Origin of the sequence: Azohydromonas sp. (assembly GCF_035325925.1) — a bacterium.
Lineage (GTDB): Bacteria > Pseudomonadota > Gammaproteobacteria > Burkholderiales > Burkholderiaceae_C > Calidifontimicrobium.
Genome location: NZ_DAOKZA010000022.1, coordinates 1 through 56,403, shown reverse-complemented (window position 1 = coordinate 56,403; position 56,403 = coordinate 1). Strand labels below are relative to the sequence as shown.

Sequence of the window (56,403 nt, the reverse complement as noted above, 5' to 3'; positions counted from 1 at the left end):
CGATCAAGGTCCCGAAGGAGCCTGACGTGCAGCAGGCCGCTGCGGTGACGAACGGCGTGTTCCAGCCGGCGATCACGGAATGAAGACCGGGAAGGCACGGCGCGGTGACGGCGCTGTTGGGGCGTCCGAGCTGGCGAAGATGGGACGGTGTGAACGCCTGGTGGTTCTCGAATCCGTCCACGGGCCGCGTCGAAGCCCATCGCAGGAAGAGGCCCGCCGCAGGGGTATCGCTGCCCATGCGCGTTTCGAACTGCAGGGGCGGCGCGCCTCAGCGCCAGGTGGCGGTTCGGCTCGACGATCAGGGGAGAGGTGCTTCATCGCGACGATGGTCTTCGGAGACGCCTGGCAGACCGATTCGCTGCGCGACTTCAGGGACACGGTCCTGAGGCCGCGGCCTTGGGGGCGACGCCTGGTGGCGGCCTACTATGCGGCCGGGCCCCGCCTTTGCACAGTTCTGCAGCACTGCCCGCCACTGCTAGGGTTGACTAGGTGGATCCTGGGTTTCGTGGCGCATGGCTGGCGGCGATGGTCGGCAAGGCGTCGACCATGAGGTTCGAGCCGATGTGGCCGTGGGTGCTGCTCCTGGCTGTCGCCTTGGCAGTCGCGTGGCACCTGTTCCGGCGTCACCGCGCACGCGTTGCAGAGTGGAGGGACCGACCGGCCGCTCTGCGGGACGCCGAATTGATCTGCGTGGAGGCGCAGTTCAGGTCGAAGAGCCGCTGGCCCATCGTGGCGAGGGTGGACAGGGCCTATCGGCTGCCGACCGGTGTGGTCGTGCTGGTCGAACTGAAGACGCGGTCGGCCCCAGCGGTGAGAACGCCGGATGTCATCCAGCTCTCGGCGCAGCGGGTGGCCGTTGAGGACGAACTCCGTGTTCGAGTGTCTGACGAGGCGTTCGTCCTCTTCCCTGGCCGGCACTCAGCGCCGCCGGCCGCACGAGTGGTCCGCTTGATGTCGCGGGAGCAAATCGAAGCCGTTGCAGCGAGGCGCCGTCGACTGATCGATGGAATCGAGCTCCCGCAGTGGCCCGACAGCGAGCACGTTTGTCACGGCTGTGGGCAGCGAGCGGCCTGCGGCGCCGCTGGCGAGCGCCTGGCGGGTGCGGTCCGGAGGCGCTAGAATGTCCAAAATATTTGACAAGGCTTCAGGCCAAGCTGTGGACCTCTCCAACCTGGGCACCATCATCCGCGAGCGGCGCGAGGCGCTGGGACTGACGCAGTCCCGGCTCGCGCAGCTGAGCGGGCTTTCGCGGCAGACGCTGGTCGGCCTGGAAGCGGGCGCGCTGAGCGATCTGGGATTCAACCGGGTCGCCCAGGTGCTGGCCGTGCTGGGGCTGGACCTCGATCCGCCCAGCCAGGCAGCGCGCGCCCGGAAGCGGGGACTGTGGATGGCGGCGAAGAACGCCAGCGTGAGCTACGTCCAGGAGGTGCCGCCCGACACGCTCGGTCACGCGCTGGTCAGCGGCAGCGTACCGAAGGGCTACGCGGCCCACCTGACGCACCTGCTGGACGAGGCGCCGGTGCCCTTGGTGGTGATGGCCGTGGAGGAAGCCGCCGCGAACGAGGGCGTGGCCCCCAAGGCTGTGTGGCGCAACGTCGCGAAGCTCGCCAGGTCACTGGCCGTGCACCGGCAGGGCCTCTGGGCGTGATGAGCGTGCAATGAGGTCGCTGCCGTCTGGCCCCTGGGAAGTGCTGTTCCCGCGAGCGCTGCAGCTGGTCGACGACATCCAGCGCCATGGGGGGCTTGCGGACCCGTTCTGGACCTTCGGAGGCGGGACCGTCCTGATGTTCAGGTACGGACACCGCCTCAGCAAGGACATCGACATCTTCGTGCCGGATCCGCAGTACCTCGGCTACGTGACGCCCCGACTCAGCGACACGGCGGCATCGCTGACCGAGGAGTACACGGAGATGCCGGGCTCGTTCGTCAAGCTGCAGTTCGAGGAAGGCGAGATCGACTTCGTGGCCGCACCGAACCTCACCGACGCGGCCTGGGAGCGGTGGGAGATCCAGGGGCGGCCGGTGCGCGTCGAGACGGCTGCGGAGGTGATCGCCAAGAAGATGTACCACCGCGGGGACCGTGCGACGGCGCGCGATCTGTTCGACCTCGCCATGGTGGTCGAGCGGGAGCCGGATGCGCTGGCGGCAGCCGCGCCTTTCCTTGTGCGGCACCGGGACAGGTTCCTGGAGCAGATCTGGCAACCCGGGGCCGGGTTTGTGGCGACCTTCGAGGCGATCGCTGCGACCGGGTATCAGCCGAGCATGGAGCACTGCGCAGAGGTTGCCACCGCCTACCTTTCCGCGTTGAAGGACGGATAAGCATCGCGACGTTGCGGGCGACGGGCAGGACCGCCAGAATGTCGTTGCTGATGGTCTCAAGACGTCCCATGCGGACAAGGGGAACAGACGGGGGAACAAGTCAGTTTTCCTCGGCGCTTTTCCCAATGAGATCAACAGCTTAGGTCGCCGTTTTGTATCCCATCAGCCACCCCAAGTGAAGGATCGAAATCAGGGCCCCGCGGGGCCCTGATTTAGTTGGCTCGTTGGCTCGTTGGCGCCGCGCCGCGATGGGCGCACCGGCGCGACCTTCATCCCACCAGCAACGCCGGCTGCGGCAAGGTGGCCAGCATCGCTGGGGTGGCCAGCGCCCGCGGCAGCACGAGCAAGTCGCAGCGCGCTGCCGTGACGGTGTCGCTCGTGCGGCCGGATGCGGCGTGGCGCACGACCAGCGTGCCGCCCAGCGCCTGCGCGGCCTCGCGACCGACCTGCTTGCTGCGCCGGCCGGCTTCGCTGTCGTCCGTGACCGCGACGATCACCGGTCGCGCGGTGGCACGGCGCGGTGGCGCCAGCGCCGGCGACGCCGTGCCGACGAGCACCAGGTCGGACTGCGCATGCAGTTCGAATGCGGCGCGCGGCAGCGCGCCGCGAACCACGCGCATCGACCAGTGCACGGCGTGGCGCAGCGTGATGCGCTCGGTCAGCGCGCGCAGCCGCTCGGCCTGCGCGCGGTAGCCGAGCTCGACGTCGACCGGCTCGAGCCGGTGCCACTGTGCGCCGCCTTCGGCGAGCACCTGCGTGAACGGCAGCGAAGCGGCGATCAGCGCCGGCACGCTCTCGACGTAGACCACCTCCAGCGGGCGCCGCAGCACCTGCGCGAGCGCCGTCGACACCTCGATCACGTGCCTTGCGAGCGCGGCGTCGTCGAGCAGCGTGAGCAACTGCGGGCGGGCCTCGGCGCTCACGTGCGGCCTCCGTCGTCGACGACGCGACGCAGCATCCCCGGCGCGCGGCGGCGCGTCACGCGGGGCTCGCCGCGGCGCAGCCGCGCGTACTCGCGCAGCCGCAGCGCGATGCGCCCGTTGACCGTGTCGGCCTGCGCCAGGCCGGGGTCGCCGGCTGGCAGCCCGGTCATGCGTTCGAGCGCGTCGTCGACGCTGCGCACCGCGTGCACCGCGAAGCGCCCGGCGGCCACCGCGTCGACGACGTCGTCGCGCAGCATCAGGTGCGACACGTTGGCCTCGGGGATCAGCACGCCTTGCGTGCCGTCGAGCCCGCGCGCGGCGCACACGTCGAAGAAGCCCTCGACCTTCTCGTTGACGCCGCCGATCGCCTGCACGTCGCCAAACTGGTTGACCGATCCGGTGACCGCCCAGCACTGGCGCACCGGCACGTCGGCGATCGACGACAGCAGGGCGACGAGTTCGCCGAGCGACGCGCTGTCGCCCTCGACCAGGCCGTAGGTCTGCTCGAACACCAGGCTGGCGGCGATCGCGTACGGCTGCAACCGCGAGTAGCGCGCCGCGAGGAACGACGACAGGATCATCACCCCCTTGGCGTGCAGCGGGCCGCCGAGCTGGGTCTCGCGCTGCACGTCGATCACCTGCCCGTCGCCGAGCCTCGAGGTGGCGCTGATGCGCGTGACGCGGCCGAAGCTCTCGTTGCCGATCTCGTACACCGACAGGCCGTTGACCTGGCCGACACGCTCGCCGGTGGTGGCGATCATCAGGATGTCGCGCTGCACCGCGTCGTGCACGCGCTCGTGCACGCGCGCCACCCGCTCGCGCCGCGCGGCGATCGCCGCGGCGACGTCCTGCGCCTCGATGCGCGCCTCGCCGCGTGCGCGCGCGCCGTGCTCGGCCTCGAGCAGCACGTCGAGCAGCCGGCGCACCTGCGCCGTGATGCGCGTCGCGTCACCGGCCAGCCGCACGCCGTGGTCGATCAGCCGCGCCAGAGCGGCGCCGCTGGGCTCGAGCAGCTGCCGCGACTGCAGGTGCACCGCGAGCATGCGCGCCAGCGCGCGCTCGGTGTCGGCGCCGCGCGGCATGTCGTCGCCGAGGTCGGCGAGCACGCGGAACAGCTCGTCGAACTCGGGGTCGACGGCCTGCAGCAGCTGGCACACCCAGCGCTCGCCGACCAGCACCACCTTCACCTGCAGCGGGATCGGCTCGGGCTCGAGCTGAACCGTCGAGACCACGCTGAACATCTCGGCCAGCGACTCGAGCCGGATCTCGCGGCGCAGCAAAGCGCGCTTGAGCGCGGCCCAGGCGAACGGCTGCTGCAGCAGCTTCACCGCGTCGATCAGCAGGTAGCCGCCGTTGGCACGGTGCAGCAGCCCGCCCTTGATCATGCGGAAGTCGGTGAGCAGTGCGCCGAAGCGCGCGATGTGGTCGACCCGGCCGACCAGGTGCTGGTACGACGGCAGGTCGGCCTCGACGATCGGGGCCCCGTCGCTGGCGCCGGCGTCGAGCACCAGGTTCACCTCGTAGCGCGCGAGTTCGGCCTGGCGCTCGGGGCGTGTGCCGCTGCCTTCGTCGTCGTCGCGGGTGCGGAAGTCGTTCGCGTTGTCGATCACGTCGGCGCGCACCGCGTCGAGGTAGGCGCATACGCGCGGCAGGGCGGCGTAGCGGGCCTTGATGTCGTCGACGGCGTGCTCGACGGCCAGCAAGGTCATCGAGCGGTCGAGCGCGCGCACGCGGTCGGCGTGTTCCTTGCGCATGCGCATGTGCGCGCGCAGCATGCGCAGCAGCTGGTCCTGCAGCTCGCTGACCGCCTTCTGCAGCTCGGCGCGGCGGTCCTCGGGCAGCGCCTCGAAGACCTCGGGCGACATCACCTCGCCGTCCTTCTGCGGTGCGAACGTGAACCCGACCGGCGTGCGGATCATCGCCAGGTCGCGCCGCTGCGCCTCCTGCGCGACCTCGCGCAGCGCCTGCTCGGCACGGTCCTTGAACTCGTGGTTGATGCGCTCGACCTGCGTCGCGTACTCCTCGGACTCGAACACCGCGGCGATCAGCGTGCGCAGGTCGGCCACCAGCGCCTTCATGTCGGCGCACAGTTGTGTGCCCTGGGCCGCGGGAAGTTCGAGCGCGATCGGCTGGTGCGCGCGCTCGAAGTTGTTGACGTAAACCCAGTCGCTGCGCCGGCGCGCGTCGTTCGCCGCGACGCCGGCGATCACGCGCCGCGCCAGGCTGCGCCGCCCCGATCCGGGCGGGCCCATCACGAACAGGTGGAAGCCGTCGTGCCGCGTCGCGATGCCGAACTCGACCGCGGCGCGCGCGCGTTCCTGGCCGACGATGCGCTGCGCGTCATCGGGCGCGGCCGGCTCGGCGGCGTCGAGGAACGCCGGGTCGCAGCGGCGGACGAGTTCCTGGGCGGGCAGCGCGCGGGTGGGCATGGGCGGGTCGATGCGTCGGACGGGTCGGAACCCCGAGTGTGCGTCAGGCGCGTCGGGGCGACGTCGCGGCCAGGCGTCTTGCAGGAAGCCGCCTCGCTCGAACGGCCAACGCCGCCCGATCCTCATCGCCAAGCTCGGCGTGCGGTGGCCGCCGAGTGCGTCGGGGTCGCCCGACGCGCGCTTCAGCAGTTCAGTAGTTCAGCCCCATTGCCTCGCGCACGTCCTTCATCGTGCGTCTGGCGACGGTGCGCGCCCGCTCGGTGCCGACTTCGACGACCCAGTGCACCTGCTTCGGGTTGGCGAGGTAGGGCGCGGCGCGTTCGCGCCATGGCTGCTGCTCCCTGACGATCGCGTCGATCACCGGCTGCTTGCACTCGAGGCAGCCGATGCCGGCGCTGGTGCAGCCCTCGACGACCCAGTTGCGCGTCGCCTCGTCGCTGTAGAGCTTGTGGAACTGCCACACCGGGCAGCGCTCGGGGTTGCCCGGGTCGGTGCGGCGCACGCGCGCCGGGTCGGTGGTCATGCCGCGGATCTTCTTCTCGACCACCGCCGGCTCGTCGCGCATCAGCACCGCGTTGCCGTAGCTCTTGCTCATCTTCGTGCCGTCGAGGCCGGGCAGGCGCAGCACCTCGGTGTGCAGCGCGTGCGGCTCGGGCAGGATGGTCCTGCCGCTGCCGCGCAGGTGACCGAGCAGCAACTCAGTGTCGTCGTCGCTCCAGCCGGCGACGGCGCCGACGGCCCTGCGCACCACGGCCTCGCCCTTGGCCAGCGCGTCTGCGCTGCCGGTCTCGCCGTAGGCCTTGCGCTGCTTGTCGAAGTAGCGCGCGTCGTCCTTGCCCAGCCGCGCGAGCGCGGCGGCGACCTTGTCGTCGAAGCCGGGCACGCGGCCGTACAGGTGGTTGAAGCGGCGCGCCACCTCGCGCGTGAGTTCGACGTGCGACGCCTGGTCCTCGCCGACCGGCACGTAGGCGGCCTTGTAGATCAGGATGTCGGCGGCCTGCAGCAGCGGGTAGCCGAGGAAGCCGTAGGTGGCGAGGTCGCGGTCCTTGAGCTTGTCGATCTGGTCCTTGTAGGTCGGCACGCGCTCGAGCCAGCCCAGCGGCGTGCCCATCGCGAGCAGGGTGAACAGCTCGGCGTGCTCGGGCAGGCGGCTCTGGATGAAGATCGTGCAGCGCTCGGGGTCGAGCCCGGCCGCGATCCAGTCGATCACCATCTCGTAGACGTGCTTCTCCAGCACGTCGCGCTCCTCGTAGTGCGTGGTCAGCGCGTGCCAGTCCGCGACGAAGTAGTAGCAGTCGTACTCGTCCTGCAGGCGCACCCAGTTCTTCAGGGCGCCATGGTAGTGGCCGAGGTGCAGCGCGCCGGTGGGGCGCATGCCGGAGAGGACGCGGGCTTTCATGCGCGCGATTCTAGGCGGCGGCCATCGCGCGGGCGCCGGCGCTCGGCTGGCTACACTGCCGCGGTGACGCGCATCGTGGTCCTGATCTCCGGCCGGGGTTCGAACCTGCGGGCCATCGTCGACGCGGGCCGCGTGCAGCGCTGGCCGGCGCAGGTCGTGGCGGTGATCAGCGACCGCGACGACGCGGCCGGGCTTCGTTTCGCGCGCGAGCACGGCATCGCCACCGAGGTGGTCGACCGCGCCCGCTTCGCCTCGCGCGCCGAGTTCGACGCCGCACTCGCGGCCACCGTCGACGCGCGTGCGCCCGATCTGTTGCTGCTCGCCGGCTTCATGCGCATCCTCGACGCCGCGTTCGTGCAACGCCACGCCGGGCGCATGCTCAACGTGCACCCGTCGCTGTTGCCGGCGTTCACCGGGCTGCACACGCACCGCCGCGCTCTCGATGCCGGCTGCAAGCTCGCCGGTGCGACGGTGCACTTCGTCACCGCCGAGCTCGACCACGGCCCGATCGTGATCCAGGCCGCGGTGCCGGTGCTCGCCGACGACACCGAGGCGACGCTGGCGGCACGCGTGCTCGCGCAGGAGCACGTGATCTACCCGCTGGCGGTGCGCTGGTTCGTCGAGGGTGCGCTGCGCATCGACGGCGGCATCGTGCGCCACGCCGACGGGGCGCCGCAGTGGCGCTTCGCCGGCGTGCCCGGCTGATCGGACCGCGCCGGCCCGGTCGCGGTCGACGATGCCTGCCGCGCGCGCCCGTTCGCTGCTCGACCACGCGCAGGCGCTGCTGCGCGAGGTGCTGCGCTTCGACGCCGCCGCCGACGCCGTCGTCGCCGCCTACGTGCGGCGCCAACCGGGGCTCGGTCCACGCGAGCGCCAACTGCTCGCCGACACCGTGTTCGCCGCGCTGCGCCGCCTGCCGCTTTGGCGCCACCTCGCGCGCGACGCGCCTGGCGCCGTCGAGCGCCGCATCGCCGCGCTGGCCTGGGCGGGCGACACCGACGCGCTCGCGCGCAGCCTGGACGCCGGCGAGCGCGCGTGGCTCGATGCCGCGCGCGCCTGCGACGTCGAGACGCTGCCCGACACGCTGCGCCACCACCTGCCCGACTGGCTCGCCGCGGCGCTGCGCGCGCAACTCGCCGACGACGAGTTTTGGGCGCTGGCGCGTGCGCTGCTGGCGCCGGCGCCGCTGGACCTGCGCGTCAACGTGCTGAAGGCGCGCCGCGAAGCCGCGCGCGCCGCGCTGGCCGACGCCGGCATCACGACCGAGCCGACGCCGTACTCGCCGTGGGGACTGCGCGTGCAGGGCAAGCCGTCGTTGCGCGGTGTCGCGGCGCTGCAGCGCGGCGAAGTCGAGGTGCAGGACGAGGGCAGCCAGTTGCTGGCGCTGCTCAGCGGGGCACGGCGCGGCGAGACGGTGGTCGACTTCTGCGCCGGCGCCGGTGGCAAGACGCTGGCGCTCGGCGCGATGATGCGCGGCAACGGCCGGCTGTACGCGTTCGACGTTTCGGCTTCGCGCCTGGCGGCGCTGCAGCCGCGGCTGCAGCGCGCCGGCATCGACCACGTCTACCCGATGACCATCGCGCACGAGCGCGACGAGCGCGTGCAACGGCTGGAGGGCAAGGTCGGCCGCGTGCTTGTCGACGCCCCCTGCTCGGGGCTGGGCACGCTGCGCCGCAACCCCGACCTGAAGTGGCGCCACACGCCGCACACCGTCGAGGCGCTGGTCGCGACGCAGCGCGCGGTGCTCGACGCGGCGGCGCGGCTGCTGGCGCCGGGCGGACGCCTCGTGTACGCCACCTGCAGCCTGCTTGAGGCCGAGAACGAAGCGGTGGCCGACGCGTTCGGCGCCGACCACCCGCGCTGGCGTCCGCTCGACGCGGCGGCAGTGCTCCAGCATGCCGGGGTGGCCGACGCCGCGTCGCTGGCACCCGCCGGGCGGCTTCGGCTGTGGCCGCACCGGCACGGCACCGACGGCTTCTTCGCGGCGGTCTGGCAGCGGCCCTGAACCGGCGCGCACCGTGCTGGTGCGCCATACGGGGTTTCCACCGGCGCCGGCGGGGGTGGTCGACTAAAATCGCGCGATCCCGGCGGTTTGCAGCCGGGGAGGCTGAATCCCGAGATGAATGAACTTTCCGTGCTGTGGAGCTCGCTGGTGGACTGGCTCGCCCGCGGCCTGCTCGACGCGTCGTGGTGGCAGATCGTCGTCTTCACGCTGGCGGTGACGCACGTCACGATCGCGTCGGTGACGATCTTCCTGCACCGCGCGCAGGCGCACCGTGCGCTCGAGCTGGGGCCGGTTCCGTCGCACTTCTTCCGCTTCTGGCTGTGGCTGACCACCGGCATGGTGACCCGGGAGTGGGTCGCGATCCACCGCAAGCACCACGCGAAGTGCGAGACCGACGAAGACCCGCACAGCCCGCAGACGCGCGGCCTGGGCACCGTGATGCGCGAGGGCGCCGAGCTGTACCGCGCCGAGGCGAAGAACGCCGAGACGCTGGCCAAGTACAGCCACGGCGTGCCCGACGACTGGCTCGAGCGCAACCTGTACTCGCGCTACAGCTGGCAGGGCGTGGGCCTGATGCTGATCATCGACCTGCTGTTGTTCGGCGCCGCCGGCGCCACGGTGTGGGCGGTGCAGATGGTGTGGATCCCGTTCTGGGCCGCAGGCGTGGTCAACGGCATCGGCCACTACTGGGGCTACCGCAACTTCGAGGCGCCCGACGCGTCGACCAACGTCTCGCCGTGGGGCCTGATCATCGGCGGCGAGGAGTTGCACAACAACCACCACACCTACCCGACGTCGGCCAAGTTCTCGGTCAAGCCGTTCGAGTTCGACATCGGCTGGGGCTACATCCGCGTGCTCGAGATGCTCGGCTGGGCCAGGGTGCGCAAGACGGCGCCGAAGCTCGCGCTGGGCGAGGTCAAACCGGTGGCCGACAGCCGCACGCTGGAGGCGATCATCGCCAACCGCTACGAGGTGATGGCGACCTACGCGGCCGAGATGCGGCGCGCCGTGCATGCCGAGATCGCGCACCTGCAGGCGCAGGGCGCGCACAACAGCTCGCGCCTGGCCCAGCTCGTGCTGGCCAAGCGCTGGCTGCACCGCGACGCCGACAAGATCCCCAGCCCGGTGAAGCCGCAGCTGGCGCAGGCCGTCAGCGGCAGCCCGCAGCTGGCCAAGCTGGTGGCGATGCGCGAGGAGCTGCGCCAGCTGTGGACGCGCACCAACGTCTCGGCCGAGCAGCTCGTCGCCGATCTGCAGGCCTGGTGCCGCAAGGCCGAGGACAGCGGCATCGCCGCGCTGCAGGAATTCTCGCTGAGGCTGCGCGCCGCGGCGCACGCCTGATCGCGTGGGCGGGCGACGCATGCCGCCTCCGCCCGGCGCCGTGAGAAGAAAAAGGGCCCGCGATACGGGCCCTTCTCGTGGTGTGATCCGGCCAGCGCGGCCGGGTCACTTCAGCTTGGTTTCCTTGTACAGCACGTGCTTGCGCGCCTTCGGGTCGAACTTCATGAACTCGAGCTTCTCCGGCGTGGTCTTCTTGTTTTTGCTCGTCGTGTAGAAGTGCCCGGTGCCGGCCGTCGATTCCAGCTTGATCTTGTCGCGTCCGCCTTTGGTCGCCATCTCGGTCTCCTAGTTCAGAGTTCGCCCTTGGCCCGCAGGTCGGCGACGACCTGGTCGATGCCGACCTTGTCGATCAGCCGCAGCGCCGCGTTGCTCACGCGCAGGCGCACCCAGCGGTTCTCGGTTTCGAGCCAGAACCGGCGGTACTGCAGGTTGGGCAGGAACCGGCGCTTGGTCTTGTTGTTGGCGTGGGACACGTGGTTCCCGACCATCGGGCGCTTGCCCGTGACTTGACAGACGCGTGCCATGACGCTTCTCCGTGGGATTCAGCAAAGCCGCAAATTATAGCCAGGTTCGACGCGCGCTGGCACCGTCGGCGCCCGGGGGCGACTGCTGCGGTCAGCCCTGCTGCTGCTCGAGGAAACGCTGCGCGTCGAGCGCCGCCATGCAGCCGGTGCCGGCGCTGGTGATCGCCTGCCGGTAGACGTGGTCCTGCACGTCGCCGGCGGCGAACACGCCGGGCACGCTGGTCATCGTCGCCATCCCGGCGAGGCCGGACCGGGTGACGATGTAGCCGTCCTTCATCTCGAGCTGGCCCTTGAAGATGTCGGTGTTCGGGCTGTGGCCGATGGCGATGAAGCACCCCTTGAGCGCGAGCTGGCGCGTGCTGCCGTCCTGCGCGGACTTCAGCCGCACGCCGGTCACGCCACTGGCGTCGCCGAGCACCTCGTCGAGCGTGTGGAACAGGTGCAGCTCGATCTTGCCCGCGGTCACCTTGTCCATCAGCTTGTCGACCATGATCGGCTCGGCGCGGAACTTGTCGCGGCGGTGGATCAGGTGCACCTTGGTCGCGATGTTCGACAGGTACAGCGCCTCCTCGACCGCGGTGTTGCCGCCGCCGACGACGCACACCTCCTCGCCGCGATAGAAGAAGCCGTCGCAGGTGGCACAGCCGCTGACCCCGCGGCCCATGAACGCCTGCTCGCTGGGCAGGCCCAGGTACTTCGCACTGGCGCCGGTGGCCACGATCAGCGCGTCGCAGGAGTAGCTGCCCGAGTCGCCCTTCAGGCGGAACGGCCGCTGCGACAGGTCGACCTCGTTGACGTGGTCGAACACGATCTTCGTGTCGAAGCGCTCGGCGTGCTGCTGGAAGCGCTGCATCAGGTCCGGCCCCTGCACGCCGGCCACGTCGGCGGGCCAGTTGTCGACGTCGGTGGTCGTCATCAACTGGCCGCCCTGGGCCATGCCGGTGACCAGCAGCGGTTGCAGGTTCGCGCGGGCAGCATAGATCGCCGCGGTGTAGCCGGCAGGGCCGGAGCCGAGGATCAGGACCTGGGCGTGGGTGGGGGCAGTGGTCATCGCGAAGAGGGGGACAGGAGTCTCGGGAAGGAGCGCGCGGGCCGCGCGACGGCGTGGTGCAGGCCCCACGCCGATGATGACATGGGGTTGCCACAGGGTGCCGCCCGGCGCTGCAATCGGCACAATAGTGAAATTCTAGGCACTTGGCGCGCGTCGATAGCGCGGGTGCCCGTCGACCGGCACCGGCCGACGCACAACCAGGAGGAACCGCTGATGTCGATGCTGTCGAATCTCGACCTGATCCGCCGCGTGCCGTTGTTTTCGATGCTGACCAACGACCAGGCGCAGACGATCGCCGACAGCGTGGTCAAGCGGCGCTTCCGCCGCGGCGAGATCGTCGTCGAGCAGGGGCGCAAGAGCAATGCGTTGTTCATCCTGCTCAACGGCCGCGCACGCGTGCTGACCTCGGACTCGCGCGGCCGCGAGGTGATCCTCGCGGTGCTGCAGGCCGGCGACTACGTCGGCGAGATGAGCCTGATCGACAACGAGCCGCACTCGGCCACGGTGCGCGCCGAAGTGCAGACCGACATGCTGGTGCTCGGGCGCAACGAGTTCGCCCGCTGCCTGCCCGAGACCGCGAGTCTGGCGTACGCGATCCTGCGCGGGTTGGTCGCGCGGCTGCGCGCCGCCGATCGGCAGATCGAATCGCTGGCGCTGCTCGACGTGTACGGGCGCGTCGCGCGCGCGCTGCTCGACATGGCCGAGGACGACAAGGGCGTGCTGATCATCCGCAGCAAGGTCTCGCGCCAGGACCTGGCCAAGGTCGTCGGCGCGTCGCGCGAGATGGTCAGCCGCGTGATGAAGGACCTCGAGGAACGCGGCCACATCGAGACCCAGGACAACGGCTGGGTCGTCGTCAAGGACCGGCTGCAACGGGACTGACCGCGCCGCAGGCGCCGCGACATCAGGGCGCGGCGCGCCGCGGTGCCCAGTCGGCGAGCCACTGGTCGGCGGCGGTGCGCGGGTGGCGGCGCACCTCGCTGGCGGTGCCCAGCGACACGAAGCACACCGGGCGCTCGTCGTCGGCCAGGCCGAGCCCGCGGGCGAACGCGCCGCTGCGCAGCGCGCGGCCGCTGGTGAGCATGCCGGCGAAGCCCATCGCGTGCGCGGTCAGCAGCAGCGCCATCAGCGCCGCACCGAGGGTGACGTAGCGTTCGTGCTCGACGACGTCGTCGTGCGGCGGCTGCAGTTTCGCCACGGCGAGCAGCAGCTCGGGCGCGCGGTGCGCCTTGACGCGCGCCTCGGCGCGTTCGGCTTCGCCGGCGGCCGGGTCGCGTTCGAGCAGCGCGGCCTCGAACAGGTCGGCCAGCGCATCGCGCTGCGCCGCGGCGATGCGCAGCAGCCGCCACGGGCGCAGTTCGCGGTGGTCGGGCGCGGTGCCTGCCGCCTCGACGATGCGGCGCAGCTGTTCGGCGCTGGGTCCGGGCGCGTGCAGCCGCTTCGGCGAGACCGAGAAGCGGCTGCCGATCAGCGCCAGCGCGAAGTCGGCCAGCTCGTCGGTGCCTGGGGCCGGGTTCATCGCGGGGCCTGCTTGCGTCGCGTCGAGACCACGATGCCGGCGATGATCAGGCCGAACGCCAGCGCGTGGTACGGGCGTGGCGACTCGTGCAGCAGCGCGCCTTGCATCAGCGCGGCGAACAGCGGCGCGAGGTTGGCGAAGAACGCCGCCACCGCGGGCCCGACCGCGCCGACGCCGCGGCCCCAGCAGTAGTACGCGACGATCGACGGCCCCAGCGCGACGTACAGCACCGCCATCACCACCGGCAGCGACCACTGCACCGACGCCTGCGGCACCGCCAGCGCTTCGCCCACGCCGAAGGCGCCGGCCCACAGCACGCCGAACACCGCCTGCACCAGCAGGAACTCGGCCCAGTTCCATGCCGGCCGCGTGTCGGCGCGCATCAGCGGGCCGGGGCGGGCGAGCCGCCAGGAGTAGAAGGCCCAGGCGACGACGGCCAGCAGCATCCACAGGTCGCCGGCGACGAAGCGCACCTGCACCAGCCGCGCCGGCTCGCCGCGCGCGAGCACCACCGCGACGCCGAGCAGCGACAGTGCCGCACCGAACAGCGCGCGCCGAGAGGCGCGCTCGCCGTAGCACAGCGCGCCGACGGCGAGCATCCACACCGGCGTGCTGGCGGCGATCAGCGTGACGTTCAGCGGCGTCGACGTCACCAGCGCCGCGTACTGCAGCGCGTTGTAGCTGCCCATGCCGAGCAGCCCGAGCAGCGCCAGCTCGCGCCAGCGTTGCGCCACGGCGCGCCGCGCCGCCGCGCCGGCGATCGCACGCCAGCCCAGCGGAAGCAGCAGCACGAACACGACGATCCAGCGCAGCGCGTTGAGCGTCAGCGGCGGCACGTGGCCGACCATCAGCCGGCCGACGACCGCGTTGCTGGCCCACAGCAGCGGCGGCAGCGTGAGCAGGGCGGCGAGCCGGGGCGTCAGGCGCATGGCAACGGTGCGATGCGCCGGCTCAGCACGGCATCATCGCGCCGCAGTTCCAGCACTGCTCGAACGCACCCTGGACACGCTCGCCGCAGGCGCGGCACAGCCAGTCGCGCTGCGGGGCGTGGCGCAGGCCGTCGAGCAGTGCACGCGCCGCCGCGAGCTGGTCGTCGCGATCGACCCAGACCTCGGGCAGCGCCTGATCGGGCGGGATCTCGCCGGCGATGCTGCCGGCCCAGGCGCGCTGCACGCTGGCGTCGATGCCGGCGTGGCGCAGCAGATCGGCCCACAGCGTGGCCACCGCCAGGTTCGGCGCGCGCGTCACCCGCTGCATCGCGCGTGGGAACATCGCTTGGTCATGATCGAAGGCATTCTCGCCGACGTGGTGCTCGCGCTGCACGCGCTGTTCGTCGTCTGGGTCGCCGCCGGGGCGCTCGCCGTGTGGCGCTGGCCACGCCTCGCGTGGCTGCACCTGCCGGCGCTGGCCTGGGGCCTGTGGGTCGAGGCCAGCGGCGGGTTGTGTCCGCTGACGCCGCTCGAGGTCGCGTTGCGCCGCGCGGCCGGCGAGCAGGGCTACGTCGGCGGCTTCGTCGAGCACTACCTGGCAGCGCTGGTCTACCCGGCCGGGCTCACGCGCGAGGCGCAGTGGGTGCTGGCCGCGTTGCTGGCGCTCGTCAATGCCGGCCTGTACGGGGCGATGGTGCGCCGCCGGCGGCGTCGCACGGGGATGCGCTAACCTGCGCCGCTTCGACCGAGACCCACCCTGACACCCACCCGGAGCAAGCGATGGCCGAGACCCTGAGCAAGTGCGTGATGATCGACAAGTACGGCGGCCCCGACGAGATGCGCCTCGTCGAGCGGCCGGTGGGCGAACCCGGCCCGGGGCAGATCCGCATCCGCCACCATGCCTGCGGGCTGAACTTCATCGACGTCTACCAGCGCATCGGCCTGTATGCCAACGCGCTGCCGCTGACGCTGGGCATGGAGGCCGCCGGCGTCGTCGAGGCGGTCGGCGACGGCGTGACGCACCTGGCGCCCGGCGACCGCGCCGCGTACGCCGGCATGCCCCCGGGCGCGTACAGCGAGTGCCGCGTGATGCCGGCGATGAACGTCGTCAGGCTTCCCGAAGGCATCGACTTCGAGACCGCCGCGGCGATGATGCTCAAGGGCCTGACCGTGCAGTACCTGCTCAAGCGCACGCTGCCGCAGGGCGGATTGCAGCCGGGCGATGCGATCGTTTTCCACGCCGCCGCCGGCGGGGTCGGGCTGATCGCGTGTCAGTGGGCCAGGGCGCTGGGGCTGGATCTGATCGCCACCGCCGGCAGCGACGCCAAGTGCGCGCTGGCGCGCGAGCACGGCGCGGCGCACGCGATCAACTACAACACCGAGGACTTCGTCGCGCGGGTGCGCGAGATCACCGGCGGGCGCGGCGTGAAGGTGGTCTACGACTCGGTGGGCAAGGACACCTTCGAGCGCTCGCTCGAGTGCCTCGCGCCGTTCGGCCTGCTCGCCGCGTTCGGCAACGCGTCGGGGCCGGTGCCGCCGCTGCAGGTCGGCACGCTGGCCGCCAAGGGCTCGCTGTACGTGACGCGGCAGACGCTGTTCACGCACATCGCGACGCGCGAGCGCACGCAGGCGATGGCCGACGACCTGTTCTCGATGGTGCTGTCGGGGCAGGTGAAGATCCGCATCGACCAGCGCTACCCGCTGGCCGACGTCGCGCTCGCGCACCGCGACCTCGAGGCGCGCCGCACCACCGGCTCGAGCGTGCTGCTGCCGTGAGCGTGTCGCGAGCCGGCGCGGGACAACCCTGGGGAACCCGCCCGGCGCCGCAGCGTCGCACCCGATGACGACGTAGCGCGCGGGGGCCGTCGACTTCGGCGGCCGCGGCGTGCAGGAGGGGCCGACGATGAACACACGCAGCACCTGGGCGGCACTGGCGATCGGCGCGGCGGCGCTGGCGGTCGGCGCGTGGTGGTGGCTGCGGCCGACCGCTGCACCGGCGCCGGCCGAGCCGGCACCGGTGGCCGAGGTCGCGCCGGCGGCGGCACCGACGGCGTCGGCGGTTCGCTACCCGATCGATGCGGTCGCGGTGGCGGGCGACGAACCCGTCGAGGCGGCGCAGCCACCGACGCTCGAGTCGCTGCTGGCGGCGCTGGTCGGCCGCGAGGCGGTGCTGCGCTTCGTGCACACCGACGACTTCGCCCGCCGCGTCGCCGCCACCGTCGACAACCTCGGCCGCGCGCACGCGCCTGCCGAGCGTTGGCCGGTGGTGCCCACGCCGGGGCGCTTCGACACCGTCGTGGTCGACGGTCGCAACATCGTCGGTGCCGCCAACGCGGCGCGCTACGACGCCTTCGTGCGGCTGGTCGCCAGTGTCGATCCGGTGCGCGCGGTGGCGCTGTACCTGCGCCTGTACCCGCAGCTGCAGGCTGCCTACGAGTATCTCGGCTACCCCGGGCGTGCCTTCAACGACCGCGTCGTCGACGTGATCGACCTGCTGCTGGCGACGCCAGAGGCGCCGGTGCCGCTGCCGGTGCACCTGACCGAGGTCCGGGGCCCGATCGCGTCGACGCGCCCCTGGGTGCGCTACGAGTTCGCCGACCCGGCGCTCGAGGACCTGGCCGCGGGTCAGAAGGTGCTGTTGCGCGTCGGCCCGGCGCACGCCGCGACGCTGAAGGCCTGGCTCGCGCAGGCCCGGGCGCTGCTCGCCGGCGGCGCCGTGCCGCGCTGAACGAATCGAGGCTTCTCAGTCGATGACGGCGGCGCGGTACGCGTGCCAGCTGGCGTGGCCGAGCACCGGCCCGACGACCAGCAGCCCGGCAAACCAGGGCAGCAGCGCGAGCACGACCAGCAGCGTGATCAGCGCGCCCCAGAACAGCATCACCAGCGGCTGCGTCAGCACCAGCCGCAGGCTGGTCAGGCCGGCGGTGATCGCGTCGGTCTGGCGGTGCAGGATCATCGGCATCGCGACGACGCTGACCGCGAAGATCAGCCCGGCGAACACGCCCCCGACGCCGACGTAGGCGACGATGAACTGCAGGTTGCCGGGATCGAGCAGCGCCTGCACCGACCCCTTGAAGTCGGGCATGCCGTCGAAGCTGACGGCGAACACCACGAGCGCCGCGCGCCCCCACAGCATCTCGAGCACGAGCAGCACGAAGCCGAAGATCGCCAGCGTGCCGGTGCGCGTCTGCCACGCGAGCAGCGAGTCTCCGAAGTCGGGGCGCTCGCCGCGCTCGAGCCGCAGGCTGGTCTGGTACAGGCCCAGGCACAGGAACGGGCCCATCAGCAGGAAGCCGGCCGACAGCGCCAGCGTGTACGCCGGCGCCTGCTCGAAGACCTTCATCAGCGCCCAGCCCATCACCATGAAGCAGCCGCCGTAGAACAGCCCGATGAACGGCGCGCGCGCGAAGTCGCGCGCGCCGCGCGCGACCCAGCGCAGCGGGTCGGCGAAGCCGAGCGGCCGCAGCGCGATCGAGAACGGGGAGGCGGGGACGGTGTCGGCGCCCGCGGCTGCGCCGGAATCCGGGGCGGGCGCCGCGGGGGGGGGAGGGTCGGACGTCTGCATCCCCGCCAGCGTAGCGGGCCGCGGCCGCAGCGACCAGACGGATTGTCCCGGGGCGACGGCGCTCACGGCGCCACGGCAGGGGCGATGCGCTCGGCCAGCCAGTCGTCGAGCAGGCGTCGCTCGTGCGCCAGCGGCTGCGCCGCGCGCCGCGGCGGCAGGTGGTCGAGGTAGGCGAGGTCGGTCAGGCGATCCTCGCCGCTGGCGAGCACGCGCTCGCCGGTGCGCAGCGTGTAGCGCAGGTGCAGGCGCGGCACGTCGACGCGGCCGTCGAGCACACGCAGGTCGCGCCGCGCGCCGGGGTGCTCGCGGCCGGCGAGGTCGACGTCGAGCAGGTCGACCTGCAGCGACTGCCCGTCGGCGAGCAGCTCGCGCCCGCGTCGCTCGAGGTGCGCGCGCAGCGTCGCCATCGCGCGGTCGCGGTCTGCGGCGGCAAAGCCGATGTCGGTGAAGCGCTGCGGCTGCACGAAGTCCACGCCGACCGTGCCCGCGGCGGCGGCCGGCGCGGCGGCGAGCACGCTGACGAGCGCGGCGGCGAGGCGGGCCTGGGCAGTACGCGCGACGGGACGAGGGAAGGCGGTTCGTTGCTGGGTCATCGGTGTCCTCCTGGGCGGCGAAGCGACGGCGCCGTCGCCGACGCCGGCCTGCCGTCGAACACAACGCGTGGCGCCGGTGGCGCGATGACGTGCCCGCTGCGCATGCCGTGCGCCGAGCTCGCGGCCTTCGCCCTGCCCGAGCCTGCGCAGGCCGGCCCGGCGCCGCGGCGGCTCAGCGTTTCGGGTGGCCGACGGTCTGCGACAGCAGCACCTGCCGGTCGGGGTCGAGGCCGAGCGCGTCGGCGATCGCCTGACGGTCGATCCACGCGCGGATCACGGTCGCCAGCCCGGCGCTGGCGGCGTACAGGTATACGTTCTGTGCGATCGCGCCGGCCGACGCGGCGGCGTACAGCGTGCGCTGTTCGGCGGGCACCAGCTTCTGCCGCGCGTGATCGGCGACGTAGACCAGGTCCAGCGGTGCGTCGTCGACGAAGTCCTGGTAGCCGGTGACGCGCCGCAGGTCGGCCGCGGCCACCAGCTCGAGCCGATGGCCGGCCGCGTCGTAGCGGTACGCGCCCTGCGGCAGCGCCACGTAAACCTCGACCTCCTGCGCATCCAGCGCCGACGGCGCAGTGCGGCCACCGTCGGCGCGACGGTTGACGCCGAACGCCGCCCACAGCAGGTCACCGAGCAGTTGCGGCTCGAGCGGAAGCTGCGCGAATTCGCGCGACGACCGGCGCCGGGCCAGTGCGTCCATCAGCGGCAGTCCGCCGTGGTGCGTCGCGCGCGGCAGCGCGATCGCGCGCTCGGCGTCGCCGAGCGCCGCAGCGGGGCGCAATCGACCCATCAGCCCGAGCGCCAGTTTGGCCAGCGTGGTCATCGTCGTTCTCCTGGGCTGCGGCCCCAGGCCAGCAGCAGGTTGTTGGACGGCATCGCGACACGTTCGCGCCGCACGAGCCCCGCCGACCGCGCCTGCGCGTCGACCGCGGCGAGGTCGCGCAGGCCCCAGCGAGGGTCGCGGCGGCGCAGGTCGGCGTCGAAGTCCAGGTTGCTCGCGGCGGTGGGTACATCGGCCTCGAAGAACGGGCCGTAGACGACGAGCACCCCGGCCGGCGAGAGGTGGCGTGCGGCGCCGGCCATCAGCGCTCCGCACACCGCCCACGGCGCAATGTGCAACAGGTTGACGGCCAGCACCAGGTCGACGCGGTCCGGCACGCCGGCCCACGTTGCATCGCTGGCGTCCAGCGCCAGCGGCGCGTGCACGTTGGGCAGGCCGGCGCACCAGGCGGCGATCGACGCGAGCGCGGCCGGGTCGGGGTCGCTGGGTTGCCAGGTCCAGCCGGGCATCGCGGCGGCGAAGTGCGCCACGTGCTGGCCGCTGCCGCTGGCCAGCTCGAGCGCATCGCCGCGCGGGGGCAGCAGGCGCTGCAGCCGCTCGAGGATCGGCTGGCGGTTGCGCTCGGCCGCCGGGCTGTGCAGTTGCATGGCTGGCATGGCGTCAGCGCGACGCGCAGGTGCCGGCGGCCGCGCGCACGAAACGCGCGCCGCGCAGCGACGTCGGGGCGTCGACGCGCAGCGTGCCGTCGGCGAGCCACCGCAGCACCCACTCGGTGCCGTCGCCGTCGGGGCGCAGCCGCAGCCGCGCGCCGTCGGCGCGGCCGGTCAGCGGCGTCGCGTCGAGCGTGGCGTCGATGTCCTGGTGGTGCTGGTCGATGCGCAGCCGGTGCGCGGCGGCTCCGCCGCCGCACCAGCTGCCGGCGACGCGCGCGGGCACGGTCCACAGGTGCAGCGTGCTGCGCGGGTCGCGTCCGACCGGCTTGTCGGGCGCGTCGACAACGACGCTGCGGTCTGGGCGCCAGTCGCCGAGATCGTAGTCGTGCGAGACGACGCGCGTGCCCGGCGCGAGCGCGAGCAGTCGCGGGCGCAACTTCAGGTTGACTGCGGGCAGCAGGTACATTGTGACCACGGTGGCGCGCGACAGGTCGGTGTCGAACAGGTCCTCGGTGCGGAACTCGACGCGATCGGCAACGCCGGCCCGCATCGCGTGTTCGCGGCTGCGCCGCACCAGGTCGTCGACGATCTCGACGCCGAGTCCGGTGGCGCCGAAGCGCTGCGCCGCGAGGATCACGATGCGCCCGTCGCCCGAGCCGAGGTCGATCACGTGGTCGTCGGGCCCGACGCCGGCGAGTTCGAGCATCGCCAGCGTGACGCGGTCGGGCGTGACGACGAACGGCACGTCGGTGTCGGCGGCGGTCGCCCACGGCGCCAGCAGCGCCACCAGCGCCAGCGCAGCCGCGACGACGGCGTGGCACCGCCCGCGGCCGTGCCACCGGTCGAGCCCCGCGCCGCACGGGCGCGGTGCCGGCCGGTCGTCGCGAGGCACGCACGGCGGTCGGGTCGAGCGGCGCAGGCCGACGGCGGTCATCGTCGCGTCCCGGGTCAGCGGCCGCCGCGCAGGCGGCGGTAGACGGTGTTGCGGCTGATGCCCAGGCGCCGCGCCGCGGCCGTGACGTTGCCGCCGAACGCGTCGAGCGTCGTGCGGATGGTCTCGATCTCGATCTGCTCGAGCGTGCCGGCGGGGCGTGTGTCGCGCGGGTCGGTGGCCGGCGGTGCTGCGCCTGCGGCCGGCCCGTGCATCGGGTCGCCGAGCGCGGCCGCGACCTGCGCCGCGCCGATGCGTTCGCCGGGGCCGGCCAGCAGGGCCGCCGCGCGCAGCACGTTGGCGAGCTCGCGCACGTTGCCGGGCCAGTCGTGAGCGCGCAGCCGCTGCAGGGCATCGGGGTCGAGCGGCAGCGCCTGGGCGCCGTCGCGGCGCAGCAGGCGCGCCGCGAGCACCGGCAGGTCGCAGCGCTCGCGCAGCGGCGGCAGCCGCACCGTCAGGCCGTCGAGGCGGTAGTACAGGTCCTCGCGCAGGGCGCCGGTGCGCACGCGATCGCGCAGGTCGTGGCGCGTCGCGACGACGACCTGCGCCGGACCCGGGTCGCCGTCGGGCGCGCCATCGGCGCCGTCGTCGCGCAGGTGGTGCAGCAGGCGCGCCTGCAGCGCGGCCGGCAGCGCGTCGATCTCGTCGAGCAGCAGCGTGCCGCCGGCGGCACGCCGCACCGCCCCGGCGTCGCCGTCGCCACCGAACAGCGCGGCCTCGAGACGCGCCGCCGGCACCGCCGCGCAGTGCAACTCGACGCACGGGCCCGACGCGCGCGCCGACGCGCGGTGCATGGTGTGCGCCAGCAGCCCCTTGCCGGTGCCCGTCTCGCCGACGAGCACGATCGCCACGCCGCGGTCGAGCACGCGGCGCAGCCGCTGCACCGCCTGGTCCCAGGCCGGGTCGCCGGTGCACAGCGCCTCGAGCGAAGCCGGCGCCGCGTCGCCGGCGGACGCGGGCGTGGCGGCCGCCGGCGGCAGCATCGGCACCGCGGGCGGTTGGGGCGAGCGCGCGGCGCGCGCTCGAGCCGTGGCGCGCCACACGGGCCCCTGCAGCCGGGCGTACACGTGCACGACGCGGCCGTCGTGCAGCGCCAGCGCCATCGGCGTCGCGGCGGCCTGGCGCGAGCGGTCGAACAGCGGGCCGAGCGCGGTGCCGATCAGCGAGTCCAGCGTGTGCAGCCGCATCGCCGCACCGCTGAGCCCGAGCTGGTCGAGCGCGCTGCGGTTGGCGCCGACGACACGCCCGTCGGGGGCGATCGCGACGATGCCCTCCATCAGCGTGCCGACGAAGCCGGCGCGGCGGTGGAAGTGCAGCCGCAGCGCGTGGCGGAAGTCGTCGTCGAGCCAATGGTTCTCGATCATGCGCGCCGACATCGTGACCAGCGCCATCGTGTGCCGGTGGTAGCTGCGGTGGTCGCCGGTGACGTCGAGCACGCCGAGCACGTTGCCGCGCGGGTCGACGATCGGCGACGCCGAGCAGGTCAGGAAGTGGTTGGCGTGCAGGAAGTGCTCGTCGGCGTGCACCAGCGTCGGCGCCTCGTCGACCAGCGCGGTGCCGATCGCGTTGGTGCCCTTGGCCGGCTCGGACCAGTTGACCCCGGGCTGCAGCGCCACCTTCTGCGCGCGCTCGAGGAAGTCGTCGTCACCGATCGAGTGGATGATCGTGCCGGTGGCGTCGCACAGCACGACCATGCTCTCGGTGCCGGCGATCTGCTCGTACAGCATCTCCATCACCGGCGCGGCGTGGGCGTACAGGCGCAGGTTGCGCTCGCGCACCAGGGCCAGGTCGGGGCGGCCGAGCGGGGCGTGGTCGGGGCGTTCGATGCGCGTCAGTCCCAGCGCGGCGCAGCGCGCGTGCGACTGCGCGATCGTCTCGGCATGGCGCGGCACCGTCGCGGCCGGCGTCGGGCGCAGGCCGCGGCGCCAGGCAGCGGGCGGGGACATCGGCATCGGGCGGTCTCCGAGGGGTGCGGCCACGGGGTGCGGCCGCGCGGCGCTCGTCGCGCCGATGGTAGGGGATCGACGCCACCGCCCGGCGTTGCGGCCGCCTTGGGCGAGCGCGGCGCCGGGTTGTCACGCGATGGGACAGTCCTAGGGTTTGCCCCAGGTATCGGCGGTGTCGACGGGTTCGGAAGATATGCAGCAGCCGACATCAGTGGTGCGGCGCGTCGCGCGCGAGGCACCACCGGCCCCACCTCACCGAGGACACCATGCAGAAGACCTTGCACATCAACGCCGACAAGTGCACCGGCTGTCTCCAGTGCGAGATGGCGTGCTCGTTCGAAAACTACGCCACCTACGCGCCGGCGAAGTCGCGCATCAAGGTGTTCGACTTCCACCACACCGGGCGCAAGGTGCCGTACACCTGCACGCAGTGCGACGAGGCCTGGTGCCTGCACGCGTGCCCGGTCGAGGCGATCACGATCGACAAGCTCACCGGCGCCAAGGTCGTCAGCGAGACGACCTGCGTCGGCTGCAAGGTGTGCACGATCGCCTGCCCGTTCGGCACCATCAACTACGTGCAGGAGACCGGCAAGGTGCAGAAGTGCGACCTGTGCGGCGGCGAGCCGGCGTGTGCCGAGGCCTGCCCGACCGGCGCCATCACCTACATCGACGCCAACTGGACCGGCCTGAACAGGATGCAGGCCTGGGCCGACAAGCTCGGCAACCAACCCGCCGCGGCGTAAGGAGCACGCACATGTCCTGGGCAGGAAAGATCCTCCGCGTCAACCTCGGTGCAGGCACCGTCAAGGCCGAGCCGCTGAACATGGACTGGGCGCGCGCCTACATCGGCTCGCGCGGCCTGGCCACCAAGTACATCGTCGAGGAGGTCGACCCGAAGGTCGACCCGCTGAGTCCCGACAACAAGGTGATCTGGGCCACCGGCCCGCTGACCGGCACGATGGCCTCGACCGGCGGGCGCTACACGGTGGTCACCAAGGGCCCGCTGACCGGCGCGATCGCGTGCAGCAACTCGGGCGGCTACTGGGGCGCCGAGCTGAAGATGGCCGGCTGGGACATGATCGTCTTCGAGGGCAAGTCGGCCAAGCCGGTGTACCTGTACATCGAAGACGACCTGGCCGAGCTGCGCGACGCCGGTCACCTGTGGGGCAAGTCCGTCTGGGAAACCGAGGAGACGCTGAAGAAGCAGCACCAGGACCCGCTGCTGCGCATCTCCAGCATCGGCGCCGCCGGCGAGAACCAGGTGCTGTTCGCCGCCGTCGTCAACGACCTGCACCGCGCCGCAGGGCGCTCGGGCGTCGGCGCGGTGATGGGCAGCAAGCACCTGAAGGCGATCGCGGTGCGCGGCACCAAGGGCGTGGGCAACATCGCCAACCCGAAGGAGTTCATGAGGGTCACCTTCGAGAAGAAGAAGATCCTCGCCGAGAACGCCGTCACCGGGCAGGGCCTGCCGACCTACGGCACGCAGGTGCTGATGAACGTCATCAACGAGATCGGCGCGCTGCCCACCCGCAACCACCGCGACGTGCAGTTCGAGGGCGCGAAGGACATCTCGGCCGAGGCGATGGCCACGCCGCGCAAGAGCGACGGCAAGCCGCAACTGGTGACCAACCAGGCCTGCTTCGGCTGCACCATCGCCTGCGGGCGCATCAGCAAGATCGACCCGACTCACTTCAGCGTGCAGAACAAGCCGCAGTACTGGGGCGCCTCGGGCGGCCTCGAGTACGAGGCGGCGTGGGCGCTGGGTGCGGCCAACGGCGTCAACGACCTCGAGGCGCTGCAGTACGCCAACCTGATCTGCAACGAGCACGGCATGGACCCGATCAGCTTCGGCGCCACCGTCGGCGCGGTGATGGAGCTCTACGAGATGGGCGTGCTGACCAAGGAGCAGATCGGCGTCGCCGCGCCGTTCGGCTCGGCGCAGGCGCTGTGCGAGTTCGCCGACATGACCGCCAAGGGCATCGGCTTCGGCAAGGACATCGGCCTGGGCAGCAAGCGGCTGACCGCCAAGTACGGCCACCCGGAGCTGACGATGAGCGTCAAGGGCCAGGAGTTCCCGGCCTACGACAGCCGCGGCATCCAGGGCATGGGCCTGGCGTACGCCACCAGCAACCGCGGCGCCTGCCACCTGCGCGGCTACACGGTGGCCTCGGAGGTGCTCGGCATCCCGGTGAAGACCGACCCGCTGAGCGCCGACGGCAAGCCCGAGCTGGTCAAGGCCTTCCAGGACGCGACCGCGGTGTTCGACTCGTCGGGCACCTGCGTGTTCACCACCTTCGCGTGGGGCCTGGCCGATCTGCAGCCGCAATTGGCCGCCGCGTGCGGCGACGACTTCACGCTCGACAACCTGAACGTCATCGGCGAGCGCATCTGGAACATGGAGCGCGACTTCAACAACCGCGCCGGCTTCACCGCCAAGGACGACACGCTGCCGCCGCGGCTGCTCAACGAGCCGGCGAAGACCGGCCCGGCCAAGGGCCTGGTCAACAAGCTGCCCGAGATGCTGCCGAAGTACTACGAGGTACGCGGCTGGAACCCCGACGGCACGCTGCGGCCCGAGACGCGCGCGCGCCTGGGGCTGTGACCGGCCCGGCACGCTGAACCCGAAGGCGGTCGCGAGACCGCCTTCTTACTTCGAGACCGCACGATGAAGCACGTCATCCTCGGCGCCGGCCCGGCCGGCGTCATCGCCGCCGAGACGATCCGCAAGCACGCGCCGGCCGACGAGATCCTGGTCGTCGGCGACGAACCCGAGGCGCCGTACTCGCGCATGGCGATCCCGTACCTGCTGATCGGCCAAATCGACGAAGCCGGCACGCACCTGCGCCACGGGCCGGACCACTACGCGAAGCTGCGCATCGACGTGAAGCGCGGCGTGCGCGCGAAGGCCGTCGACACGACGGCGCGCACCATCGCGCTCGACGACGGCAGCAGCGTGCCGTTCGACCGCCTGCTGATCGCCACCGGCTCGCGCCCGGCGAGCCCGCCGATCCCCGGCATCCACACCGACGGCGTGCTCACCTGCTGGACGCTGAAGGACGCGCGCGCGATCGCGCAGCGGGCCCAGAAGGGCGCGCGCGTGCTGCAGATGGGCGCCGGCTTCATCGGCTGCATCATCATGGAGGCGCTGGCCGCGCGCGGCGTGCAGCTGACGGTGGTCGAGATGGGCGACCGCATGGTGCCGCGCATGATGGGCCCGACCGCGGGCGGGATGATCAAGGACTGGTGCGAGGCCAAGGGCGTGCGCGTGTTCACCGGCACGCGCGTCGAGGCGATCGAGGCGCACGCACCGCTGCGCGCGCGCCTGTCCGACGGCCAGTGGCTCGAGTGCGACCTGGTGATCAGCGCCACCGGGGTCAAGCCGGCGATCGGCTTCCTCGAGCACTCGGAAGTCAAGTGCCTGCAGGGCGTGCTGACCGACGAGCACATGCAGACGACGGTGCCGGGCATCTACGCCGCCGGCGACTGCGCAGAGGCGTTCGACAAGATCAGCGGCAAGACCATCGTCAGCGCGATCCAGCCCAACGCCGCCGACCAGGCGCGCGTCGCGGCGCTGAACATGGTCGGCCGGCGCGCCGAGCTCATGGGCGTCACGCAGATCAACGTGCTCGACACGCTGGGCCTGATCTCCGCCAGCTTCGGCCACTGGGAGGGCGTGCCCGGCGGCGAGCAGGTCGAACTGACCGACCGCGCCGCCTGGCGCCACCTGAGCCTGCAGTTTGCCGGTGACCGGCTGGTCGGCTGCAACAGCATCGGCTGGACCGAGCACGTCGGCGTGATGCGCGGCCTCGTCGAGGGGCAGGTGAGCCTGGGCGAGTGGAAGGACCGGCTGCTCGCCGACCCGACGCTGCTGATGGAGGCCTACCTGGCGCGCGCGCAAGCCCAGCACGCGCGGGGTCTCGTCAAGGCCTGAGCACGCCGCGGCGGCCCGTGCGGCAACATCGCGCGATGCGCATCACGTTCAAGCTCTACGCCAGCCTCACGTCCTACCTGCCGCACGAGGCGCGGGCCGGCAATCAGGTGACGATCGACGTGGCGCCCGACGCGACGATCGCCGACGTCGTCGAGCCGTTCAACCTGCCGATGAAGCTGGTGCACCTGGTGCTGGTCAACGGCGTGTTCGTGCCGCCGCACGAGCGTGCGGCGCGCCGGCTGGCCGAAGGCGACGTGCTCGCGATCTGGCCGCCGATCGCCGGCGGCTGAGCCGACGCGCAGCGGGCTTCGCCGGTGCGGTGCGAAGACGGTGCGCGTTTCGAGCGCGAGATGGGCTGCACACCCGACGAGCTGCGCCGCTGGCTTCCCGGCGCCAGCGGTGGCCGTGCGGTGGCCTGGCGCGCCGACGGCGCCGACGTGCGCATCGGCGGTGGCCGGCTGCACCTGGACTGGCAGGTGCTGCCGCCGCGGCGCATCGCGTCGATCGTGCTGCCGCGGCTGCAGGTGCGCTTCGACTTCGACGACGTCGGCGCCGACGAGCGCCGCGGTTTCATGCGCTTCTTCGACCTCTACACCCATCGCGGCGGCGGGTGAGCCCGCCCGCCCCCGAAGGGGCACTTCAGGAGGGAGCCGGCTCGGCGGCTCGACCGCGCCACACGCCACGGACGCCCCGCATGTCATCAAGCATCCGCCGCGGATCCGGCTTCGCCGGTCCACGGGTGGTGCCCCCTGGGCGGAGGCGCCGAAGGCGCTTCGGGGGGATCTCGGTCGTAGTTCCCTCCCAACCTCCATCGCGCTGCGCAACACGGGCGACCGACGAATCGCTCGCCTACAAGCAACCGCCGCGGATCCGGCTTCGCCAGTCCGCCGGCGGTGCCCCCTAGGGGGAGGCGCCGAAGGCGCTTCGGGGGGGTCTCAACTCACACGTTGCTCGTCGCGCGCACCTCGCCGATCGTCGTCAGGCCCGCGAGCACCTTCTCGATGCCGTCCTGGCGCAGCGTGCGCGTGCCGTCGTCGAGCGCCTGGCGCTGCAGCTGCTCGACGCTGCCGCGCGTGACGACGAGGCGGCGCAGCGCACGCGTGACCGTCATCAGCTCGTGCAGGCCGACGCGCCCCTCGAAGCCGCTGCCGTCGCAGTGCGTGCAGCCCGGCGCCTCGTGCCACGGCAGCCGGCCGTCGCGGCCGAAGCGTGCGTTCCAGTCGGCGAGCACCTTGTCGGGGTCGGGGCGCGCGTCGTCGAAGAACACGTGCAGATGGTCCTGCAGCAGGTCCTGCACCTCGGCGTCGGTCGCGTCGCGCGTCGTGCGGCAGTGCGGGCACAGCCGGCGCACCAGGCGCTGCGCGAGCACGGCGAGCAGCGAGTCGCCGAAGTTGAACGGGTCCATGCCCATGTCGAGCAGCCGCGTGACGGTCTCGGCGGCGCTGTTGGTGTGCAGCGTGCTCAACACCAGGTGGCCGGTCAGCGACGCCTCGATCGCCACCTGCGCGGTCTCCTGGTCGCGGATCTCGCCGACCATGATCACGTCGGGGTCGGCGCGCAGCAGCGCGCGCAGCGCCTTCGCGAAGGTCCAGTCGATCTTCGGGTTGACCTGCACCTGGCGCAGTCCGGCCTGCGTGATCTCGATCGGGTCCTCGGCGGTCCAGATCTTGCGATCGGGCTGGTTGATGTCGCCCAGCAGCGAGTGCAGCGTGGTCGTCTTGCCGCTGCCGGTGGGGCCGACGCACAGCACCAGGCCGTAGGGACGGTGGATCGCGCGGCGCAGCCGCTCGAGGTTCGGCGCCGACAGACCCAGCTCGCCGATCGGCAGCGGCCGGGTCGACGCGAGGATGCGCATCACGACGTCCTCGAGCCCGTTGGCGGTCGGGATGGTCGCCACGCGCAGCTCCAGGCGGTGCTGCGGGCTGAAGCGAGCGAAATTGATCTTGCCGTCCTGCGGCCGGCGACGTTCACTGATGTCGAGGTCGCACATGATCTTGATGCGCGCCACCAGCGCCGCCCGGTAGGTGTGCGGCAGCTCCAGGTACGGGCGCAGCACGCCGTCGCGGCGGAAGCGGATGCGCAGCTTCTCGCGCCCGGGATGCGTCTCGACGTGGATGTCGGACACGCGCTGCATCCACGCGTCGACGATCATCGTGTTGACCAGCCGCACCAGCGAGTTGTCGGACTGCTCGATCGCCGGTTCGTCGTCGCGGTCGATCGCGGTTTGCTGCTCGAGCGACGCGACGAGCTGGCTGGCATCGAGCGCATCGCCGTCGCCGTCGTCGCCCGCGGCCGGGCCGTGGCGGGTGTCGGCACCGAAACGTTCGTAGGTGGCGAGCAGCGCGCGCGCGATGTCGGCGGCCGGCGCGATCACCGGCACCGCCTTCGCCTGCGCGACGAACTCGAGCTCCTCGATCGCCGCGCGCGCGGTCGGGTCGTCCATCGCCACCACCAGCCGGCCGGTGCGGCGCAGCAGCGGCAGCGCGTTGAGCCGGTGCGCGACGACGAAGGGCACGCTGCGCACCGCTTCGGCCTCGGCGGCGAAGCCGGCGACGTCGACCACCGGGTAGCCCATCTTGCGCGCCAGCGCGGTCTGCAGGTCCTGCCGCGAGACCAGGCCCTGGCGCACCAGCAGCTCGCCCAGCGGCAGCGAGCGGTCGAGCTTCTGCTGTTCGAGCGCCTCGTCGAGCTGGTGCGGGGTGATCATGCCCAGGCCGATCAGCGCCTCGCCGATGCGCATCATCGGCATGCGGTTCTGGTGTTCGAGCGCCGCGAGCAGCTGCTCGGCGGTGACCACGCGCTCGGACACCAGGGCCTCGCCGAGGCGGCGCGTGCGCAGGCGCTGCTGCTCGGCCAGCGCCTGTTCGAGCTGCTGCGCGCTGATCCTGTGCTGGGCCACCAGCTCCTCGCCGAGGGGGCGGCCGAAGCTCACCGACCGGTAGCGCGCGCGTGGCACGAATACGCGCTGCACCGCACCGGGGCGCTCGAGCGGCGGAAACAGGAACAGGCCGTCGTCGGTCTCGACGTGGCCCAGCGTGCATCCGTCGCGCCGGCGTCCGTCGGCCAGCGTCAGCCGGTACTCGACGTCGCCGGCGGCGTCGACCCGCGCCAGCGCGGCGTCGCCGGCGACGTCGTGCGCGCGCACCGGGGTCGTCAGCGTCAGCTGCAGGAACTGGTCGAAGCCGAATGCGAGCGGCGTGCGGCTCGCGCCGACGCGCACGCGCGCGTTGCGCTGCGGCGCGTCGAACTCGACCAGCACGCCGTGCACCGTCTTGCCGTTCAGGCCCTCGATCGTGCAGTCCTCGGGCAGCGACAGCCGGGTCAGCGCGTAGGCGGGGTAGGGCGGCGCCGGCCAGCACCCGCCCGCGCGCGCGCCGTCCGGCGGTGCCGGATCGCGCAGGCCAGGGGGTGGGACCGACATGTCCGTCATCGAAGCTCCTCGCGCGGTGGACGCCGGTCCAGCCGCAGCGCGATGCTAGACAGCGCCGACCGCCGGGATGCGGCAAGAAGGCCGGGGAATGACGCGCAGATCCGCGCGGCGCGCCGCGACGAAGCTCAGTCGGTCGCCTTGCTGTCGTCGAGGGGCAGCTCGGCCGGCACCACCGGTGCCCACACATCCTGCTGCACCAGCGACGCGAGCTTCAGCCCGAGTTGCTGACGCCGCGCCAGCACGGCCACCGGCGCCACGTTGGCCATCGCGCGCAGCATGTTCAGCGACGGCACCTTCGACGGGCTGGCCACCGCGAACACCAGCCGCCCCTGGTCGATCATCAGCGGCAGCGCCTGCATCGAGAGCACCGTGCGCACCGGCAGGCAGCGCATCGCCACCGGGTCGAGCGGGAAGCGGTCGACGTCGACCAGCGGGTAGCCCATCTTGTGCGCCAGCGCCGCCTCGAGGTCGGACGACGTGATCACGCCGGCGTCGACCAGCACCTGCCCCAGCGGCTTGTCGCGTTCGGGGGTCTGCTGCGCCAGCGCGCGCTCGACCTGGCGCACCGTCACCATGCCCAGGTTCAGCAGCGCCTGGCCCATCGGCAGCACCGGCGCATGCTCCTGCATCGCGATCGCCTCGGCGAGCGCCTCGCGCGTGTGCAGCCAGGCGCCGGTGGCGGACTCGACCGCGGTGGGCCCGAACTGCACCTCGCGGTACGCGGCGCGCGGCACGAACAGCCGCGTGACGGTGCGGTCGACGTCGACCGGCGGGAACAGGTACAGCCCGAACTGGTTCTCGACGCGCCCGACCGTCAGCCCGGCGAGCGTCGAACCGTCGCTGCGCACGAGCCGGAACTCGCACTCGTGCTCGGCCACCGGCATGCCGCGCGAGTGCGACTGCGGCACCAGCGGCTCGGTCAGCGCGATCGACCGCAGCTTGTCGAACGGCACCGCGACGGCGCCCGACGACGCGTCGCGCCGGAACTCGATGCGCCCGGCCATCGGCTCGAAGCGCATCATCTCGCCGTCGACGCTCTGGCCGTTGACCAGCTCGAGCCGGCAGGGCTGGAACGCGTGCTCGTCGACCGGCTCGTGGCCCCAGGCGAACGGCGGCTGCGGCCAGCGCTCCTCCTCGGGCAGGATGTCGAACAGCGGCGGGAACTCGAGGCCGGGCTTGCGCGGGGTGAAGACCATGCGGTCGCTGCGAGGGCTACGGTGGCGGATGCGCCCGATGGTAAATCAGCCACGCATCTGCCGGGGCAGGAATGTCACGAGGTCGGGCAGCAGGTACACCAGCGCCAGCGCGAGCACCATGAGGCCGAAAAAGGGCAGCGTGACGCGCGCGATCCAGCCGATCTCGCGCCCGGTCATGCCCTGCAGCACGAACAGGTTGAAGCCCACCGGGGGCGTGATCTGCGCCATCTCGACGACGAGCACGACGAAGACGCCGAACCACAGCAGGTCGATGCCGGCGGCCTGCACGGTCGGCAGGATCACGCCCATCGTCAGCACGACGATCGAGATGCCGTCGAGGAAGCAGCCGAGCAGGATGTAGAACAGCGCCAGGGCCACCAGCAGCTGCAGCGGCGTCAGGCCGAGCGAGCCGATCCACTCGGCGAGCTGGCGCGGCAGCCCGATGTAGCCCATCGCCAGCGTCAGGAATGCCGCGCCGGCGAGGATCAGCGCGATCATGCAGTACATGCGCGTGCCGCCGAGCAGCGAGTCCTTGAAGGTGCGCCAGCTCAGCGAGCCCTGCGCCGCCGAGACGATCAGCGCGCCGACCACGCCGACCGCCGCGGCTTCGGTGGCGGTGGCGATGCCGGCGTAGATCGAGCCGAGCACGGCCAGGATCAGCGCGACCACCGGCAGCAGGTGGCGCGACTCGCGCAGCTTGTGGCGCAGCGTCACGCCCGGCTCGGCGGGTGGCACCTGCTGCGGGTGGCGCCAGGACCACAGCACCAGGTAGCCGGAGAACAGCGCCGCCAGCAGCAGCCCGGGGACCACGCCGGCGATGAACAGCTGCGCGATCGACACGTCGGCGCTGACGCCGTAGACGATCATGATGATCGACGGCGGGATCAGCAGCCCCAGCGTGCCCGCGCCGGCGAGCGAGCCCACCGCGATGCCGTCGGGGTAGCCGCGGCGCCGCAGCTCGGGCAGGCTCATCTTGCCGATCGTCGCGCAGGTCGCCGCGCTCGACCCCGACACCGCCGCGAAGATCGCGCAGCCGATCACGTTGGTGTGCAGCAGCCGCCCGGGCAGCGGCTGCATCCACGGCGCCAGGCCGCGGAACATGTCCTGGCTCAGCCGGGTGCGGAACAGGATCTCGCCCATCCACACGAACAGCGGCAGCGCGGTCAGCGTCCAGCTCGACGCGCTGCCCCAGATCGTCACCGCCATCGCGTCGCCGGCCGGGCGCGCGCTGAACAGCTGCATCGCGACCCACGCCACGCCCGACAGCGTCAGCCCGATCCACACCCCGCTGCCGAGGATCGCGAACAGCGTGGCCACCAGCAGCAGCGAGATCGCGACGTCGTTCACCGGCGCCTCACTCGTGCCGCGTGGACGTTGCCGCGATGCCGCTGCGCCCGCGCAGCGCGAGCACCCACTCGTCGACCAGCGCCAGCGCGAACACCACGCAGCCCAGCGCCATGCCGATCTGCGGCAGCCACAGCGGCGTCGCGTCGCTGGCGGTCGAGACGTCGTGGAACCGGTGCGACAGCCACACCAGCCGCACGCTGTAGAACGCCAGCAGCAGCGCCAGCAGCGCCGACGCGCCGATCGACCACAGCTCGAGCGCGCGGCGCGCCCGCCCGCGCAGCCGGGCGAGCAGCAGCGTCACACGGATGTGCTCGCCACGCTTGAGCGTGTGCGCGAGCGCGAGGAACCCGGCCGCGGCCATCAGATAGCCGGCGTAGGCGTCGGTCCCCGGCACGTGGAAGTGCAGCTGCCGCCCGAGGATCGACAGCCACACCATCGCCAGCAGCCCGACCATGAACAGCGCCGCGAGCCACGCGGCGCCGTCGTACAGCGCGTCGAGCACGCGGCGCAGCGCACCGCGGGGCGCCTCGGGCAGGCTCACCGCGGCGTCACTTGCGGAACGCGTCGACCAGCTGCTGGCCCTCGGCGCCGGCCTTCTCGAGCCACTCCTTGAGCATCGTCTCGCCGACCTTCTGCAGGTCGGCCTTGAGCTGCGGCGACGGCGGCACGATGTTCATGCCGTTGGCCCGCAGCTTGTCGAGCGACTCGGTGTTGACGCGCTGGCTCGCCGCCCAGCCGCGCTGCTCGGCGGCGGCACCGGCCTTCAGCAGCGCGTCCTGCGTGGCCTTGTCGAGCGCGTCGAAGGCACGCTTGTTGACGATCACCGCGTTCTTCGGCAGCCAGGCCTGGGTGTCGTACCAGTACTTGATGTGCTCGTAGGTCTTGGTGTCGTAGCCGGTCGAGCCCGACGACATGTAGCTCTCGACGACGCCGGTGGCCATCGCCTGGCTCAGCTCGGCGGCCTGCACCGTCACCGGCTGCGCGCCGACGAGCTCGGCGATGCGCGCGGTGGCCGGGCTGTAGGCGCGCCACTTGACGCCCTTGAGGTCGGCGGCCGAGGCGATCGGCTTCTTCACGTAGATGCCCTGCGGCGGCCACGCGACCGCGTACAGCAGCAGCATGCCCTGCTCGCCGAGCTTCTTCTGCAGCAGCGGCTTCTGCGCCTGGTACAGCTTCATCGCGCTGTCGTAGCTGTCGGCGAGGAACGGCAGCCCGTCGGCGCCGAAGATCTGCCACTCGTTCTGGAAGTTCACGAGCAGGATCTCGCCGATCTGCGCCTGGCCGCCCTGCACGGCGCGCTTGATCTCGGGCGCCTTGAACAGCGACGCGTTGGCGTGCACGGTGATCTTCAGCTTGCCGCCCGTGGCCTGGTCGACGTCGTTGGCGAAGGCCACCAGGTTCTCGGTGTGGAAGTTCGACGCCGGGTAGGCGGCCGGCAGGTCCCACTTGGTCTGGGCCTGGGCGGCGCCGGCAGCGAGCGCGACGGCGGCGAGCGTGGCGTGAAGAAGGGCTTTCATCCGGGCTCCTGCGAACGGGACGGTGGAAGTCGTGCGGGCACGCAGCGCGCCCGCGGCCGGGGTCGGGCGGCCTCGACGGGCGCATCCGAGCGGCTTGAAGTCTAGGAAGCGATCCGATAAATTGTCAACAAAACGTCAACGTTCTGGTACAAACCCCGATGCCCCGACGCAAGCCGATCGCCGCAACCCGCGCCGCCCCCGCGGCACCGCGAGTGCCGCTGCACCCGGTGGAGCCGGCGCACGGCAACGCCATCGTCTCGTCGTCGCACCTGGTGTCGGCGCGCAGCGGCGAGCTGTCGGAGTTCGAGTTCGGGCTGATCGTCGCGTGGAACGCGTTCTCGCGCTGGGCGGTGCGCTGCATGGCCGCGGCCGGCTGCCCCGACCTGACGATCACCGACGTGCTGCTGCTGCACCACCTGTGCCACCGTGCGCGCAACAAGAAGCTGGCCGACATCGGCTTCGTGCTGAACTACGAGGACACGCACGTCGTCGCGTACTCGCTGAAGAAGCTGGTGGCCGCCGGGCTGGCGCGCACCGACAAGGTCGGCAAGGAGGTGTTCTACAGCCCCACCCCGGCCGGAGAGCGCCACGTGCAGCGCTACCGCGAGGTGCGCGAGCGCTGCCTGGTCGACAGCCTCGACACCGAGCTGAACGCCGACATCGGCGCGCTGGCGCAACTGCTGCGCACCATGTCGGGCATGTACGACCAGGCCGCGCGCGCGGCCAGTGCGATGTAGCCGCGCCGGCGCACGAAGCCCGTGATGCCCGACACCGCGCCGCGCGACGGCGCGACGCCCACCTCCCGAGGACCCACGATGCGCTGGCAATTCTGGATCGACCGCGGCGGCACCTTCACCGACCTCGTCGGCCGTGCCCCCGACGGTGCGCTGCACACGCTCAAGCTGCTGTCGGACAACCCCGAGCAGTACGACGACGCGGCGGTCGAGGGCATCCGCCGCCTGCTCGGGCTCGCCGCCGGCGAGGCGATCACGCCGGCGCAGGTCGAGTGCGTGAAGATGGGCACCACGGTGGCGACCAACGCGCTGCTCGAGCGCAGGGGCGAGCGCACGCTGCTGGTGACCACGCGAGGCTTCCGCGACGCGCTGCGCATCGCGCAGCAGCACCGCCCGCGGCTGTTCGACCGCCACATCGTGCTGCCGGAACTGCTGTACGAGCGCGTGATCGAGGCCGCCGAGCGCGTCGCCGTCGACGGCGAGGTGATCGAGCCGCTCGACGAGATGCACCTGCGCGAGCGGTTGTGGGCGGCGCACGATGCCGGCATTCGCGCCTGCGCGATCGTGTTCATGCACGGCTGGCGTCACACGGCGCACGAGGCGGCGGCGGCGCGCATCGCGCGCGAGGTGGGCTTCACGCAGGTCAGCGTGTCGCACGAGGTCAGCCCGCTGATGAAGCTGATCGCACGCGGCGACACCACCGTCGTCGACGCGTACCTGTCGCCGATCCTGCGCCGCTACGTCGACCGCGTCGCCGCGCAGATGCCGGGCGTGGCGCTGTACTTCATGCAGTCCAGCGGCGGCCTGACCGAGGCGCACCGCTTCCAGGGCAAGGACGCGATCCTGTCGGGGCCGGCCGGCGGCATCGTCGGCATGGTGCGCACCGCGCTGGCGGCCGGGCACCAGCGCGTGATCGGCTTCGACATGGGCGGCACGTCGACCGACGTCAGCCACTACGCCGGCGAGTTCGAGCGCGCGTTCGAGACGCAGGTGGCCGGCGTGCGCATGCGAGCGCCGATGATGAGCATCCACACCGTCGCCGCCGGCGGCGGGTCGCTCGTGCGCTTCGACGGCGCGCGGTTGCGCGTCGGCCCCGAGTCGGCCGGCGCGAACCCCGGCCCGGCGAGCTACCGCCGCGGCGGGCCGCTGGCGGTGACCGACGCGAACGTGATGCTCGGGCGCATCCAGCCGGCGCACTTCCCTGCGGTGTTCGGCGCACGCGGCGACGAACCGCTCGACCGCGAGGCGGTCGCCGGACGTTTCGCCGCGGTCGCGCGCGAGATGAGCGCGGCCGCTGGGCGCGAGGTGAGCGCCGAGGAGGTGGCCGCCGGCGCGTTGCGCATCGCCGTGCAGAACATGGCCAACGCGATCAAGCGCATCTCGGTGGCGCGCGGCTACGACGTCACGCGCTACACGCTGCAGTGCTTCGGCGGTGCCGGCGGGCAGCATGCCTGCGCCGTCGCCGACGCGCTGGGCATGCAGCGCGTGTTCGTGCACCCGCTGGCCGGCGTGCTGTCGGCCTACGGCATGGGGCTCGCGGACCAGATCGCGATGCGCGAGGCCTCGGTCGAGCTTGCGCTCGACGAGGCGGGGCTGCAGGCGGCGTCGCGCCGCGCCGCCGAACTCGCCGACGCGGCGCGCGGCGATCTGGTCGAGCAGGGCGTGGCGGGCGACGCGGTGCAGCTGCACCACCGCGTGCACGTGCGCTATGCCGGCACCGACACCGCGCTGGTCGTGCCGCTGCCGATGGGCGGCGAGCCCGACGCGGCACTCGACGCGATCGGCGCCGACTTCGACGCGGCGTACCGCCAGCGCTTCGCGTTCTTGATGCCCGAGCGCGCGCGCGTGATCGAGGCGGTGTCGGTCGAGGCCGTGGCGCCGGGCGAGCGCCACGCCGGGCCGGGCGCCGAAGGCGCCACGCCGCACGCGCCGGTGCCGCTGGCGCAGGTGGCGATGTACGCCGACGACCTCGACGGCCACGGCGGCTGGCGCGACGCGGCGCTGCACCAGCGCGAAACGTTGCGCCCCGGCGCGACGATTCCCGGCCCCGCGGTGATCGCCGAGCGCAACGCGACCACCGTGGTCGAACCCGGCTGGCAGGCGCACCTGGTGGCCGGCGGCGCGCTCGAGCTGCAGCGCGTCGTACCGCGCGCCACGCGCCACGCTGTCGGCACGCGGGCCGACCCGGTGATGCTCGAGGTGTTCAACAACCTGTTCATGAACATCGCCGAGCAGATGGGCCTCAGGCTGCAGAACACCGCCTACTCGGTCAACATCAAGGAGCGGCTCGACTTCTCGTGCGCGCTGTTCGACGCCGAGGGCCAGCTGATCGCCAACGCGCCGCACATGCCGGTGCACCTGGGCTCGATGAGCGAGTCGATCAAGACCGTGATCGCGCGCAACCCCGACATGCGAGCGGGCGACGTCTACGTGCTCAACGACCCGTACCACGGCGGCACGCACCTGCCCGACGTCACCGTCGTCACGCCCGTCTACCTCGACCGCGCCGACGCGGCCCCCGGCTTCTACGTCGCGAGCCGGGGCCACCACGCCGACATCGGCGGCGCGACACCGGGCTCGATGCCGCCGTTCTCGAAGACCATCGACGACGAGGGCGTGCTGTTCGACAACTTCCTGCTCGTTCGCGACGGGCGGCTGCGCGAAGGCGAACTGCGAGCGCGGCTGGACTCGGGGCCGCACCCGGCGCGCAACCCCGAGCAGACGATTGCCGACCTGCGTGCGCAGATCGCCGCGAACGAGAAGGGCGTGCACGAGCTGCGCGCGATGGTCGCGCAGTTCGGCCGCGAGACCGTGGACGCGTACATGCGCCACGTGCAGGACAACGCCGAGGAGAGCGTGCGCCGCGTGATCACCGCGCTGGCCCGCAGGCCCCCGGGCTCGCCCGAGGGCTCGCCGCCCCCCGTGGGGGCCGGCCCGGGCCGGGACGGCTGTTTCGAGCTGCCGCTCGACAATGGCGCGCGCATCGCCGTGCGGGTCACCGTCGACGCCGCGAAGCGCGAGGCCACGATCGACTTCAGCGGCACGAGCGCGCAGTTGCCGAACAACTTCAACGCGCCGAAGGCGGTGACGATGGCCGCGGTGCTGTACGTGTTCCGCACGCTGGTCGACGACGACATCCCGCTGAACGCCGGCTGCCTGAAGCCGCTGCACGTGATCGTGCCCGAGGGCTGCATGCTCAACCCGACGCCGCCGGCCGCAGTGGTCGCCGGCAACGTCGAGACCTCGCAGTGCGTGACCAACGCGCTGTACGGCGCGCTCGGCCTGATGGCCGCGGGCCCGTGCACGATGAGCAACTTCACGTTCGGCAATCGCACGCACCAGTACTACGAGACGATCGCCGGTGGCAGCGGCGCCGGCGTGGTCCGCGACGCCGACGGCCGCGTGGTCGATGGCTTCCCGGGCACCGCGGTGGTGCAGACGCACATGACCAACTCGCGCCTGACCGACCCCGAGGTGCTCGAGTTCCGTTTCCCGGTGCGGCTCGACGGCTACGAGATCCGGCGCGGCTCCGGCGGCGCCGGGCGCTGGAAGGGCGGCGACGGCGGCGTGCGCCGGGTGCGCTTCCTCGAGCCGATGACCGCGTCCATCCTCAGCAACGGCCGCGTCGTGCCGTCGTTCGGCATCGACGGCGGCGCACCCGGCGCGGTGGGCGTCAACCGCGTCGAACGCGCCGACGGCCGCGTCGAGGTGCTGGGGCACGCCGACACGGTCGAGATGGCGCCGGGCGACGTTTTCGTCATCGAGACGCCGGGCGGCGGCGGCGCAGGCGTGGCGTCGGCCTGACGTCGCCGCGCCGCCGTGCGTCGCGCGGCCGACGCCGTCGCGGGTGCGTCCCGGCGCGCGAGCCGTCGATCGAACGGCAGCGCGCGATGCAGCCGCCGAGCGCGTCGCCGGCCGACGCCTAACGGTCGGCGGCGAATGCCCGGTGTGCCGCGGGCGGCGCGCCGGGTGCAGGCACCAGCGCGGCGAACTCGCGCTCGAGCGCCAGGCCCTCGGCGTCGCGCAGCGCCGCCTCGCGCAGGCGGGCCAGCGCGGTGGCGGCGTCGGCGCGTCCGGCCAGCGCCGTCGCCGCCTGCAGCAGGCGGTCGAAGCGGCTGCTGCCCCGCTGATGCGTGTCGCTGTAGCCCTTGACCAGGCGGCGGCAGCGCAGCAGTTCCACCGCCAGCGCGGCGTCGCGGCCCAGCGCCTGCTCGACAGCGGTCAGCCAGACCTCGAGGTGCGCCATCTCTTCGGCGTGACGGCGGTTGCCGCGCCGCCAGCGCCGCAGCGCGGCGACGGCGCGCAACTGCAGGTGGCCGCGCAGCGTGTGCGTGTGCACGCGTCGACCGCGGTCCAGCCGCGGTGCCAGCCAGGCCTTCAGGCGCGGTGTGGCGTCGAGCCGGTCGGCCCAGGCGCGCGGCAGCAACCCCGCCAGCTCCTCGAGCCGGGGGTGGAAGTACTCCTCGATGCCGACGACGTCGTCGTCGCCGGCGCCGACCTCGCGCCGCACGCGCGCGCTGCGCTCGGCGCGGGTCTTCAGGTCGGCCACGCGGATGACGTCGTCGTAGCTCATCGCCACCGCGATCCAGCGCGCCGCCTCGATCGTCAGCGCATGGCCGTCGCTGCCGTCGTCGCGCCGCGCCAGCCGCGCCACGCGGTCGAGGTACTCGGCACCGTAGGCCGCGTCCTGCCAGTCGACCACGCGCGCCAGGCCCTCGCCGAGCCAGTCCCAGCCGGCCGGCGGGAACTCGGCCCGGATCCTGTCGACCAGCGGCTGCAGCGCCGCGGCCGCCGCGCGCGCCGGCAGCGGCCGCGCGGCCGCCTGCATCGGATCGGCCGGCAGCATGGGCACGCTCGCGCTCGCGCTCGCGCGGCGCGCGACGTCGGCGGCGGCGCGCAGCGCGGCCAGGCTGGCGTGCACGCCGACGCCGCTGCGCTCGACGACGGCCTCGAACGCCGCCTGCTCGAAGGGCAGCGCGCCGCTGCCCGCCAGCGCCCCGAACAGGCTGGCCGAGACCACGCTGCCGTGGCGCACCGCCAGCGCCTGCATGTCGTCGACGACGAGGCGCTTCGCCTGTCGGCGCACCACGTCGAGCACCGCGGCGCCGTCGGCCGCCCCGTGACCGGGGGCGACCTTCTCCTGCACGGCGTAGGTGCGGTGGCTGCTGGCGACGACGGTGGTGCGCTCGGGCGTGACCAGGCCGCGCTCGACGGCGCGGCCGGCCTCCATCAGCTCGGCGGCGACCAGCACGTCGACGTCGCCCGGCACCGGCATCAGCGCCAGCACCGGCTCGCGGCCCGGGGTCGGCTCGACGAGTTCGATGTAGTAGATCGTCGCCCCGGTGCGCTGTGCCACGCCGGCCACCGACGTCGCCTGCGCCGTCCAGCCGGCGTGCTCGGCCAGGCCGACGATCCAGTCCACCAGCACGCCGCCGCCCTGGCCGCCCAGCGCCATGATCGCGACGTGGATGCGCCGTGGCCGCGGCGCCGGGTCCATCGCGTTCACGTGCCCTCCAACGGGTACAGCGCGCGCGCCGCGCGCGCCTGCCGCTGGCGCGCCTGCAACCACCGCAGCAGGCGGTGGCGCCAGCGCGCGCGCCAGCGTTCCGCGGCGCCCGGGTGGTGCACCTTGTGCGCCTTGTAGAACGACGGGCACAGCACGGCGGCGTCGGCGATCTCGCCGCAGTGCCCGCAGGCCACGCAGTGCTCGTCGACATGCGCCACCGGATCGGGCTTCAACGCGTCGCCGCTGGGCGCGAGCGTCAGGCTGGGACAACCGGACACGCGCATGCAGGCGTGGTCGCCCGAGCACACGGCGGCGTCGACGCCGAAGCGCTCGTGCAGCACGCGCTCGCCGGCGCGGATCGCCTGCGCCCTCAGCGGCTTCTCGCGCCGCTGGCGGTTGAGCATGCACTCGCTCTGCGCGATGACGACCTTGGGGCCCTTGTACGGGGTCGACAAGGCCTCGCGCAGCGCGGCGCGCATTGCGGCGACGTCGTAGGTGCGCGTGATGGTGCGCACCCACTCGACGCCGACGCCGCGCACCGCGCTCTCGATCGGGTGCATCGTGCTGCGCTGCGGGTTGGCCGCTCGCGACGACGGCACGTCCTGGCCGCCGGTGGCCGCCGAGTAGTGGTTGTCGACGATCACGAACACGTTGTCGTGCCGGTTGAACACCGCGTTGGCGATGCCCGAGGTCAGCCCGTTGTGCCAGAAGCCGCCGTCGCCCATGAAGGCCACCGCACGCTTGCGCGCGCCGAGCTGGCCGCCGGCGTTGAAGGCCGAGGCGCTGGACGCGCCCAGGCCGTAGCCCATCGTCGTCGCCCCGAGGTGGAACGGCGGCATGGTGGAGAACAGGTGGCAGCCGATGTCGGCCGACACGTGGTGCGTGCCCAGCTCGCGCTCGACGAGCTTGAACGACGAGAAGATCGGTCGCTCGGGGCAGCCGACGCACAGCCCCGGCGGACGCGGCGGCAGCAACGCGGCGACGCGCGCGGGCGCGTCGGCGACTGCCGCCGCGCCCGGACCACGCGCCGTCGTCGACACCGGCAGCGCCACCGCCACCGGGCGCGCGAAGGCCGCCGGGTGTTGCGCCTGCAAGAAGGCGCGCAGCCCCTCGCGCAGCACGTCGACCGTGTAGTCGCCGCCCATCGGCAGCATGTCCTTGCCGTACACCACGGTGTCGAGGCCGTGGCGGCGCAGGATGGTGTTCAGGTGCTGCTCGTGGTAGTCGGGCTGGCCCTCCTCGACGACCAGCACCGCGCGCCTGCCGCGGCAGAAACGCACCACCTCGTCGTCGACCAGCGGGTAGGCGACGTTGAGGATGTACAGCGGCACCCGGCTGGCGCCGAACGGGTCGGCCATGCCGAGCAGTTCGAGCGCGCGCAGCACGTTGTTCGTCATGCCGCCGAGCATGACGACGCCGACGTGGTCGACCTCGCCGTCGACGAACTCGTTGAGTGCGTGTTCGGTGATGTACTTCAGCGCCGCCGGCCAGCGCTGCTCGACCTTCTCGCGCTCGTGCAGGAAGGCCGCCGGCGGCAGCACGATGCGGCTGGTGTCGCGCCGCGGGTGCTCGAGCGCGTCCTTGAGCGAGAACGCCGGGCGGCGGTTCTCGCGCGTGACGAAGCGGCCGTGCAGGTGGCACGAACGGATGCGCAGCTCGAGCATCACCGGCGTGCGCGTGGCCTCCGACAGCGCGAAGCCGTCGTGCACCGCCTGGACGATCGACGGCAGGTGCGGCCGCGGGTCGAGCAGCCAGATCTGCGACTTCATCGCGAACGCGTGCGTGCGCTCCTGCATGATGCTGGAGCCTTCGCCGTAGTCCTCGCCGACGATCACCAGCGCGCCGCCGGTGACCCCGCCCGAGGCCAGGTTCGCCAGCGCGTCGGCGGCGACGTTGGTGCCGACGGTGGACTTCCACGTCGCGGCGCCGCGCACCGGGTAGTTCACCGACGCCGACAGCGCCGCCGCCGCCGCCGCCTCGCTGGCGGCGGGCTCGAAGTACACGCCGAGCTCCTGCAGGATCGGCTGGGCGTCGGCCAGCACGTCCATCAGGTGCGAGATCGGCGCCCCCTGGTAGCCGGTGACGTAGCCGACACCGGCCTCGAGCAGCGCCTTGGTCACGGCCAGGATGCCTTCGCCGTGGAACACGGTGCCGGGCGGCACCAGGAGCTGCTGCACTTCGCGGGCGAACGATCTCTCGGCCATGGTCGTGGGGTCGGTTCGAAGCGGATCGGGGTGGGGGCGGCCCGCCGGGCGGTGCAGGATCGCGGTGTCGGCGCTTCAGGGCATCAGCGACGGCAGCCACAGCCCGAGCGCCGGGAACGCCAGCAGCAGGCCGAGCACCGTGAGCTCGAGCATCAGGAACGGCAATGCGGCGCGGTAGATCGTGCCGATGCGCGTGCCCGCCGGCGCGATGCCCTGCATCACGAACAGCAGCAGCCCGAACGGCGGCGTCAGGAAGCTGATCTCCATCGTCAGCAGGTAGATGACGCCCAGCCACAGCAGGTCCACGCCGGCGGCGTGCGCCAGCGGCACGAACAGCGGCACCGTGATCATCACCATGCTGACCTGGTCGACGAAGCACCCGAGCAGCAGCAGCACCAGCATCATGCCCAGCACGACCGTCGAGCGGTCGGCGCCCAGCGCGGTGACCGACCCGACCAGGCCGCCGGTGGCGCCCGAGAACGACAGGATCTGGCTGAAGGTCGACGACGCGACGATGATGAACAGGATCATCACGCTGGTCTTGGCCGTCTCGCGCAGCGCGGTGGCGAGGGCGCGCAGCGTCAGCGCCCGGTAGGCGGCGGCCGCCGTTGCCGAGGCGATCACACCGAGCGCGGCCGACTCGGTCGGCGTCGCGACGCCGGCCAGCAGCGAGCCGACGACGACCACCAGGATGCCCGACAGCGGCAGCACGTAGACGGCGAACGGCCGCCAGCGCTCGCGCGCCGGCATCGGCGCCTCGTCGTCCGGCGGCGCGTCCTGCGGCCGCAGCCTGGCGCGCAGCACGATGTAGCCGAAGAACAGCAGCGCCATCAGCAGCGCCGGCGCGATGCCCGCGACGAGCAGGCGCGAGATCGAGATGCCCGCCAGGCTGCCCACCAGCACCGCCAGCGCCGACGGCGGGATCAGCATCGCGATGCCGCCGGTGGCCATGATCGGGCCCATCGCCAGCGTCGGGTGGTAGCCCCGCCTGAGCATCTCGGGCAGCAGCGAGCGGCCGAGCATCGCGGTGTTGGCGATCGTCGAGCCGGACAGCGCGGCGAACACCGTGCCGCCGGCCACCGTGACCACCGGCAGGCGGCCCGGCACGCGCGTGATCACGCGTTCGATCGCGTCGATGGCGCGGAAGGCCACGCCGCAGTGCAGCAGCACCTCGCCCATCAGCACGAACAGCGGGATCGGCGCGAGGCTGAAGTTGGTGATCGACGTGACGGCGTTGCGCGTCATCTGCATCAGCCCGCTGTCGCCGCCGAGGAAGATCCAGGCGCCGACGAGGTTGATGCCGAAGAAGGCCACCGCCACCGGCACGCCGAGCGCCAGCAGCAGCGCCAGCCCGCCGACCATCAGCGCCAGCGCCTGCCCCCAGTCCATGCCGCCCATCGCGCCCCCCGCCGCCCGGGTCGCCGTCAGCCGGCGTCGGGCCGCGGGCCGCCGCGCCAGGCCTGGCGCGCGAACTCGACGGCCATCAGCGCCATGCCGGCAGGCACCAGCGCCAGGATCCACCACTCGGGGAACACGAGCGACTTGAACACCAGGCTGTCGCGCGCCAGCGCCTGCGCGGTGGCGCGCCAGCCGTACCAGGCCACGCCGGCGCACACCGCCATCCCCGCCAGGGCGGCGAGCCGGCGCGCCGCGGCGCCGGCCTTGCCCGGCAGCCGCGCCACCAGCACGTCGACCGTGACGTGCGCGCCCTCGCGCAGCACCCACGGCGCGGCCAGCATCGTGGCCACCAGCAGCGCGTACTCGATCGCCTCGATCAGCCAGCCGGCGCCGCCGGCGCCGAGGTTGCGCAGCGCGACGTCGACGCCGATGGCCAGCGCCATCAGGCCGAACAGCGCGCCGGCCAGCAGCCCCAAGCCCGTGACCAGCGCGTCCCAGGCCCGCCCGAGACCCGGCAAGTCAGCGTCTCCCCTGCGACGCGGGCCGGGCGCTCAGCGCGCCAGCAGCTCGCGCAGGCGCTTGGCGTTCGCCGGCGCGACCTTCTCGACCTGCGCCCAGCCGACGTCGCGTGCGGTCTGCAGCCACTTGTCGCGCTCGGCGCCGGTGAGCGTGATCGTCTTGATGCCGGCGGCGGCCTGGCGGTCGGCCTCGGCCTTGTTGAGTTCGGCGTTGCGCGCGTTGGTCGACTCCAGCCACTCGGCCATGCGCGTCAGGAAGGCGCGCTGGTCCTCGCGCATCGACTTCCACTTGTCGAGGTTGACCAGCACGTTGACGTCGACCTGGTAGAAGCCCGGCTCGACGCGCATCTTGGTCACCTCGTGCCAGCCGAGGTCGAGGATGCCCTGGATCGGCCAGCCGTAGCCGTCGACCACGCCGCGCTCGAGCGAGGTGTAGACCTCGCCCGGCGGCGTCTGCACGTTCTTCGCGCCCAGGGCCTCGAAGAAGGCGCGGTAGATCGGCGTGACGCGCAGCGTCAGACCCTTCAGGTCGGCCTTGTCGATCGGCTTGTTCAGGTACAGGTGAAACGGCGTGCCGTCGCCGGTGCGCGCGAGGTACCAGGCGTTCATGCGCTGGTTGTGCAACTGGTTGAGCAGCGCCCACGCGCCGTTGGCGCGCTGCTCCTGGATCGTGCGCTCGGCGAGCTTGAGCGCCTCGCCCTCGGGCAGCAGCGTCGGGTAGAAGGCCGAGGTGACGTTGGCGATGTCGACCACGCCGCTGGACACGGCGTTGCCGAGCTCGAACGGCGGCACCGCCGAGGGCCCGCCGACGAGGTTGATGCGCACCAGACCCTTGCCCTCGGCGTTGACCTTCTCGACGAAGGCCTCGAAGGGCTTGGAGAAGGCCGTGCCGGGCTGGAAGGCGGTCACGGCCCGCAGCACGATCTCCTGCGCCGCGGCCGGGGTGGCCGCTGCGGTGAGCGCGAGGGCGAACAGGCAGGTCAGGCGTCGCAGTCGGTTCATGGCGGTCTCGTTCGGTTCGATCGGGTCGGGCGCGGCGTTCGCCGCGGGGCACGAGGCGGGCCTGGCGCAGTGGGGCGGCACGCCACGATCGCGCATCCTGCGCCTTCGCGGCGCCGGTGGCTATCCGGAACGCGCCGTACGATGTCCGTTTTGCGCCGCAGCCGGCGCCGGCCGCAGCCCCGCGGCCCGGCGGGGTCGGTGCGGGTTCAGGGTATTCCCGGGTTCGGAGTCGCCGGCGCGACGTCCCCGCAGCGGAATACTCCCGGTGTCCAGCCATCGACCGATCGACGCAGCGCATGCAGCCGCCCCCTTCGCGCCAACTGCTCGACGCCTACCCGCTGCTGCGCTCGCGCAGCGTCGACGAGGCGAGCGCTGCCATCGGGCGCGTGTTCTCGCCGCACCGGCTGGAAGTGGGCGGACGCGGTGAGTCGCTCGACGTGCGGCACAACCAAGTGCGGCTCGAGGACGTCTCGATCAACGTGCTGCGCTACGGCGCCGATGTGGTCATCGATCCGGGCGAGCGCGGCGACTTCTACCTCGTGCAGATGCCGCTGGCGGGCCACGCCGAACTGGCCAGCGGGCGCGAGCAGGCGCGCGTCGACGCGCAGGTGCTCAGCGTGCTGCGCCCGCAGGTGCGCAGCCGCATGCACTGGAGCCGCGACTGCACGATGCTGCTGGTGCAGGTCCCGCGCAGCACCGTGCAGCGGCGTGCCGACGAGTGGGGCGGCAGCAGCGAGCCGCGCTTTGCGCTGTCGCACCCGCGCCGCGATCCGGCGGTGGCGGCCTGGTGGCAGGCGCTGCTCGACCTGACGGCCAACCTCGACCGCCATGGCCGCGAGTGGCTGCGCCATCCGGCGGCGGCCGCGGCGATGGAGGCGTACGTGCTGTCGGCGTTCGGCGCGCTGCTGTGCGAGCCGGCGCTGCCGCGCCGCGGCGAACCCGGGGACGAGCGCTGCCTGCGGCGCGCCAAGGAGTACGTGCACGCGCATCCGGACCGCGCGCTGACGCTGGCCGAGATCGCGCGCCACGCCTGCGTGTGCCCGCGCACGCTCGAATCGGCGTTCCGCCGCCACGGCGAGCCGCCGCCGACGGTCTACGCGCGCCGGTTCCGGCTGCAGGCGGCGCACGAGGCGCTGCTCGAGTGCCGTCGCCGGGGCCGCGAGACCAGCGTGACCGCGGTCGCGCTGGCGCACGGCTTCGTGCACATGGGGCGCTTCGCGATCCAGTATCGGGGGCGGTTCGGCCGCTCGCCGTCCGACACGCTGCGCGGGCGCTGACGGTCTTCGGCGGCGGGGCGCGTGCCCCCCGCCGCATCGACACCGCGATGCGACGCCGCGTGCGCACGCGGGCGCAGGGCCGGGCGCGACGCCGGCGAGCCCGTCAGAACGACACCGTCATGCTCGTGTACACCGAGCGGCCCGGTCCGGGCACCGCGATGCCCCACGGGGCGCCGGTGATGCTCATCGTGCGCCCCTGGCCGACGTAGGCGCCGCCGGTCGGCAGGAAGTACAGCTTGTCGAGCAGGTTCTCGACACCGACGTCGACGCGCACGCGCGGCCACGTGTGGCTGGCGCGCAGGTGCAGCAGCCCGTAGCCGGGCGTCGTGACTTCGTTGCGGACATCGGAGCCGTCGGTCTTGGCCCGCACCAGCACCCACTCGATCGAGTTGTCCCAGCCGCCGCGGCGCTGGGTCAACGCCAGTCTGGCGTTCAGCGGCATCGCCTGGTACAGCGCGTCGCCGGTGTCGCGGTTCTCGCCGTCGACGTAGGCGACGACGGCCTCGACGCCCCAGTCGCCTGCCGCACCGCTGGCCAGCGGCATGCGCCCCGACAGGTCGACGCCCCGAAGCCGCGCCGACTGGTTGGCGTAGCCGAGCACGTTGAACTGGCCCGGCTTCCAGCCGGTGCGCGCGACGGCGTCGACGTAGTCCGACACGCGCGTGACGTACGGCGTGGCCTTCAGCCACCAGTGGCGGTCCTCGGCGTGCCAATCGAACGTGGCCGACGCGGTGTAAGCCACCTCGGGTTTCAGGTCGAGGTTGCCGACGTAGCCGTTGCCATCGCCGACGAAGTTGTTCATCAGCGCGGCCATCGGCCAGCTCGACCACGCGTAGCGCTCGTACAGGTTCGGCGAGCGCACCTTGCGCGCGGCGCCGAACTCGACGTCGAGCGTCGCGCCGGCGCGCCACCGCGCCAGCGCGGCGAGGTCCCGGTTGTGGTCGCGGCGCCGTCGGTCGAGCGCGTTGAACGCGGCGGCCTCGGCCACCTGCGCGCCCGGCGCGTTGGCCGCGGTGCTGTAGCCGCGCACGTCGCCGGCGTCGCTGGTCACGCGCTCGATGCGCGCGCCGACCAGCGTCGTCCAGCGCGCACCGTGGCGCGCCTGCCACTCGCCGAACAGCGCCAGGCGGTCGCGCCGGCCGTCGGCGATGTTCGTGAACGTGCCCGGCCCCATGCCGCCGCCCGACGGCGGCCACGCGTCGTCGAGCCGGTACGCCTGCGCCTCGCCGCCGACGCGCAGCAGCGACGCGTCGCCCAGCGGCAACTCGGCCTTCAGTGTCAGCCCGTGGTTTCGGCTCTCGGTGTCCATCGGCATGCCGGCGGCGCAGGTGCCCGCCGGATCGCCGTGGAAGCGCACCGGCGCGCACGGCGCACCGTCGCCCGAGTTGGTGCCGTACCAGTACCGCTTGTCGGCGCCGAAGTCCATGAAGTGCTCGACGTGCTCGCCGTACGCGCGTGCCTCGAAGGTGGCGCCGCCGATGCGGCCGACGTAGCGCAGGTTCACGCGGCGCTGCGTGTTGCCGAGCATGTCCATGCGCTGGTTGGGATAGAGCTGCTCGGGCAGGTCCTGGTAGCCCAGGCGGGCGTCGAGCAGGTGCTCGCCGCTGCGCCAGGCCAGTGCCAGCGTGTGGTTGCGCGTGTCGTAGGCCGTCGAGCCGACCTCGTCGAGCGGCAGCGAATGGCCGACACGCCCGGTGTCGGCGCTGGTCTTGAAGTCCCCGCCGGCGTCGTAGTTGCCGGCGCGTGCGATCGCGCCGTGGTAGCGCGCGCTGAGCGACTCCGTGGCGTAGGTCGCCGTCAGGTGGCCGCCGCGCGCGCGGCCGTTGCTGCGCGCGAAGGCGCCGGCCTCGCCCTTGGCGAGCGCGCCACCACCGGCCGGTGCGAACTGCGGTTCGGCGGTGCGCGCGACGATCGTGCCGCCGAGGCTGTCGCCGCCGGCGCTCACCGGCGCGATGCCAGCCCACACCTCGAGCATCGCGACCTGGCTCGGGTCGAGGTACGACAGCGGGGGGTTCATGTGGTTCGGGCACGACGCGATCAGGTCCATGCCGTCGACCTGCACGCGCACGCGGTCGCCGGCCAGCCCGTGGATCGACGGCAGGCCCGACACGCCGCCGGCGCCTTGCAGGCCGACGCCGGGGATGTCGCGCAGCAGCGCCGCGGTGTCGCTGCCGGCGGCGCGCAGTGCCTGCAGTCGCACCGCGCCGGGGCTCGTCGGCGCGGCGACGACGGCGCGGGTGGCCTCGACGAGGACGGTGTTCGGTGCGCCGTCGGGCGCGGCCTGCGCGGCGGCCAGGCCCGGCAGCGCCGACAGCGCGAGGCACAGGCGGCGCAGGCGGGTCGGGTCGCGGCGGGGGACATGGTGATGGCGCGGCGTCGTGCGGCGCCAGGAGGGTTCGTACGGCATGGTGGTCTTGAATGGCGTGAGGTCGTGGTCGGACGGCGCGCCTTGCGCAGGCGCGCGTCTCGCGGCACCGCCGCGGCGGTGCCGTCGATCGAAGTCGGAAGGGGATGGGTTCAGCCGCGCGGCGGCGCGCGCACCGGCGGACGCAGTGCGGCGTCGGCGCGCGGCGCCGCGCCGGCATGGCGGCGTGGCGCCGCGGCGGCGGCGTGCGCCGCACCGGTGTGCACGGTGGCCACGGCCAGCGCGAGCGGCAGCGCCGCGGCGGCGCACACCGCGCAGGCGTCGACCGCCGGCGCGATCGCGCCGGCGGTGGCTTGCTCCGTGCCGCCGGCCGATGTGGTGCACACCGCCGCCCACGGGGTGCCGGCCAGCCAGCGCGCCTGGTGTGCCGCGCTGGCGCCGACCAGCAGCCACTGCGCGACGAGCGCGAGCAGCGCCAGCGCGACGCCGAGTCGGGGCGGTCGGGAAACGGGCGGGCGGGGCGTCACGGCCCGCGCACTCTAGGCGGGCGTCGGGCCCGCGGCCTTGAACCGCGTCAAGACCGTGCCGGCGCCCGGGCCCGCGTCGGCGCGCGTCGTGCGATGCCCGCGCACGGCGCTGCGGCAAGCGCGCCGGCCTAGACTCGTCCGGACGGGCCATGGTGGCCCGTTGCCGTTTTCGGCCCCGCCGATCGAGAAAGGAACCGCATCCGATGACCCAGGTGTCCCGTCCCCCCTGCGTTGCGCGCCGCGTGCTGACGGCGCTGTGTGCAGCCATGGCGTGCGTCGCGGCCAAGGCCGACGAGTTGAAGACCGACGGCCAGTGGCGCGGCAGCGCGGCGCTGTCGGCGTCGGTTGCGCGCGGCAACGCCGAGTCGACCCAGTTCGCCACCCGATTCGACGCCTACCGCGCGACGCCGGTGGACAAGTGGTCGCTGTACGGCAACGCGCTGTACGGCGAACAGCGCACCGACGCGGGCGAAGAGAAGACGGCCGACCACCTGCTGCTCGGCGCACGCTACGACCACGACCTGAGCCGGCGCGTGTTCGTGTTCGGCCTCGGCGAGCTCGGCCGCGACCGGCTCGCCGACCTGTCGCATCGCGTCACCGCGGCCACCGGGTTCGGCCACAAGCTGGTGCGCAGCGAGTCGACCACCTTCGACCTGTTCGGCGGCATCGCCGGCACGCGCAGTCGGTACGGCAGCGGCACCGAGAACGACTTCGAGCTGCTGCTCGGCGAAGAATCGAGCCACCGGCTGACCTCGGCCGTTCGCCTCACGCAGAAGCTCACCGCGTACCCGAGCGTCAGCGATCGCGGCGAGTGGCGCTCGACCTTCGACGCCACGCTGCAGGTGCAGCTCAACGCGCGGCTGGGGCTGCAGGTTGGGCTGCAGCACCGCCACAGCAGCCGCGTGCCCGAGGGTGTCGACCGCGACGACACGGTGTTCCTCACCGGCCTGAACCTGCGCCTGGGCGCCGACTGACGGCGCGCGCTGCCGGCTCCTACAATCGCCGCATGCCCGGCAGCACCCTCGGCGAAGCGCTTCGCGTCACCAACTTCGGCGAGAGCCACGGGCCGGCGATCGGCTGCGTGATCGACGGCTGCCCGCCGGGCATGGCGCTGACCGAGGCCGACATCCAGCCCGACCTCGACCGCCGCCGCCCGGGCACCAGCCGTCACGTGACGCAGCGCCAGGAGGCCGACCATGTCGAGATCCTGTCCGGCGTGTTCGAGGGACGGACCACCGGCACGCCGATCGCGCTGCTGATCCGCAACACCGACCAGCGCAGCAAGGACTACGCGAACCTGCTCGACACCTTCCGCCCCGGGCACGCCGACTACACCTACTGGCGCAAGTACGGCCATCGCGACCCGCGCGGCGGCGGGCGCAGCTCGGCGCGCCTGACCGCGCCGACGGTGGCCGCCGGCGCGGTGGCGCGCAAGTGGCTGCGCGAGACCCACGGCACCGGCATCGTCGGCTGGATGAGCGCGCTCGGCGAGATCGAGATCCCGTTCGAGGGCACCGAGCACATCGCGCACAACGCGTTCTTCGCACCGAACGCCACGCTGATCCCGCGGCTCGAGGAACACATGGACGCGCTGCGCCGCGCCGGCGACTCGTGCGGCGCGCGCATCGAGGTGCGCGCGACGAACGTGCCGGTGGGACTGGGCGAGCCGCTGTACGACAAGCTCGACGCCGACATCGCCTACGCGATGATGGGCATCAACGCGGTCAAGGGCGTCGAGATCGGCGACGGTTTCGGCGTCGTCGCCCAGCGCGGCAGCGTCCACGGCGACGAGCTGATGCCCGACGGCTTCGCCAGCAACCACGCCGGCGGCGTGCTCGGCGGCATCTCGACCGGGCAGGACCTGGTGGTGCGCCTGGCGCTCAAGCCGACGAGTTCGATCCGCATTGCGAAGGCGTCGATCGACCGCGAGGGCCGGCCGACGACGCTCGAGACGCTGGGGCGCCACGACCCCTGCGTCGGCATCCGGGCGGCGCCGATCGCCGAGGCGCTGCTGGCGCTGCTGCTGATGGACCACGCGCTGCGCCACCGCGCGCAGTGCGCCGACGTGCGGCTGCCGCTGCCGCCGATTCCCGGGCACCGCGCCGGCGGCTGAGGGCCCGCGGCGCCGGCGCGCGCCGCGCCGGGCGATCGGGTGCGCCGACCCCGCCGCTGCGGCGTGATGCGGCATGCGGCCGGCGCGGCCACGGCGCACGCTCAAGTCCCCAACGATGGCGCCGATAGCGCGACATCGGACCCCGCCGCGGGCCCGCCACCGCTGCCCGATGCCGTCACTTCGATCCGCACCCGCGAATTCCGTTGCCCGGGCTCCGGGGCACGCCACGATCCGTCCCGGACGCTGAGGCGGTGGACGCCGACCTGTTCGTCAGCGACGAGGCGGCGCCGGGCCTGCTGGCGCGCTGGCGCGCCAGGCTGGCCGCGTGGCGCCCGCGGCGCTGGCTCGGCACGCTGAAGGCGCGCCTCGCCGCCGGCGTGCTCGCGGTGATGTTCGCCGGCATGGCATGGACGTCGTGGCAGATGGGCCGGGTGGCCGAGCTGCAGATCGTCGACCAGGCGCACCGGCGCGAGCAGATCGAGGCGCAGCGCACCGCCGGGGTGATCGCCCGGCGCGTCGCCGAACTGCAACGTGCGCTGGCGGTCAGCGCCGAGCAGCTCGACGCCGGGGCCCTCGACGACCCGCGGCGCCTGGCCGAGTTGCTCGAGCACAAGACGGTGCTGCGCGCGATGTTCTCGCAGGTCTTCGTCGCCGACGCCACCGGGCGCGTGGTGCTGCGCCACGACGGCGCCGGCGGGCCGGACGAAGGCGGGTCGGTGGCGCATCGCGTGTACTTCCAGCGTGCGCTGGCCGGCAAGCTCGTGCAGACCTCCGAGCCGCTGCGCGCCACCGCGTCGGACGAGCCGATGGTCGTGTTCGCGCATCCACTGACCGACGCCGACGGCGCGGCGCGCGGCGTGGTCGGCGGCGCGATGCGACTGGCCAGCCGCGACCTGCTGGCCGGCATCGCCGACTCGCGCGACGACGAGCCCGGCGATCCGGGCGAGCTGGTCGTGGTCACCGACGGGCAGGGGCGCATCCTCGCGCACCCGCAGCAGGCGCGTCTGCTCGGCACGCTGGCCGACGAGCCGCGGCTGGCGCAGGCGCACGCGCAGTGGGTCGCCGACGGCCGCCCGCTGCTGCGCGGCGCCGGAATGTGGCGGCAGGACGGCGAGGTCGTGGGCATGGCCGGCGACAGCGAGGCCGGCTGGCACGTGTGGCGCGCCACGCCGACCGCGCGGCTGTTCGCGCCGCTGCAGGCGGCGCGCACGCAGGCGCTGCGCCACGGTGCCGTGGCGGCGGCGCTGCTCGCGCTGCTGCTGCTAGGCTACCTTGCCTGGCAGCTGCGGCCGCTGGCGGTGCTCGAGCGGCGCGCCGCGGCACTGCTGCACGGCAACGACGACGGCGACTGGCCGCGGGCCGACGGCGAGATCGGGCAGCTCGCGCGCACGCTGCGCCACGTGTGGGCCGAGCGCGCGCAAATGGAGTCGTTCAACGCCGAGGTGCTGCGCAAGCTCGGCTCGGTGATGGCGGCGGCGCCGGTGGGGCTGGCGTTCACGCGCCGGCGCCGCTTCGAGATCGTCAGCACCGAGTTCTGCGCGCTCGTCGGCCGGCTCGAGGACGAGCTGGTCGGCCAGCCGGCGCAGCGCATCTTCCCGTGCGACAGCGATGCGCGTGCGCTGGACCAGCAGGTGGCGGCGACCTTCGCGCGCGGCCAGCCCTACGTCGGCGAGTGGCAGCTGCAGCGCGCCGACGGCACGGCGTTCTGGGCCCAGGTGCGTGCGCGCCCGGTCGACCCGCGTTTGCCGGCGGCCGGCACGATCTGGAGCGTCAGCGACATCAGCGAGCAGGTGCACTCGCGCCAGCAGCTCGAGCACGCGGCGCTGCACGACGCGCTCACCGGCGTGGCCAACCGCAAGGGCTTCGACCGCGCGCTGGCGCAGGTGTTCGGCGCCGCCGGCAGCGTGCGGCCGGCGGCGATCGTGATGATCGACCTCGACCAGTTCAAGCCGATCAACGACGGCGCCGGTCACGCCGCCGGCGACCGCATGCTGGTGGCGGTGGCGCAGGCGATCGCCGCGGTGGTGCGCGCCAGCGACACCGTCGCGCGGCTGGGCGGCGACGAGTTCGCCGTGCTGCTGCCGCATTGCGACCAGGCGCAGGCGCTCGTGGTGGCCGACAAGGTGCGCTACGCGATCTGCACGCTGGCGCTGCCGTGGCAGGGACGGCTGCTGCGCGTCGGCGCCAGCCTGGGCGTGGCCGAGCTCGGCGCCGGCCACGACGACCCGGCGCAGTGGCTGGCCGACGCCGACGACGCCTGCTACGCCGCCAAGCGCAGCGGCGGTGGCGCGGTGCGCGGCAGGTCGCCGCTGCGGCTGGTCGCCAGCGACGGCTGACCCCCCGCGCAGGCGGGCCGGCCGCCGAATCGGGCCACAATCCGCGGCATGACCTTTCCGTTGGGATCGCTGCGCGCCGAAGCCGGCGCAGGGGCGACGACGGCGACGCCGCCGGGGGCGCGCTCGCGCGCCGGCGTCGCCGGCGCCGTGACGGCGCCGCGCTGGCGGCGCCAGCTGTGGCTGTCGCTGGGGGCGCTGGGCTGGCTGCTCGCCGTGCTGGCGCTGGCCACGCACCACGCCGGCGACCCCGCGTTCACCACCTCGGGCGACGGTGCGCCGGTGCGCAATGCGGTGGGCCTGGTCGGCGCCTGGGTGTCGGACTTCGCGCTGTTCCTGTTCGGCTGGTCGGTGTGGTGGCTGCCGCTGGTCGCGGCGCGCGCCTGGCTGGGCGCGCTGGCGCGCACGATGCGCGGCGGCGACGGTGGCGACGCCGCGCCGTGGACCGGTGCCGGCTGGGTGTGGGGCGGCGCCGCGCTGCTGCTGGCGGCCAGCTGCGCGCTCGAGTGGACGCGCTTGTATCACTGGGAGACCACGCTGCCCGGCCACGCCGGCGGCGTGCTCGGCGTCACGCTGGGGCCGCTGAGCATGACCTGGCTCGGCTTCGTCGGCTCGGGGGTGACGTGGATCGCCGCGCTGGTGCTGGGCAGCGCGCTGGCGCTGCGATTCTCTTGGCTGCGGCTGGCCGACCAGCTGGGCGCCTGGCTCGAAGGCCTGCGCGAACGCCGCGAGGAGCGGCGCGAACGCGCCGAGGACATCCGACTGGGCGAGGCCGCGCTGCGCGAGCGCGAGCAGGTGGTCGAGACCGAACGCGAGCACGTCGCCGAGCACGAGCCGCTGGTCATCGAGCCTGCGGTGGTCGAGGTGCCGAAGTCGGCGCGCGTGATCAAGGAGCGACAGAAGCCGCTGTTCACCGAGCTGGCCGACACCAGGCTGCCGCAGGTCGACCTGCTCGACGCCGCGCCGTCGCGGCAGGAATCGGTGACGCCCGAGTCGCTGGAGATGACCAGCCGGCTGATCGAGAAGAAGCTCAAGGACTTCGGCGTCGAGGTGCGCGTGGTCACCGCGTCGCCGGGCCCGGTGATCACGCGCTACGAGATCGAGCCGGCCACCGGCGTCAAGGGCGCGCAGGTGGTGAACCTGGCGAAGGATCTGGCGCGCTCGCTGAGCCTGGTGAGCATCCGCGTCGTCGAGACGATCCCCGGCAGGACGACGATGGCGCTCGAACTGCCGAACGCGAAGCGGCAGACGATCCGCCTGGCCGAGATCCTCGGCTCGCCGGCGTACGGCGACGCCGCGTCGCAGCTGACGATCGGACTGGGCAAGGACATCGTCGGTGCGCCGGTGGTCGCCGACCTCGCGAAGATGCCGCACTGCCTGGTGGCCGGCACCACCGGCGCCGGCAAGTCGGTGGGCATCAACGCGATGATCCTCAGCCTGCTGTACAAGGCCGAGGCGCGCGACGTGCGGCTGATCCTGATCGACCCGAAGATGCTCGAGCTCAGCGTCTACGAGGGCATCCCGCACCTGCTGTGCCCGGTGGTCACCGACATGAAGCAGGCGGCCAACGCGCTGAACTGGTGCGTCGGCGAGATGGAGCGGCGCTACAAGCTGATGAGCAAGCTCGGCGTGCGCAATCTGGCCGGCTTCAACAAGAAGGTCGTCGACGCCGCCGAGCGCGGCGAGAAGCTGCCCAACCCGTTCAGCCTGACGCCCGAGGCGCCCGAGCCGCTCGAGCGCCTGCCGCAGATCGTCGTCGTCATCGACGAGCTGGCCGACCTGATGATGGTCGTCGGCAAGAAGATCGAGGAGCTGATCGCGCGGCTGGCGCAGAAGGCGCGCGCGTCGGGCATCCACCTGATCCTGGCCACGCAGCGGCCGAGCGTCGACGTGATCACCGGGCTGATCAAGGCCAACATCCCGACGCGCATCGCGTTCCAGGTGGCGAGCAAGATCGACAGCCGCACGATCCTCGACCAGATGGGGGCGGAGGCGCTGCTCGGCCAGGGCGACATGCTGTACCTGTCGCCGCCGGCGGGCGCGCCGCTGCCGGTGCGCGTGCACGGCGCCTTCGTCAGCGACGACGAGGTGCACCGCGTGG

At 72.9% G+C, this 56,403-nt stretch carries 50 protein-coding genes; 22 read left to right on the top strand and 28 right to left on the bottom strand.

Features of this window, described 5'->3' with window-relative positions; all coding sequences use genetic code 11:
• Positions 1–238, bottom strand: a 238-nt coding sequence (locus PKC53_RS10305; RefSeq protein ID WP_324428390.1) for a hypothetical protein, incomplete at its 3' end; no start/stop codon positions are given.
• Between PKC53_RS10305 and PKC53_RS10300 the strand changes: the two genes are divergently transcribed.
• From PKC53_RS10300 to PKC53_RS10290, 3 genes are all read left to right on the top strand, one after another.
• The gene (locus PKC53_RS10300) at positions 140–550 is read left to right on the top strand and encodes a CFI-box-CTERM domain-containing protein (protein WP_324428389.1); all 411 of its coding nucleotides are present in this window, start codon (positions 140–142) and stop codon (positions 548–550) included. The genes PKC53_RS10305 and PKC53_RS10300 overlap by 99 nt on opposite strands.
• A 570-nt stretch (positions 551–1,120) precedes the next feature.
• Positions 1,121–1,648: a helix-turn-helix transcriptional regulator gene (locus PKC53_RS10295; protein ID WP_324428384.1), complete on the top strand. Its 528-nt coding sequence runs from the start codon at positions 1,121–1,123 to the stop codon at positions 1,646–1,648.
• Positions 1,649–1,658: 10 nt separating this feature from the next.
• Positions 1,659–2,318 carry a nucleotidyl transferase AbiEii/AbiGii toxin family protein gene (locus tag PKC53_RS10290; RefSeq protein ID WP_324428383.1) on the top strand — a complete coding sequence of 220 codons (660 nt, stop codon included), beginning with the start codon at positions 1,659–1,661 and terminating at the stop codon, positions 2,316–2,318.
• Positions 2,319–2,587: 269 nt separating this feature from the next.
• On the opposite strand, the gene PKC53_RS10285 is transcribed toward PKC53_RS10290, so the two are convergent.
• From PKC53_RS10285 to PKC53_RS10275, 3 genes are all read right to left on the bottom strand, one after another.
• Positions 2,588–3,241 carry a hypothetical protein gene (locus PKC53_RS10285; RefSeq protein WP_324428382.1) on the bottom strand — a complete coding sequence of 218 codons (654 nt, stop codon included), beginning with the start codon at positions 3,239–3,241 and terminating at the stop codon, positions 2,588–2,590.
• Positions 3,238–5,670 carry an AAA family ATPase gene (locus PKC53_RS10280; RefSeq protein WP_324428381.1) on the bottom strand — a complete coding sequence of 811 codons (2,433 nt, stop codon included), beginning with the start codon at positions 5,668–5,670 and terminating at the stop codon, positions 3,238–3,240. The genes PKC53_RS10285 and PKC53_RS10280 overlap by 4 nt, the downstream gene beginning before the upstream one ends.
• A 190-nt stretch (positions 5,671–5,860) precedes the next feature.
• Positions 5,861–7,069 (bottom strand): tryptophan--tRNA ligase, encoded by a 1,209-nt coding sequence (locus PKC53_RS10275; protein WP_324428380.1) that lies wholly within the window; start codon positions 7,067–7,069, stop codon positions 5,861–5,863.
• A gap of 63 nt (positions 7,070–7,132) precedes the next feature.
• Here PKC53_RS10275 and purN point away from each other — a divergent pair, with 63 nt between their 5' ends.
• The 3 genes from purN to PKC53_RS10260 all read left to right on the top strand — a co-directional run bounded on the left by purN (position 7,133) and on the right by PKC53_RS10260 (position 10,415).
• Entirely contained in the window at positions 7,133–7,774 is a 642-nt protein-coding gene (gene purN / locus PKC53_RS10270; RefSeq protein ID WP_324428379.1) for a phosphoribosylglycinamide formyltransferase, read from the top strand.
• 31 nt (positions 7,775–7,805) lie between these two features.
• Complete coding sequence (locus PKC53_RS10265) at positions 7,806–9,074, top strand: RsmB/NOP family class I SAM-dependent RNA methyltransferase (protein WP_324428378.1); 1,269 nt, start codon at positions 7,806–7,808, stop codon at positions 9,072–9,074.
• A 114-nt stretch (positions 9,075–9,188) separates the two neighbouring features.
• Complete coding sequence (locus PKC53_RS10260) at positions 9,189–10,415, top strand: acyl-CoA desaturase (protein WP_324428377.1); 1,227 nt, start codon at positions 9,189–9,191, stop codon at positions 10,413–10,415.
• Between the two features lie 105 nt (positions 10,416–10,520).
• Here the strand turns inward: PKC53_RS10260 and rpmG are convergent, their stop codons facing one another.
• The 3 genes from rpmG to trxB all read right to left on the bottom strand — a co-directional run bounded on the left by rpmG (position 10,521) and on the right by trxB (position 11,990).
• On the bottom strand, positions 10,521–10,691 hold the full coding sequence (gene rpmG, locus PKC53_RS10255) for a 50S ribosomal protein L33 (protein ID WP_119288412.1): 171 nt from the start codon (positions 10,689–10,691) through the stop codon (positions 10,521–10,523).
• Between the two features lie 14 nt (positions 10,692–10,705).
• The gene (rpmB, locus tag PKC53_RS10250; RefSeq protein ID WP_324428376.1) at positions 10,706–10,939 is read right to left on the bottom strand and encodes a 50S ribosomal protein L28; all 234 of its coding nucleotides are present in this window, start codon (positions 10,937–10,939) and stop codon (positions 10,706–10,708) included.
• 91 nt (positions 10,940–11,030) lie between these two features.
• The gene (gene trxB, locus PKC53_RS10245) at positions 11,031–11,990 is read right to left on the bottom strand and encodes a thioredoxin-disulfide reductase (protein ID WP_324428375.1); all 960 of its coding nucleotides are present in this window, start codon (positions 11,988–11,990) and stop codon (positions 11,031–11,033) included.
• Between the two features lie 213 nt (positions 11,991–12,203).
• Between trxB and PKC53_RS10240 the strand changes: the two genes are divergently transcribed.
• Positions 12,204–12,872, top strand: a complete 669-nt coding sequence (locus PKC53_RS10240) for a Crp/Fnr family transcriptional regulator (RefSeq protein ID WP_324428374.1) — start codon at positions 12,204–12,206, stop codon at positions 12,870–12,872.
• A 22-nt stretch (positions 12,873–12,894) separates the two neighbouring features.
• Here the strand turns inward: PKC53_RS10240 and PKC53_RS10235 are convergent, their stop codons facing one another.
• From PKC53_RS10235 to PKC53_RS10225, 3 genes are read right to left on the bottom strand one after another with little or no spacing between them, the layout of a single operon-like run.
• Positions 12,895–13,509 carry a nitroreductase family protein gene (locus PKC53_RS10235; RefSeq protein WP_324428373.1) on the bottom strand — a complete coding sequence of 205 codons (615 nt, stop codon included), beginning with the start codon at positions 13,507–13,509 and terminating at the stop codon, positions 12,895–12,897.
• The gene (locus PKC53_RS10230) at positions 13,506–14,438 is read right to left on the bottom strand and encodes a DMT family transporter (RefSeq protein WP_324428372.1); all 933 of its coding nucleotides are present in this window, start codon (positions 14,436–14,438) and stop codon (positions 13,506–13,508) included. The genes PKC53_RS10235 and PKC53_RS10230 overlap by 4 nt, the downstream gene beginning before the upstream one ends.
• A gap of 22 nt (positions 14,439–14,460) precedes the next feature.
• Entirely contained in the window at positions 14,461–14,766 is a 306-nt protein-coding gene (locus tag PKC53_RS10225; RefSeq protein WP_324428388.1) for a DUF2007 domain-containing protein, read from the bottom strand.
• Between the two features lie 24 nt (positions 14,767–14,790).
• On the opposite strand from PKC53_RS10225, the gene PKC53_RS10220 reads away from it, so the two are divergent.
• The 3 genes from PKC53_RS10220 (at position 14,791) to PKC53_RS10210 (ending at position 17,166) form a co-directional block, all read left to right on the top strand.
• A complete protein-coding gene (locus PKC53_RS10220; protein WP_324428371.1) occupies positions 14,791–15,168 on the top strand; it encodes a DUF2784 domain-containing protein in 378 nt (125 codons plus the stop codon).
• 62 nt (positions 15,169–15,230) lie between these two features.
• Positions 15,231–16,214: a quinone oxidoreductase gene (locus tag PKC53_RS10215; protein WP_324428387.1), complete on the top strand. Its 984-nt coding sequence runs from the start codon at positions 15,231–15,233 to the stop codon at positions 16,212–16,214.
• Positions 16,215–16,341: 127 nt separating this feature from the next.
• Positions 16,342–17,166, top strand: a complete 825-nt coding sequence (locus PKC53_RS10210; RefSeq protein ID WP_324428370.1) for a DUF3014 domain-containing protein — start codon at positions 16,342–16,344, stop codon at positions 17,164–17,166.
• A gap of 15 nt (positions 17,167–17,181) precedes the next feature.
• Here PKC53_RS10210 and PKC53_RS10205 read toward each other — a convergent pair whose 3' ends face one another.
• From PKC53_RS10205 to PKC53_RS10180, 6 genes are all read right to left on the bottom strand, one after another.
• Positions 17,182–18,003, bottom strand: coding sequence for a DUF2189 domain-containing protein (locus PKC53_RS10205; RefSeq protein ID WP_324428369.1), 822 nt, complete (start codon positions 18,001–18,003; stop codon positions 17,182–17,184).
• Between the two features lie 62 nt (positions 18,004–18,065).
• The gene (locus PKC53_RS10200; protein WP_324428368.1) at positions 18,066–18,596 is read right to left on the bottom strand and encodes a DUF3016 domain-containing protein; all 531 of its coding nucleotides are present in this window, start codon (positions 18,594–18,596) and stop codon (positions 18,066–18,068) included.
• A 172-nt stretch (positions 18,597–18,768) separates the two neighbouring features.
• Positions 18,769–19,416: a SagB/ThcOx family dehydrogenase gene (locus PKC53_RS10195; protein WP_324428367.1), complete on the bottom strand. Its 648-nt coding sequence runs from the start codon at positions 19,414–19,416 to the stop codon at positions 18,769–18,771.
• On the bottom strand, positions 19,413–20,030 hold the full coding sequence (locus tag PKC53_RS10190) for a DUF938 domain-containing protein (RefSeq protein WP_324428366.1): 618 nt from the start codon (positions 20,028–20,030) through the stop codon (positions 19,413–19,415). The genes PKC53_RS10195 and PKC53_RS10190 overlap by 4 nt, the downstream gene beginning before the upstream one ends.
• A 4-nt stretch (positions 20,031–20,034) precedes the next feature.
• Complete coding sequence (locus tag PKC53_RS10185; RefSeq protein WP_324428365.1) at positions 20,035–20,961, bottom strand: methyltransferase domain-containing protein; 927 nt, start codon at positions 20,959–20,961, stop codon at positions 20,035–20,037.
• Between the two features lie 14 nt (positions 20,962–20,975).
• On the bottom strand, positions 20,976–22,910 hold the full coding sequence (locus PKC53_RS10180) for a sigma 54-interacting transcriptional regulator (protein WP_324428364.1): 1,935 nt from the start codon (positions 22,908–22,910) through the stop codon (positions 20,976–20,978).
• A 260-nt stretch (positions 22,911–23,170) separates the two neighbouring features.
• Between PKC53_RS10180 and PKC53_RS10175 the strand changes: the two genes are divergently transcribed.
• The 5 genes from PKC53_RS10175 to PKC53_RS10155 all read left to right on the top strand — a co-directional run bounded on the left by PKC53_RS10175 (position 23,171) and on the right by PKC53_RS10155 (position 27,449).
• On the top strand, positions 23,171–23,647 hold the full coding sequence (locus PKC53_RS10175) for a 4Fe-4S dicluster domain-containing protein (protein WP_324428363.1): 477 nt from the start codon (positions 23,171–23,173) through the stop codon (positions 23,645–23,647).
• 11 nt (positions 23,648–23,658) lie between these two features.
• The gene (locus PKC53_RS10170; protein WP_324428362.1) at positions 23,659–25,506 is read left to right on the top strand and encodes an aldehyde ferredoxin oxidoreductase family protein; all 1,848 of its coding nucleotides are present in this window, start codon (positions 23,659–23,661) and stop codon (positions 25,504–25,506) included.
• A 63-nt stretch (positions 25,507–25,569) separates the two neighbouring features.
• Complete coding sequence (locus PKC53_RS10165; RefSeq protein ID WP_324428361.1) at positions 25,570–26,835, top strand: FAD-dependent oxidoreductase; 1,266 nt, start codon at positions 25,570–25,572, stop codon at positions 26,833–26,835.
• 35 nt (positions 26,836–26,870) lie between these two features.
• On the top strand, positions 26,871–27,125 hold the full coding sequence (locus PKC53_RS10160) for a MoaD/ThiS family protein (protein ID WP_324428360.1): 255 nt from the start codon (positions 26,871–26,873) through the stop codon (positions 27,123–27,125).
• Between the two features lie 60 nt (positions 27,126–27,185).
• Positions 27,186–27,449, top strand: coding sequence for a hypothetical protein (locus PKC53_RS10155; RefSeq protein WP_324428359.1), 264 nt, complete (start codon positions 27,186–27,188; stop codon positions 27,447–27,449).
• 326 nt (positions 27,450–27,775) lie between these two features.
• On the opposite strand, the gene PKC53_RS10150 is transcribed toward PKC53_RS10155, so the two are convergent.
• The 5 genes from PKC53_RS10150 to PKC53_RS10130 form a co-directional block, all read right to left on the bottom strand.
• Positions 27,776–30,265 (bottom strand): ATPase, T2SS/T4P/T4SS family, encoded by a 2,490-nt coding sequence (locus tag PKC53_RS10150; protein ID WP_324428358.1) that lies wholly within the window; start codon positions 30,263–30,265, stop codon positions 27,776–27,778.
• Positions 30,266–30,390: 125 nt separating this feature from the next.
• Positions 30,391–31,461 (bottom strand): hypothetical protein, encoded by a 1,071-nt coding sequence (locus tag PKC53_RS10145; RefSeq protein WP_324428357.1) that lies wholly within the window; start codon positions 31,459–31,461, stop codon positions 30,391–30,393.
• A 45-nt stretch (positions 31,462–31,506) separates the two neighbouring features.
• Positions 31,507–32,808, bottom strand: a complete 1,302-nt coding sequence (locus tag PKC53_RS10140; protein WP_324428356.1) for a TRAP transporter large permease subunit — start codon at positions 32,806–32,808, stop codon at positions 31,507–31,509.
• Positions 32,809–32,815: 7 nt separating this feature from the next.
• Positions 32,816–33,319: a TRAP transporter small permease subunit gene (locus tag PKC53_RS10135; protein WP_324428386.1), complete on the bottom strand. Its 504-nt coding sequence runs from the start codon at positions 33,317–33,319 to the stop codon at positions 32,816–32,818.
• A gap of 37 nt (positions 33,320–33,356) precedes the next feature.
• The gene (locus PKC53_RS10130) at positions 33,357–34,325 is read right to left on the bottom strand and encodes a TRAP transporter substrate-binding protein (RefSeq protein ID WP_324428355.1); all 969 of its coding nucleotides are present in this window, start codon (positions 34,323–34,325) and stop codon (positions 33,357–33,359) included.
• A 158-nt stretch (positions 34,326–34,483) separates the two neighbouring features.
• Here PKC53_RS10130 and PKC53_RS10125 point away from each other — a divergent pair, with 158 nt between their 5' ends.
• Both PKC53_RS10125 and PKC53_RS10120 read left to right on the top strand, forming a co-directional pair.
• Complete coding sequence (locus PKC53_RS10125; protein ID WP_324428354.1) at positions 34,484–35,062, top strand: winged helix DNA-binding protein; 579 nt, start codon at positions 34,484–34,486, stop codon at positions 35,060–35,062.
• Positions 35,063–35,140: 78 nt separating this feature from the next.
• Positions 35,141–38,863: a hydantoinase B/oxoprolinase family protein gene (locus PKC53_RS10120; RefSeq protein WP_324428353.1), complete on the top strand. Its 3,723-nt coding sequence runs from the start codon at positions 35,141–35,143 to the stop codon at positions 38,861–38,863.
• A 118-nt stretch (positions 38,864–38,981) separates the two neighbouring features.
• Here PKC53_RS10120 and PKC53_RS10115 read toward each other — a convergent pair whose 3' ends face one another.
• The 5 genes from PKC53_RS10115 to dctP all read right to left on the bottom strand — a co-directional run bounded on the left by PKC53_RS10115 (position 38,982) and on the right by dctP (position 45,687).
• The gene (locus PKC53_RS10115; protein ID WP_324428385.1) at positions 38,982–40,556 is read right to left on the bottom strand and encodes an indolepyruvate oxidoreductase subunit beta family protein; all 1,575 of its coding nucleotides are present in this window, start codon (positions 40,554–40,556) and stop codon (positions 38,982–38,984) included.
• A gap of 5 nt (positions 40,557–40,561) precedes the next feature.
• Positions 40,562–42,769: an indolepyruvate ferredoxin oxidoreductase subunit alpha gene (locus PKC53_RS10110; protein ID WP_324428352.1), complete on the bottom strand. Its 2,208-nt coding sequence runs from the start codon at positions 42,767–42,769 to the stop codon at positions 40,562–40,564.
• Positions 42,770–42,844: 75 nt separating this feature from the next.
• Positions 42,845–44,158, bottom strand: a complete 1,314-nt coding sequence (locus tag PKC53_RS10105; RefSeq protein ID WP_324428351.1) for a TRAP transporter large permease subunit — start codon at positions 44,156–44,158, stop codon at positions 42,845–42,847.
• A 35-nt stretch (positions 44,159–44,193) separates the two neighbouring features.
• Positions 44,194–44,685: a TRAP transporter small permease gene (locus PKC53_RS10100; protein ID WP_324428350.1), complete on the bottom strand. Its 492-nt coding sequence runs from the start codon at positions 44,683–44,685 to the stop codon at positions 44,194–44,196.
• A gap of 33 nt (positions 44,686–44,718) precedes the next feature.
• Complete coding sequence (gene dctP / locus PKC53_RS10095) at positions 44,719–45,687, bottom strand: TRAP transporter substrate-binding protein DctP (protein ID WP_324428349.1); 969 nt, start codon at positions 45,685–45,687, stop codon at positions 44,719–44,721.
• A gap of 296 nt (positions 45,688–45,983) precedes the next feature.
• On the opposite strand from dctP, the gene PKC53_RS10090 reads away from it, so the two are divergent.
• The gene (locus PKC53_RS10090) at positions 45,984–46,964 is read left to right on the top strand and encodes a helix-turn-helix domain-containing protein (protein WP_324428348.1); all 981 of its coding nucleotides are present in this window, start codon (positions 45,984–45,986) and stop codon (positions 46,962–46,964) included.
• 103 nt (positions 46,965–47,067) lie between these two features.
• Here the strand turns inward: PKC53_RS10090 and PKC53_RS10085 are convergent, their stop codons facing one another.
• Together PKC53_RS10085 and PKC53_RS10080 are read right to left on the bottom strand one after the other, a co-directional pair.
• Positions 47,068–49,371 (bottom strand): TonB-dependent receptor, encoded by a 2,304-nt coding sequence (locus PKC53_RS10085; RefSeq protein WP_324428347.1) that lies wholly within the window; start codon positions 49,369–49,371, stop codon positions 47,068–47,070.
• 110 nt (positions 49,372–49,481) lie between these two features.
• A complete protein-coding gene (locus PKC53_RS10080) occupies positions 49,482–49,856 on the bottom strand; it encodes a hypothetical protein (RefSeq protein ID WP_324428346.1) in 375 nt (124 codons plus the stop codon).
• A 203-nt stretch (positions 49,857–50,059) separates the two neighbouring features.
• On the opposite strand from PKC53_RS10080, the gene PKC53_RS10075 reads away from it, so the two are divergent.
• The 4 genes from PKC53_RS10075 to PKC53_RS10060 form a co-directional block, all read left to right on the top strand.
• Entirely contained in the window at positions 50,060–50,830 is a 771-nt protein-coding gene (locus tag PKC53_RS10075) for a DUF481 domain-containing protein (RefSeq protein WP_324428345.1), read from the top strand.
• Positions 50,831–50,862: 32 nt separating this feature from the next.
• Complete coding sequence (aroC, locus tag PKC53_RS10070) at positions 50,863–51,969, top strand: chorismate synthase (protein WP_324428344.1); 1,107 nt, start codon at positions 50,863–50,865, stop codon at positions 51,967–51,969.
• A gap of 251 nt (positions 51,970–52,220) precedes the next feature.
• Positions 52,221–54,305: a diguanylate cyclase gene (locus PKC53_RS10065; protein WP_324428343.1), complete on the top strand. Its 2,085-nt coding sequence runs from the start codon at positions 52,221–52,223 to the stop codon at positions 54,303–54,305.
• Between the two features lie 48 nt (positions 54,306–54,353).
• Positions 54,354–56,403, top strand: a 2,050-nt coding sequence (locus tag PKC53_RS10060) for a DNA translocase FtsK 4TM domain-containing protein (RefSeq protein WP_324428342.1), incomplete at its 3' end; no start/stop codon positions are given.

Coding starts and splice junctions, on each gene's coding strand:
- PKC53_RS10265 (WP_324428378.1), top strand. CDS start 7,806: ATGCCTGCCGCGCGCGCCCGTTCGCTGCTCGACCACGCGCAGGCGCTG.
- PKC53_RS10145 (WP_324428357.1), bottom strand. CDS start 31,461: ATGGTCTTCACCCCGCGCAAGCCCGGCCTCGAGTTCCCGCCGCTGTTC.
- PKC53_RS10185 (WP_324428365.1), bottom strand. CDS start 20,961: ATGACCGCCGTCGGCCTGCGCCGCTCGACCCGACCGCCGTGCGTGCCT.
- PKC53_RS10150 (WP_324428358.1), bottom strand. CDS start 30,265: ATGACGGACATGTCGGTCCCACCCCCTGGCCTGCGCGATCCGGCACCG.
- PKC53_RS10300 (WP_324428389.1), top strand. CDS start 140: ATGGGACGGTGTGAACGCCTGGTGGTTCTCGAATCCGTCCACGGGCCG.
- PKC53_RS10130 (WP_324428355.1), bottom strand. CDS start 34,325: ATGAAAGCCCTTCTTCACGCCACGCTCGCCGCCGTCGCGCTCGCTGCC.
- PKC53_RS10205 (WP_324428369.1), bottom strand. CDS start 18,003: ATGCAGACGTCCGACCCTCCCCCCCCCGCGGCGCCCGCCCCGGATTCC.
- PKC53_RS10120 (WP_324428353.1), top strand. CDS start 35,141: ATGCGCTGGCAATTCTGGATCGACCGCGGCGGCACCTTCACCGACCTC.
- PKC53_RS10160 (WP_324428360.1), top strand. CDS start 26,871: ATGCGCATCACGTTCAAGCTCTACGCCAGCCTCACGTCCTACCTGCCG.
- PKC53_RS10165 (WP_324428361.1), top strand. CDS start 25,570: ATGAAGCACGTCATCCTCGGCGCCGGCCCGGCCGGCGTCATCGCCGCC.
- PKC53_RS10110 (WP_324428352.1), bottom strand. CDS start 42,769: ATGGCCGAGAGATCGTTCGCCCGCGAAGTGCAGCAGCTCCTGGTGCCG.
- PKC53_RS10155 (WP_324428359.1), top strand. CDS start 27,186: ATGGGCTGCACACCCGACGAGCTGCGCCGCTGGCTTCCCGGCGCCAGC.
- trxB (WP_324428375.1), bottom strand. CDS start 11,990: ATGACCACTGCCCCCACCCACGCCCAGGTCCTGATCCTCGGCTCCGGC.
- PKC53_RS10170 (WP_324428362.1), top strand. CDS start 23,659: ATGTCCTGGGCAGGAAAGATCCTCCGCGTCAACCTCGGTGCAGGCACC.
- PKC53_RS10260 (WP_324428377.1), top strand. CDS start 9,189: ATGAATGAACTTTCCGTGCTGTGGAGCTCGCTGGTGGACTGGCTCGCC.
- PKC53_RS10290 (WP_324428383.1), top strand. CDS start 1,659: ATGAGGTCGCTGCCGTCTGGCCCCTGGGAAGTGCTGTTCCCGCGAGCG.
- PKC53_RS10115 (WP_324428385.1), bottom strand. CDS start 40,556: ATGGACCCGGCGCCGCGGCCACGGCGCATCCACGTCGCGATCATGGCG.
- PKC53_RS10220 (WP_324428371.1), top strand. CDS start 14,791: ATGATCGAAGGCATTCTCGCCGACGTGGTGCTCGCGCTGCACGCGCTG.
- PKC53_RS10090 (WP_324428348.1), top strand. CDS start 45,984: ATGCAGCCGCCCCCTTCGCGCCAACTGCTCGACGCCTACCCGCTGCTG.
- PKC53_RS10105 (WP_324428351.1), bottom strand. CDS start 44,158: ATGGACTGGGGGCAGGCGCTGGCGCTGATGGTCGGCGGGCTGGCGCTG.
- rpmG (WP_119288412.1), bottom strand. CDS start 10,691: ATGGCGACCAAAGGCGGACGCGACAAGATCAAGCTGGAATCGACGGCC.
- PKC53_RS10210 (WP_324428370.1), top strand. CDS start 16,342: ATGAACACACGCAGCACCTGGGCGGCACTGGCGATCGGCGCGGCGGCG.
- PKC53_RS10175 (WP_324428363.1), top strand. CDS start 23,171: ATGCAGAAGACCTTGCACATCAACGCCGACAAGTGCACCGGCTGTCTC.
- PKC53_RS10280 (WP_324428381.1), bottom strand. CDS start 5,670: ATGCCCACCCGCGCGCTGCCCGCCCAGGAACTCGTCCGCCGCTGCGAC.
- PKC53_RS10275 (WP_324428380.1), bottom strand. CDS start 7,069: ATGAAAGCCCGCGTCCTCTCCGGCATGCGCCCCACCGGCGCGCTGCAC.
- PKC53_RS10125 (WP_324428354.1), top strand. CDS start 34,484: ATGCCCCGACGCAAGCCGATCGCCGCAACCCGCGCCGCCCCCGCGGCA.
- rpmB (WP_324428376.1), bottom strand. CDS start 10,939: ATGGCACGCGTCTGTCAAGTCACGGGCAAGCGCCCGATGGTCGGGAAC.
- dctP (WP_324428349.1), bottom strand. CDS start 45,687: ATGAACCGACTGCGACGCCTGACCTGCCTGTTCGCCCTCGCGCTCACC.
- PKC53_RS10190 (WP_324428366.1), bottom strand. CDS start 20,030: ATGCCAGCCATGCAACTGCACAGCCCGGCGGCCGAGCGCAACCGCCAG.
- PKC53_RS10075 (WP_324428345.1), top strand. CDS start 50,060: ATGACCCAGGTGTCCCGTCCCCCCTGCGTTGCGCGCCGCGTGCTGACG.
- PKC53_RS10180 (WP_324428364.1), bottom strand. CDS start 22,910: ATGCCGATGTCCCCGCCCGCTGCCTGGCGCCGCGGCCTGCGCCCGACG.
- PKC53_RS10235 (WP_324428373.1), bottom strand. CDS start 13,509: ATGAACCCGGCCCCAGGCACCGACGAGCTGGCCGACTTCGCGCTGGCG.
- PKC53_RS10240 (WP_324428374.1), top strand. CDS start 12,204: ATGTCGATGCTGTCGAATCTCGACCTGATCCGCCGCGTGCCGTTGTTT.
- aroC (WP_324428344.1), top strand. CDS start 50,863: ATGCCCGGCAGCACCCTCGGCGAAGCGCTTCGCGTCACCAACTTCGGC.
- PKC53_RS10230 (WP_324428372.1), bottom strand. CDS start 14,438: ATGCGCCTGACGCCCCGGCTCGCCGCCCTGCTCACGCTGCCGCCGCTG.
- PKC53_RS10295 (WP_324428384.1), top strand. CDS start 1,121: ATGTCCAAAATATTTGACAAGGCTTCAGGCCAAGCTGTGGACCTCTCC.
- PKC53_RS10085 (WP_324428347.1), bottom strand. CDS start 49,371: ATGCCGTACGAACCCTCCTGGCGCCGCACGACGCCGCGCCATCACCAT.
- PKC53_RS10200 (WP_324428368.1), bottom strand. CDS start 18,596: ATGACCCAGCAACGAACCGCCTTCCCTCGTCCCGTCGCGCGTACTGCC.
- PKC53_RS10195 (WP_324428367.1), bottom strand. CDS start 19,416: ATGACCACGCTGGCCAAACTGGCGCTCGGGCTGATGGGTCGATTGCGC.
- PKC53_RS10225 (WP_324428388.1), bottom strand. CDS start 14,766: ATGCAGCGGGTGACGCGCGCGCCGAACCTGGCGGTGGCCACGCTGTGG.